The organism is Chryseobacterium sp. IHB B 17019 (assembly GCF_001456155.1).
Lineage (GTDB): Bacteria > Bacteroidota > Bacteroidia > Flavobacteriales > Weeksellaceae > Chryseobacterium.
Genome location: NZ_CP013293.1, coordinates 749,731 through 807,401, shown reverse-complemented (window position 1 = coordinate 807,401; position 57,671 = coordinate 749,731). Strand labels below are relative to the sequence as shown.

Sequence of the window (57,671 nt, the reverse complement as noted above, 5' to 3'; positions counted from 1 at the left end):
TTGAATAAAACCTTTCATAAATCGTGGCAAAAAGTCAAAGAAAGCTCAAGAATTGATTTGTTGATTGAGCAGATCAACCATTATATTTCTACGTATGGGAGTAACTTTCAGAATGAAATTTATATTCCGAATGAAATAGTAAATGTACCCAATCTGAAGTTGAATTTTAAAGTAATTAAAGCGTATACAAAAGAAGAAATGCAGGAAAAATGCCTTTCTCTTTTGAAATCCGGAATTGCTTTAAAAGAAGAAACAATTGATGATTTGCTTACTATTTTACACGACGAACTGAAATATGCCTTCACAGGGCAAGAAAATATCCGAAACAAAGAAGCAGTTATAAAAATTGCCGACCGATATGATGTGTTTCCTAACAATCCTGTTGAGTTTTTCCGTTATGTGATTTATAAAACTACAAAAACAACGCTTTTAATTAAAAACGATGATTTAATTAATGAAATTAAGCAAAGCAAATTTGATCCTACTTTTTTGTTTGAAATTTTTGGATTAGAAAGACTGGCAGAAATTTTCAACCGTTTCAAGCCGTTATTTTTAGCCTATAAAAACAGAGCGCCAAAAACGATTAATAAAATTTCAAAGCTTTCAAAAACTTATCATCAGCCGTTAATTTCAAACCCATTGAATGACGCTACCAATACTCTGCTGGAAAACAGCGATTTGCATTGGCTGGAAAATGCCACTCCGTTTGCTTTGTTTAAAGCTTTATCGGCTTGTTATTCAAGAATGTATGGTCAGGATACTTTTGTTTACAGAATCAGAAACGGTAAATCGTGGACGAAAAAAGCAAAGGCAACTTCTGTGAATGAATTAAATTATGGTTTTATCCTAAATTATTTAAAATCAAAATATAATTTTTCCGGAAAGAAGATGTATTTCCCTGAAAATGTAGAATTTGGATTGCCGACTTCAGAAAAAATGTTTGTCGGAAATATTCCGACGGGAACAAGGTTTTATGATGAAAGACTAGCTGTCGGAATTTACTGGGAAAATACCTGGGGAGCGTATGACCTCGATCTTTCAGGACTAAATATTGCCGGAAAAATAGGCTGGAATTCTGCGTATAATCAAAACGGAGGTCAATTGATGTATTCCGGAGATATGACCTCTGCGCCAAACGGTGCTGTAGAATATCTTTATGCCAACAAAGGTTTGAGTGCGCCGACATTGGTGATGAACAACGTTTACAGCGGAAACAGCGACTGCGGCTATAAAATCGTTGTCGGAAAAGGAGATCATATTTCCTACGATTATATGATGAATCCGAACAATCTCTTTGCAGAAGCTAAGTGTAACTCGGTTCAGACGCAAACGATTTTAGGAATGTTACTGCCAAAAGATGGAAAACAGTGTTTTGTATTATTGAATTTCGGAGCGGGACATTCGCATGTTTCAGGAAATTCCGAAGTTTCGATGATGGCGACAAATGCGCTGTACCAACAATGGTACGAAGTTATTTCTTTCAATCATTTAATAGAAGAATTGGGAGCAACCATCACTTCAGAAAAAGAAGAGGCAGACTTTGATTTCTCTTTGGAAACCTTGGAAAAAGATAGCTTTACCAAGATTTTTAAATTATAATAATATTCTCTTTAACTGTCATTTTGAACATAATTCAGAATGGCAGTTTTTTATTTCTATAAATTTTAATTTTTTTAAATAAAATTTTCTACGCATAAACATTGCGCAGACTCTCTGTTATTTTGTATCATAAATTAAAACAATGACAACAAAAATACTAGAAAAATTAAAAGAAATAGAGGCAGAAAGAAACATAGAAATACTTCTTGCCGTAGAATCCGGAAGCCGCGCCTGGGGTTTTGCGTCGCCTGACAGCGATTATGACATACGTTTCATATACCGACACGAAAAAGACTGGTATCTTTCGCCGTGGGACAAGGATGAAACGATAGAATTTATGACCGAAGACGATCTGGATGGTTCCGGATGGGATTTGAGCAAGACTTTTCATTTGCTGGTGAAGTCGAATGCAGCTTTGTTGAGTTGGTTTTACTCACCTATCATTTATTTGAAAGATGAGAAGTTCTATGATTTGTTTAAGCCATTAGCAGACTCCTGTTTTTCACCAATAGCGGTTTCTTACCATTATCTGAGCATGAGCAAGAAATATCTGGAAGCCTGCAGAAGCGATGAAGTGAAATTAAAAAGTTATTTTTATTGCCTCAGAACGGCTCTGACAGGAAAATGGATATTGGAAAAAGGAAGTGTTCCGCCAGTTTTGTTTAGTGAATTATTGGTTTTGGTGGATGATTTTACGAGAACTAAAATAGAAAATCTGGTTGCCTTAAAAGCCACAAAAGGAGAATCTTATTATCATGCAAATGACTGGCAACTTTTTGGATTTTTGGAGGGAATGGTGAAAGATAATGAGGAAAGGGTGAAGAGTTTGAGTGGAGGAAATGGAGATAAGGTTGAGATGGAGAGGGTTTTTAGGGAGATATTAACAGTTTAAAATTATAAATATGATAAAACAGCTTTCTGACAGAGCTTTAAAATTTATAGAAAAACAAGAAAGAAATAAAGAGTATGAAGTTGATTTAAAAATTTTAGAAAATCATTTAAATTTTTACCATCTTCAAAATTCAAATGAAATTCTTAGATTTCAAGAAAAATTTTCCGGGCTGAGTATACAAAATACTGTTTTTCATATTTTTACGCCCAAGCAAATAAATGAAAATAAGGGTTTAAATACTTATCATTGGAATGGACAAGTTTTATTCTCTATCGCTGATGGCTTTTATATTTCAGAAAACGGAGAAGTCGCATTTAGAGACTGCGGATGTGATTCTTATGACTTCTTCTTTTATTATGAAAGTTTTGAAACATTTATAGAGCAAGAGGTTTTTTTTGCAGAACATCAATATTATAAATATATTCCCGCACTTTTAGGTTATGACGTAGTTTGTGATATAAGCTTGATTTCGAAATATTTTTCAGATTATGATTTTATAAAAGAATGCTCTGATAAATATCATCGAATGTGGAAAAACAATTTAAATCTTGTCCACGCCAGACTATATCCGGAAGGGTGGATCATCTTTTTTGATGGCCAGTCTGAAAATGAACGTCATAACTTAATTGAAAAATTAAAAAAAGAAAATATAATTGCATGAAAAATATAGTCGCACTTTCTCCCATGTACACGGAGGATAGCAACAATCTTAAAAAGGCATCCCTAAATTCCCCTTATGAATTAAACCGTTTCAATGCAAAATGGAATGTTCCGGAGGAATTTCGGACAGCTGTAATTGCGGTATATGGTGAAGATATTTATGCGGAAATTGTAGCTGAACAGTGTAATCTGACATTAACGAAACCTGATGACAATTGGCTTTCACAAATTTCTGAAGAATTTATAAAACGTAAAATTTCTTACGGACAATTAAAAGACTTTGTGAATGAAGAAAATATTTTCCTAAAATGTTCTGATTTTAAGAGTTTTAAAGCCGGAGTTTTTGACAAAGTAACCAATATCAAAGGCTTTGATTCTTTGGATTTAAATATTTCAGTTTTTACATCAGAAGTTGTTGAATGGGAGCTTGAAGTAAGATGTTTTGTTTTAAATAAAGAAATAAAAACTTATTCTTCCTATTGGAGAAATAGTACTTTAGACACAGATCTACTTTCAATAACAGAACAAAAAGAATTGTTTGAATTTTTTAAAAATTTCATTCAACAATACGCTGAAACACTGCCTAAAGCTGTTGTCCTGGACTTTGTGATTATCAAAGGGAAAGGCTGGGCATTAATTGAAGCCAATCCAGCGTGGTGTTCAGGCTTATATGCTTGTGATGCAGAGAAAGCTTTGGAGGTGATCATAGAAAGTTGTATTAAAAATTAACTACAAAAATGACTATTAAAAATATACAAACCCAAAACCTCGCTCTCTTCCAATCTATCTCCGGAAGCCGATCTTTCGGGCTCGCCACGGAAAACTCGGATACCGATATTCGGGGAGTGTATTATATACCGAAAGAAGAGTTTTTTGGTTTACATTATACTCCGCAAATTTCTAATGAAACCAACGACATCACCTATTACGAAATCGGGAGATTTGTAGAATTATTGCAGAAAAACAATCCGAATATTCTGGAAATTCTGGCAAGCCCGGAAGACTGTATCCAACATAAAAATCCGTTGATGGATTTACTGAAACCGGAAGATTTCCTTTCCAAACTGTGTAAAGATACGTTTGCAGGTTATGCAATTTCGCAGATCAAAAAAGCAAAAGGACTCAACAAAAAAATCCTGAACCCAATTGACAAAGAAAGAAAATCTATTCTTGATTTCTGTTATATTTTGCAAAATCAAGGTTCGATTCCTTTGAAAAAATGGCTGCGAGAATTCCCCTCCTCTGGAGGGGTGTCCGAAGGACGGGGTGGTCTTGTTCAGGAAAAATGCGGGTTGGTAAATATTGATAATACAAAAGGGATGTTCGCGCTGTTCTACGATCAGTCCGGCGATCTGAATTATAAAGGGATTATTCAAAATGAAGAAGCAAATCAGGTTTCCGTTTCGTCGGTTCCGAAAGAGGAGAAATCTATTGCTTTTCTGTTTTGTAACCTCGATGCCTACTCCACTTACTGCAAAGATTACCGTGAATACTGGAAGTGGGTTTCCGAGCGAAATGAAGACCGCTACAATGTGAATCAGAACCACGGACAAAACTACGACAGCAAAAACATGATGCACACCATCCGTCTGCTGCAGTCCTGTGAACAGATTTTTAAAACAAGTTCTCTGAATATCAGGGTAGAAAATCGGGATGAACTTTTAGATATCAAAGCCGGGAACTGGTCGTATGAACAGGTTATGAAAAAGGCGGAAGATTTAATAAAGTCCATCGAATATTATCATTCTGTTTCAGCACTACCCGACGAACCGGATGTAGAAAAAACGACAAAAATTTTAATTGAAATCAGAGAAAACCTGTATTCATAAGATAATTTACTTTTAATAATTAATGCTTTAAACCATCGTCCACACGGTGGTTTTCTATTTTTCTAAAAAATATTTCCACTTTTCTGTAACAATATTATTTCAGGCTCTACCAATTATTTAATTGATATATCAATAATTGATAAAACATTTTTTACAACACTAAAAATTTTACCATGGAAAAACTGGATTCAATAATATTTTACAATATAGACAAAGCCATCAGGACTTATAGAAATTACGCCCAACGACAATTAAAAGCGAATGGTTTTAATATTACAATTGATCAATGGCTGATTATTAAAGCAATTCTGGAAAATCCCGGAATTACACAAAACGAAATCGGGGATCTTGCTTTTAAGGATAATGCTTCCGTAACGAGAATTATTGAACTACTCGTGAAATCCGAATATATCATTAGAAATATTAATTCGGATGACCGCAGAAAAACCAATCTGGATGTCACGGAATCCGGAAAGGAAATCATCAAAAAAGTGCAGGAACTCATTGAAAACAATAGAAAAACTGCATTGAAAGATGTTACAAAAGAAGAGCTGGAAATAATGAATTCAGCATTACTCAAAATATCAAAAAACTGTCTTAACGCTAAAAAATAACACAATGGCCAGAATATTTTTACTCATTTTTGTTTGGATACTTTCCGCATTAAGTTTGTTGAAAGCACAGACAACGCAGAACTTTTCTCTTTCGGGAAAAGTGGATTCCGATAAAGTGAACCAGATGGAAATCAATTTGTTTGATTCCGAAAATAAATTGATCAAAACAGAAATTGCAGACAACAAAGGAAACTTTGTTTTTACCGATCTTATTTCGGGAAATTATTCTATAAAAATCAACAAAAACGGAACAGAAGCCTATAAAGCAGACAATATCTCCGTTTCGGGAAACACTGCCCTGCCTTCTATTCAACTGAACGAAAAAATGATTGAAGGCGTGACAATTACAAAGACAAAACCTTACATCGAAAGGCAGGAAGGAAAAATGATCCTCAATGTCGAAAACAGCATTGCAAGCACCGGAAATTCAGCATTTGAAGTATTAGAAAAAGCACCGGGAGTAAAGATTGATAACAATGACAACATCAGTCTCCGTGGGAAGGGAAATCTTCTTGTACAGATCGATGGAAAAAATACACCGATGACGGGAACCGATCTTGCCAATTATCTTCGCGGAATCCCTTCTGCAAGCGTAGAAAAAGTGGAATTCATTACTAATCCATCATCAAAATATGATGCGTCCGGAACTTCAATTATCAATATTAAATTAAAAAAAGATCAGAGAAAAGGAACAAACGGAAGCATTTCTACATCGTTGGGAACGGGAAGATTTATTAAAAACAATAATAATTTCAGCATTAATCACCGGAATAAAAAAGTGAATGTTTTTGCGAATTACAGCTTTGCTTACAGAGAATTTTTTAATCATTTGATGTTAGACAGAAATTTTTACACCAATACTATTTTTGAAAAAGCCTATGTACAGGATAATTTCCTTAAAATGAACTTTCGTAACCACATTGCAAAAGCTGGGATGGATTATTATATGAACGATAAAAATATCCTTGGATTTTCCGTAGGTTTTATCAGCAACAAGTTTGATCCTACAGGTGATAATTCCAGTGTGATTCTTGGCAGCGATCACCTTCCGACGGGTACTTTTACCACACAAAACCGAACCAGGAATCATTGGAAAAACACGTCAATTAACTTAAATCATAAATATACAATTGATTCTTTAGGTTCTGAATTAACAACGGATTTTGATTATATCAATTATTCCAACACTTCCTTGCAGAATTTTGATACAAGAAATTATGACGTTAACGGAAATCTTTCTCCATCCGCACCAGACAATCCGAATCCATATTTATTGAAAGGAGATATTGGCGGAAACTTGAATATTTTCTCCTTAAAATCTGATTTCACAAAAGCTTTAAAGAACGATTGGAAATTGGAAGGAGGAGTTAAAACCAGTCTTGTAAAGGCAGATAATGATTTGAAATTTTTCAATGTAAGTCTCGGAGATCCTGTTTTAGATGAAACAAAAACCAATCATTATATTTATGAAGAAAATATTAATGCGATCTACGGAAATGTTTCTAAAAAATGGAAAAAATTCAGTACAAATTTTGGTTTGAGACTTGAAAATACCAACGTAAAAGGAACTCAGATTACCACGAATCAGGTGAATAAAAAGAATTATACCCAATTATTTCCAAGTGCGGTGTTTTCTTATGATATTACGGAAAAAAGTAATTTGGAAGTTAATTTCAGCAGGAGAATTACCAGACCAAGCTATAATCAGTTGAATCCTTTCAAATTTTATCTTGATCCTACAACATACAGAGCCGGAAACCCGGATTTGAATCCGCAGACAACGATGAATTATGAGCTGACTTATAGCTTAAGCAATAAATATTTTGCCACTTTAAGCTATTCAAAAACATCAGATAACATTACAGAAGTTATAAAACCGGTGGTAGAAGATGGTAAAAATATTACTGTGCAAACCAATGAAAACTTGAATTCAGCATCCTATTTCGGACTGAATCTGATTGCTCCTTTTAAGATTGCAACATGGTGGGATATGAATAACAGCGCGAATTTTTACTATGGATCTTACACAGGAAATGTCTCCGGAACGCAGATCAACAATAAAGGAAATTTCACATTTTCTTTAAACAGCATTAATTCTTTTAAGCTTGGAAATGGTTTTACAGCCGAACTTACAGGGAATTATCAGGCAAGAGAAGTTTATGCTTATATGGATGTACAACCCATCTGGTTCCTGAATATCGGTGCTCAAAAGAAATTTAAAAATAACAGTACTTTGAAATTAGCGTTCAATGACGTCTTTTTTACAAGCAATCCAAAAGCACGGACAACGTTCAACAATTATGTAGAAAACTTCGTTGTAGAAAGAGATTCAAGGGTAATTACGCTTTCTTATACTTACAATTTCGGCTCCAGTAAATCCGGGCAACCTAGAAAAACCGGAGGTGCGGAAGATTTAAAGCAAAGAATCGGAAACGGTTAATTATCATTGCGAGGAACGAAGTGACTTAAAAAATCCCGCCAAAATTCAGCGGGATTTTTTATTTGTTTTTCTTCAAAATATAATAAATTGCTTTATCTTTTTCGTTATTCATAGTATAGGCAAACTGGAAAGAATATCCGTTAGCCGACATAAAATTAAGGGCATCCATCATAGAATTAAACTTCATGTTTTTCCCTTTTTCATCCTTAATCGTTGTACCGTTTTTGAAAGAAATGGATTTTGTTTCCTGCCCGAAATCAATTTCAACATCTACTTTTGTGCTTAACGATCTTCCTGTACCAATAACCTGTACATAATCTACATCAATATCTTTAATAGGAACGTCATTTACCGTTTGTGCCATTGAATAAGAAGCCCAGCAAATCAGGGAAAGTATGAATATTTTTTTCATAAGTTTTTGTTTAAAGATAAATAAATTTTGAATCACAATAATAAAAAAAGTCCTTCAATGAAGGACTTTATATGTATAAGTAATACGCTTATTATTTTACCAATTTGATATTAACTGCAGAAAATCCTTTAGGTGATCTTTCTTTTTCAAATGATACCTTATTCCCTTTCTTCACAAGCTCCGTACAGTTGTTGCTGTGGAAGAAAACATTTTCTTTTGATTTGTCTTCGGTAATGAATCCGTAGCCTTTTTCACTGAAGAAAGTTACAATTCCTGTTTTTACAAGCTCTTCAGCTTCAATAGGAGCTGCACCCAACTGGATATTATCAAGGTTTACCTCAGCCTTGTTATCATTATCGGGTGGCGTAGATGTCAACTGTCCGTTTGCATCTACATACATAAACATTTCGTCAAGACTTTTGCCTTTGTCATTATTCTCTTTACGATCTTCACGACGTAGAGCCTTTTCTTTTTTCTTTTGAAGTTTTTTCTTGAAATTTTCTTTTTTAGAGAAAGAATCCGCCATATATTTTTTAAAATTTAATTGTTAATGAGTAATTATTTAGTTTAAACTTAATTTAAACTTGCATTGTACATCTTTCCAAAAGAGATGTAATATGTTTTCTGGTTGCTTTTATTTATTTTGAACGGCTTGTTCAGAAGAACAATTGAAAAAAATGAATGATAGAATGTATTCTAAAAATAATCACAACACTGCGAAAGCAGAGAACTTGTCTTTAAGATAATGTACAAATATACGAAAAATAAAGACACAAAACTAGTAAATCTCCATTTAAATAATTGAATCCCAATTCACTTTAAAGGATTATTTTTTACAATTTAACTTAAATGAACAAAATAAAAAAACCACCGAAATCTCGGTGGCTTCTATTTTTAAGCTTGATCTGCCGGCTTTTCACCTTCAGGTCTCTCTTGTTGTTGATCTCTTCTTGGCTGCTCAGATCTCGGTTGTTGCTCTGATCTTTGCTGTCCTTCTGGTCTTGGTTTAGACTCAGGTCTTGGAGGTCTTGGCAATAAAACTTTTCTTGAAAGCTTCATTTTCTTACGATCATCATACCCCATGAACTTCACTTCTACTTCATCACCTTCATTATAAGGTACTTTGTCTAGACGAGACCATTCAATTTCTGAGATATGAAGAAGACCTTCCGTTCCTTTTGCAATAGCCACAAAAGCTCCGAAGTCCATTACTTTTACCACCTTACCTTTGTAAACTTCGCCTACTACCGGTACGAAAGTAATTTCGTTGATTTTTGCAACAGCATTATTGATTTTCTCTCTGTCTGTTCCTGCAATCTCAATACGTCCGATTTCCCCTACTTCTTCAATGGCGATCACCGTATCCGTATCTTTCTGTAGCTGCTGAATGATTTTTCCGCCAGGCCCGATTACAGCACCGATGAAATCTTTTGAAATCTCCATTACAACCATTTTCGGAGCGTGAGGTTTCACATCCGGCCTTGGTGCAGCGATAGTTTCTGTAATTTTATTTAAGATATGTAATCTTCCGTCTCTGGCCTGCATTAAAGCTTTTTCCATGATATCCATAGAAAGTCCCTGGATTTTGATATCCATCTGGCAAGCAGTGATGCCATCTTCAGTTCCGGTTACTTTAAAGTCCATATCTCCAAGGTGATCTTCATCCCCTAAAATATCGGAAAGTACTGTGAATTTACCTGATTTTGTATCCGTAATCAATCCCATTGCAATCCCGGAAACAGGTTTTGTAATCTGTACACCTGCATCCATTAACGCCAATGTTCCTGCACAAACCGTTGCCATTGAAGACGAACCGTTTGATTCCAAAATATCGGAAACAATTCTGATCGTATATGGATTTTCTACAGGAATTACTGCCTGTAAAGCTCTTTGAGCAAGGTTTCCATGTCCTACTTCTCTTCTTGAAGTTCCTCTTAAAGGTCTTGCTTCACCTGTTGAGAACGGAGGGAAATTATAATGTAAGAAGAATTTTTCGTCGTGTTGAGAAATAACGCTGTCTACCATATTGGCATCCTTCACAGAGCCTAAAGTTACCGCCGTTAGAGATTGAGTCTCTCCTCTTGTAAATACCGCAGAACCGTGAGCTCCAGGAAGATAGTCTATTTCTGACCAGATAGGACGGATCGTTTGAGGATCACGGCCATCAAGACGGATATTGTCTTCCAAAATCATCTGGCGCATTGCTTCTTTTTCTACATCATGATAATACACTTTTGCGAAAGGAGTTACTCTTTCCAACTCTTCTGCATTATCTACATATTGTGCTAAAAACTCATCAAGAACCGCCTTGAATCTTTCGTGTCTTTCTTCCTTACCAGAAGGAGTTTTAGCCACTTCATATACTTTATCGTAGCATTCTTTCCATACTTTTTCACGGATTGCTTCATCGTGATTTTCGTGAGAATATTCTCTCTTAGGGAAAGCCTTACCTACTCTTTCTGCTAATCTTTCCTGAGCTTCGATTTGTTTTTTAATCTCAGCATGCCCGAAAATGATTGCTTCCAACATTTCCTGCTCAGAAATTTCCTTCATTTCCCCTTCTACCATTACGATGGAGTCTTTAGTAGCTCCCACCATAATATCAAGTTCAGAGTTTTTAAGATCTGCATAGCTTGGGTTCACTGAAAGCTGCCCGTCGAATCTTACTACTCTTACTTCAGACATTGGTCCGTTGAAAGGAATATCAGTAATGGCGATCGCAGCAGAAGCCGCTAAACCAGCCAAATCATCAGGAATTGTTTTTCCGTCATAAGAAATTAATGAAATCATTACCTGAACTTCCGCATGGAAATCTTCAGGAAAAAGCGGACGTAGAACTCTGTCTACCAAACGCATCGTTAAAATTTCCTGATCTGAAGGTCTTGCTTCTCTACGGAAAAAGTTTCCTGGAATTCTCCCTCCTGCATAGAATTTTTCTCTGTAATCTACCGTTAATGGTAAAAAATCCACACCTGGATTTGCTTCTTTATTGGCTACAACTGTTGCTAAAAGCATTGTCCCGCCCATTTTTACTACCACAGATCCATCAGCCTGCTTTGCCAATTTCCCTGTTTCAATTGTGATTTCCCTGCCGTCTGCGAGGGTGATCGTTTCTGTAAACGCTTGAGGTATACTCATAAATTTTCGTCTCTTGTACTCCGTATTGAGTACGAATTAATATTTAAACTCTTTAAATTTTCGTTGCAAAGGTAATATATTATAATGATTTTTTAAATCTTTAGCAACAAAATATCCAAAACAGACACTAACTTTTGCCAATTTTTTACTTTTAACAGACAGATCAGTAATATTATTATCTTAATTTGATTAAATAACAATAAAAAAAGCAACCTCTTCCGAGATTGCTTTTATTTTGAAAATCTTTATAGACTATTTTCTTAAACCTAGTTCAGCGATGATCGCTCTATATCTGTTGATATCTTTGTTTTTAAGATAATCTAGTAATCTTTTTCTTTTACCTACCAGCTTTACCAATGATCTCTCTGTGTTGAAATCGTGACGGTTTGCTTTTAAGTGTTGAGATAAGTGATTGATTCTGAAAGTGAAAAGAGCAACTTGTCCTTCAGCACTTCCTGTGTCTTGTGCAGATTTCCCGTGTTTAGAGAAAATTTCCTGCTTTTTTTCTGTTGTTAAGTACATTCCAATATTGTTTAATGATTATTATGTAACGGCTGCAAAATTACGATTTTATTTTAAATCTGCAAACATTATTGATTTCATATATTAAAATTGATAGAAAAAAGTGTTAAAAATTTCTTAAAAAAATTATGTTATCCCATTAAAAGGCAGTAATTTTGCATTCGATTTAATGATGAAAAAATTTATAACTTTCACCACGCTTATCTTGCTTTTATCTGGTATTTCCTTAAAGGCACAGAAAAATACAGATGATAAAATAAAAAAAATCCTCTATTTCAATCCTGAAGTAGATCCTGATATTGAAGAAATCAAGGAACCGACTAACTATGCTTTTTTCAGTGCAGTTTCTGATAACCTGAGTGAAAGGAAGAATAAAATGATCAGAACGGAAACTCAAATCCCATTCGACAGTATTGATAAACAAACTATTACAGATTACTGCGTCAATAATGATGCGGATTTTGCCGTTGTTCCAAAAGTGAAATACTTCAAAGTGGGAATCGGGAAATATGTTTTTTCCAATCAGGTTGTGGTGAGTATGAAATTGTTTGATGCCGGTGGAAATCTCATTACCGAAACCGACTATGACACTTACAGAAAAAATATGCGCCTCCTGGGTTCTACCGTAAATTCTGTAAAAATAGGTACAAATGGAGCCATAAAAGACATTCTGAAACAGCTTAGAAAGATAAAAACCTCGGAAGCAGAGCTTTAACACTAAGATTTCTACTTACAATTACAACTTACTTTTTACGACTAATTTTCTAAATTATTATGCTTTCCATTGAATTTCATTAATTTAAATTCATAAAATGGTGAATAATTTAAATTATTTTATTACATTAGTATAAACAATTCAAACTACAATCTCAATTGAAATTTCTTCAGGGCACCCGTAAGTTTTTACGGGTGTTTTTTTATTGCAATTAATTAATCCTTAATTTTTCTACTTCATTGGTAAGTCTTAAAAATTTAAATTATTTTTGCATATCAAAAAATTGACGCTTTGAATTCTAAGGACGAACTTATCTTTAACCCTGCCGACATCGCCGAAACTCTCAGTGAACTTCACGCTGATGAGAGGCTTTTGGCGTTTCTGAAGGTTCCGAAAGAATATAAAGCCGATGTTTTTTCTCATCTTGATCCTGATTTCCAGGAAGAAACCATCAGAAGCATCGGAAGCGACGAGGTTTCCGAAATCCTGAATGCCATGACACCGGATGACAGGACTGCCCTTTTTGAAGATTTTCCGGATGAGCTGATCAAGTATTCCATCAACCATCTTAATCCGCAGGAAAGAAGAATTGCCTTGAAACTTCTTGGCTACGATTCTGATTCTATTGCCCGTCTGATGACGCCTTATTATATCCAGATCCGTAAAGAATGGACGATAAAAAGATGCCTTCAGCAGATAAAAAAGGTCGGAAGCAGGGTGGAAACCATGAATTACCTTTATGTAGTCGACGAAAGAAACAGGTTGATAGACGATATTGCATTGGGAAGTTTACTTTTGGCCGAAGAAGATACTTTAATTTCAGAAATCACTGATAATCATTTCGTTGCCATAACAACAACGACCTCAAAAGAAGACGCGGTGCAGTACTTTGAAAAATATGACCGAGCAGCTCTGCCAATCATAACTGAAGCCGGAGTTTTGGTGGGAATTGTAACCATAGATGACATTCTCGATCAAATCGAACAGCAAAACACGGAAGATATCCAGAAATTCGGGGGTTTGGAAGCGTTGGATGTACCGTATACCCAAACTTCTCTTATGGAAATGGTAAAAAAGAGAGGCATGTGGCTGATCATCCTTTTCTTTTCCGAAATGCTGACTGCTTCTGCAATGGGCTATTTTGAAGATGAAATTCAGAAAGCGGTAGTTTTGGCTTTATTTGTCCCGCTGATTATTTCCAGTGGAGGAAATTCCGGTTCACAGGCTGCAACTCTGATTATCAGGGCGATGGCTCTTCAGGAAATCGGCCTAAAAGATTGGTGGTATGTCATGAAAAAAGAGATCTTCACCGGATTGTTTTTAGGTGGAGTTTTAGGGATAATCGGTTTTCTAAGAATCATGATCTGGCATGAAGCCGGCTTCTTCAATTATGGAATGTACTGGCCTTTTGTAGGATTGAGTGTTGGTGTTTCTTTAGTAATGATCGTACTTTGGGGAACGCTTTCCGGATCGATGGTTCCATTTATTCTAAAAAAATTAAAACTCGATCCCGCAACTTCTTCTGCTCCTTTTGTGGCAACTTTGGTAGACGTTACCGGGCTTATCATTTATTTTTCCGTGGCAGGACTTTTCTTAACGGGCAAACTTTTGTAATTTTAGCAAGATCTAAAATAATAAAATGAAAGTTGTTTCTCTCGTTCCCTCTATTACTGAGGCTTTATTTGATTTGGGCTTAACGGAAAATGAAGTTGTCGGAAGGACAAAATTCTGTATTCATCCGGAAGAGATGGTAAAAAATGTTCCTGTCATCGGAGGTACCAAAAATATTAATATTGATAAAATCAAAGCTTTACAACCTGATATAATTTTAGCTAATAAAGAAGAAAATGTAAAAGAACAGGTCGAAGCTTTAATGGATGATTTTAAAGTAATTGTAACCAATGTTGAAAATATTGAAGACAATTATTATTTGCTTAAAAATTTAGGTAAAATCTTTAATCTAGAAGAGAAAGCACAACATTTTAATCTTAAAATTTACGAAATTTTAAACCAAACCAAAATTAATTCTGCTATAAAAGTTGCTTACCTTATCTGGAAAAATCCTTATATGACAGTAGGTTCCGATACTTTTATTCATAAAATTTTATTTGAAATCGGTTTTGAAAATATTTTTAAAGATAAGACACGTTACCCACAAATTATCGTTGAAGACCTAGCTGAAGCCGAAATTATCATGCTTTCTTCCGAACCGTTTCCTTTTAAAGAAAAACACATCGAGGAACTGAAAGAATTTTATCCTGAAAAGAAGATTATGATTGTTGACGGAGAGGCATTTTCCTGGTATGGGACGCATATTGCAAAGTGTGGGGATTATTTTAAGGAAATGATTGCTGAGATAGATCTTTTAAACACAAACCTGCACTAATATTTTCACGATAACATTATTTTTAAAACCAAAAGCTCAAAAGTTTCTGAATACTTTTAATTATTTTATTTAATCTAAAATTAATTCTGTTTTAGAGTTCACATAAGCGTTAATACTAAAATCAGAATAGAATAAAAGACTCCGGCCCTTCGGGCCGAAGTCGATATTTAAACTTTTAAATTAAATTAAAATTATAAAATCTTTGAAACCTCGTTACAAAGCCATTCCAACAGCTCTCTGTCTTCTTTTGTAAAAGGATCAATTGTATGAGAATCAATATCAATCTGACCGATATTTTTCCCGTCTTTGAAGATAGGAACTACAATTTCAGCCTTTGTATCAATCGAACAACTTAAATAGTTATCCTGCTGATGAACATCCGGAACAACAAAAGTTTCATTAGAAACCGCAACCTGCCCGCAAATTCCTTTTCCGTAAGGAATAATGGTATGATCTGTGGGTGCTCCTACATAAGGGCCTAATTTCAACTCGTCCTTATCTCCATTTTTGAAATAGAAACCCGTCCAGTTGAAATAAGAAATTTCCTGATCCAAAAGGTGACAAACTTTTTCAAGTTTCTCGTCTGTATTATGTTTAGGACTTTCAAGAATTGATAAAAGTCTTTTTTTTAATTCTGACATTATATATTGTTTTTAAGAGAATTGTTTTAAGGAAAATTCTTCTTTATAGCCGAACATTCCGCGCTCTTTGATCATTTCCGCAACACCGTCCGGAACCTGTGTTTCCCAGCCTTTGATATTGCATGCAATTTTTTTCAAAATATCCCTTGAATAAATTTCCAAAAACTCCGGATTGTAATTGGTAATGTCTACAATACGGTCATTATGTTTAAAATATTTGTACAATTCTTTTAAACTCTCCTCTACTTTAAGGGTTGAAGAATTCAAAAGCTCATGCGTTTCAGGATCTTTGTAAGGGTAAAGATAAACCCTCATTCCGTTTCTGAAGAACTTACCGAAAGCTTCTAAAATTCCGCCCGATAAATTTTTATAATATTTCTCATCAAAAACCATCAACAGGTTATTTACTCCCATTGCGACGCCAATATTTCCGTTTGTATACGAAGCAAAGTAATCAATCAGTCGATAATATTCCGAATAATTGGAAACAATAACGGTGTAGCCTAACGTACCCAGAATATCGACCCTGTCAAGGAAATCCCTTTCATCAATATCCCCGTCTGCACGGAGGTTTGAGATGGTAATTTCGATCAGAACTTCTGTTTCGTCCGGTGTACAAAGGGCATCTTTCAGGAACATATCCAAACCATTCTGCAGCATGTCAATATTCACTTTCGTTACCGGTCTGAAGCTCCCTCTTACCGCGAAAATATTTTTTTTGTATAAAATATCTGCCGGAAGCATATTATTTCCTTCGGAATTGAAAATCACCGCATCTGTCATCCCGTGTTTTACCAGCTGTAATGACATCAGCCTGTTGTCTACATACGCAAAAGCCGGCCCGCTGAAATCAATCATATCAATTTCAAGGTTGTCTTTTGCCACATCATCATAAAGAGATTCGATTAAATTTCTAGGATTATCGAAATAATGAAACGCTCCAAAAATAAGATTTACCCCAAGATTCCCTAAGGTTTCCTGTTGTAAGGTAGCATCATTTTCTTTAAATTTTACGTGAATGACAATTTCATTATAATCTTCATTTTCTTTTACCTGAAAACGTATTCCTACCCATCCATGCCCTTTTACCGTTTTATCAAAATTAATTGTCGTAACCGTATTGGCGTATGAAAAAAACTTTCTGTTGGGATTATTTTCCCTGGAGATTCTCTCCTCGATCAATGCTACTTCATAGCGAAGCATTTTTCGAAGTCTGTTTTGGGTAACGTATCTGTTTTTGACCTCTTTTCCATAGATAGCATCACTAAAATCTTTGTCGTAAGCAGACATCGCCTTAGCAATTGTACCTGAAGCTCCCCCTGCTCTAAAAAAATGCCGAACAGTCTCCTGCCCTGCACCAATTTCTGCGAAAGTACCATAAATAGTAGGATCTAGATTAATTGTTAATGCTTTTTGTTTAGGAGTTAGTTTCTGATACATTAGAACATTAAATTTTTCGTAAATTTACCAAAATTAAACCAACCTCAAAAGAAAATGAAGTTGAAATTTTTAGGAACGGGAACTTCCCAGGGTGTGCCCGTGATTGGCTGCACTTGTGAAGTATGTATTTCGAATAACCCCAAAGACAGTCGCCTTCGATCTTCTGTGATGGTAACTACGGACGAAAACAAAAAAATCCTTATTGATTGTGGTCCTGATTTCAGACAACAAATGCTTGTAAACCACGAGCACAACGTAGATATTGCACTTCTGACCCATGAGCACAATGATCACGTGATCGGCCTTGATGATATGCGTCCCCTGATTTTTAAAAGTGGAAAAGATATGCCGCTTTACTGTTACCAGAGAGTTGGAAATGAGGTAAAAAAGCGTTTCCCGTATGCTTTTACAGATGTAAGATATCCTGGAGCGCCTGCTTTTGATTTACATGAAATTGAAAATAAACCTTTTACCATTTTGGATACGGAAATCACTCCAATTGAGGTGATACATTATAAAATTACGGTATTCGGATATAAATTCAAGAACCTTGCCTACATTACGGATGCCGGTTTTATTTCAGATACCGAAAAGGAAAAATTAAAGAATCTGGATGTTTTGATTTTAAACTGTATCAGGAAATTTGATCCTCATCCTGCTCATTTTATCCTGCCGGATGTTATTAAATTGTTTGAAGAGCTTAGACCTAAAAAATTATTTTTAACTCATATCAGTCATCATCTGGGATTGCATGATATTGAGGATAAACAACTTCCTTCCGGAATGCATCTTGCCTACGATGGTTTGGAGGTATTTTTTTAAAAATTTTTCTTTAAAAGCTTTTGAGAATTAATAAAAGTTTTTATATTTGCACACCGATTTAAAGCAGCCCAGGTGGCGGAATTGGTAGACGCGCTGGTCTCAAACACCAGTTCTTAGGAGTACCGGTTCGATCCCGGTCCTGGGTACAATACCGGAAAGAGGTGATAATTCACTTTCTTTCCGGTTTTTTTAGTTCCTAACTCATTGTTTATCTGGTATATATAAGAGAGTAAAACATTAGGTCGGGTGGTTCGATAATGATTTTTTGAAAATTGCAATTTTTGGTGGAATATCGAACCAATTATTTTGCGTTTCACGTCAATATCCCCGTCAGTATAGACTTTCGCAAGATCTACCAGGTTCGATAATGCTTGGTCTAGTAGTCTTAAAAAATCTATTTTTTTGTTATCTTTTCCTTTAGTTAATTTAGCTTCGAGTTTTTCAATTTGCCCTTTACATTCGGTTTTAATTTCAAAATAATCTTCATCATCAATTACCCCTTCCATCAGTTTATTTCTTGCCTGTTTGAACCTGCTGTTTAAACGATCTATCTCTAATAGAATTGTTTTCCTTTCCTGTTGGGGATTATTAATTAATTTTTCAAAATTTTGTTTCAATACCTTTTTTAAATAATTTTTTATGGATGCACGCATTTCCAATGACTGCAATATCTCTAAAAATTTTGAATTAATAATCTCAGATTTGTACCGGTATGAACACGGAGACTGGCAATGGTAGTAATAATATTTATTTCCAGAACGTCCCGTAGATGCACTATCGCCTGTCTTACTATCTTGATCTATATCCAGTATGAAAGGCTAAGAATATATTATTGCTTTCTATTATCGCGTCCCCGAATGAGGTATACTGTATGTTATAACTTAAGAGAAGAAATTAAGTATCTATGGTATTATATTGCATACACCTCGAAATACCTCTGTCTGTAGTAATTGTAGAATAATAAAAGCTATTTGCATAGTTTTTGCAATAAATCAAAAACTAATGATGAAACTATCATGCCTTATTTATCAAGAATCTATCTAAAAAACGACCATCCTGAAGGCTTTCCTTTCAATCTTCCTTTTTTAAAAAGTGGTTTAGACATTACACTCAAAAGCAATGTTACGTTCTTTGTTGGTGAAAACGGTATAGGTAAATCTACTTTATTAGAAGCTATTGCTGATAAATGTAATTTCAACCTGTCTGGGGGTAATCGAAATCATAATTATAGTTTTTACAAAACCGAATCAGAATTATCAGAATATCTCATATTATCTTGGAAAATAAAAACAGGGCAAGGTTTTTTTATGAGAGCAGAGAGTTTTTTTAATTTTGCTACTTATATTGATGAGATTGCTAAAGAAGATGGTGAAATTTTAGATGCCTACGGAGGAAGATCACTACATCACAGGTCTCATGGCGAAGCTTTTTTAGCCTTGTTTAATAATCAATTCCAAAACGGAATTTATATTCTTGATGAGCCAGAAGCTGCTTTATCTCCGCTAAGACAACTTTCGTTATTATCAATTATCCATAAACTTGAAAAAGCAGGAAAAGCTCAGTTTATTATTTCTACACATTCCCCTATTTTAATGAGTTATCCTAATTCAAATATCTTTTTGTTAAACGAAGAAATTAAACTCACAAATTATAAGGATACGGAGCATTATCAGCTGACAAGAAGTTTTTTAGAATCACCAGAAATGTATTTCCGTCATTTATTTAATGATATTTAGACACTTTGATAGCATTCAAATGCCATCATTGAGAGGAATAAAGATAATATAACGGAATTGGTGAAATAGTTGATGAATTCGACGGGTTAGGCTATCAGTATGTTTTATTTTTTGCAAATGGTAGTTACCGGTAATGTAGAAAGTGCCCTGCCATTAAGCAGATACCAACCTTCATGGTCTGTAGGAAGATAGGAATATTGATATCCCCATAATGATTAATCAACCCGGTATCAAAAGACAGTACACCATCTCCCGTGGTGATTACATTTCCTTAGACAGGCTACGGATAGCGTGGTATCCTGAATGGGTGTGTAGATCATAAACCCGAATTGCGGTAATAGTCCTTTTTCTTACTCCTGAGGAGTAAGCGGATGGTATTGCTGTGCAAAGCAAAATAGGTAACGTGAAGTATTATAAATAAAACATATTTTTTCATAGATATTAATTTAGGATCTAACTTTTCAAAATTAATTACTCTTTGTGCACTAAGTGATACGAAAAAGATATTTTATGATACGAAATGGAAATTTTGAATATTAGTATTAACCTCCACTCACATATTCCTTTAATAAATATACCGTATTCAATTTAAAACAATCAAATTCGTAATAGGAAGGCTATTAAGTCCATAATGACGGTCAACAACAACGCCTGAAAAATCTTTAAATTGTCCTGGATGAACTTACACAAGGTTAACTGCTAATTCTCATACTAAGAAGGAGAATTTTTAAGGACTGTAAACGCAAGAGAAAGCCGAAAGAATGGCGTGCTTATATTGAAGCGTATCGTTTTCTTCCCAAGCCGTTTTGTATGCGACTCGATTATGTACTAGAGATCATCAAATAAATTTACTACTTTGTATTGCACAGTATTAAATTATTAATATATCTTTGCATTAAATACATGTCATTATGCGAAAAATATTTTTATTCTGTTCTACCATGGTACTGGCATTTTCACTCAATGCACAGAAATTAGATCAAAAGATTGACAGCTTGATTTTGTCGGAATTCAAAGAATCTGACGGGCCTGGCGGTGTTTTTATGGTAGCTCAAAAAGGCAAACCCGTGTACCAAAAAGCATTCGGAATGGCGAATCTCGAACTGGATGCAAAACTGAATATCAACAGTGTTTTCCAGATCGGATCTATGACAAAGCAGTTTACCGCTATTGCTATTCTGATGCTCGAAGAGCAGGGAAAACTGAAGGTCAGTGATCCTATTTCAAAATATATTCCGAGCTATCCGAATGGGAACAATATTACTATTCATCATCTACTAACTCACACTTCGGGCATTAAAGATTTTACAAAAATGAAAACGATTGCCGATATTGCTCAGAAGGAAATGACGCCCGAAGAAATGGTCAACTTTTTCAAAAATGAACCGGTCGATTTCGCTCCCGGACAAAAGTTTGACTACAATAATTCGGGATATGTGGTTTTGGGCTATATTATCGAACTTACTTCAGGTGAAACTTATGAAGATTTTATCAGGAAAAATATATTTGACAAAATCGGAATGACCAATTCTTACTACGCAACCGACCGAAAAATTATTAAAAACAGAGCGTACGGTTATCATAAAAAAAGCTACGGTTACGTGAATAAAACGGTTATTAATTTCAGTGTTCCGTTTGCTTCGGGATCGTTGATGTCGACTTTAGATGATATGCTGAAATGGCAAAATGCGCTCAATAAAAATCTATTGCTGAATTCTAAGAATGAAATGAAAGCGTTCACCAAATACAAGCTGAATGACGGAAAAGAAATTGAATACGGCTACGGATGGCATCTAAAAAGCATCAACGGGACTGCTACAAGAGAGCACGGCGGAAGCGTCTTTGGATTTAAATCGATGGCGGTGTATATCCCCAGTGAAGACATTTATGTGTTAGGATTCAGCAACTGCGACTGCAACTCTCCTACCCAGTTGGTGAAGGATATTGCGAAGCTAAGCCTGGAAAATCTGAAAGTGAAATAATAATATCCAGATCCTTCAGAATTTTAGCAATTCAAATTTCAAACCAATAAACACCAATACCCATGAAAAGACCAAGTACCAAATTTTCATTAATATGTTTGATGATCACAATATTTTACTGCCAAAATTTCTATACTCAAACCATTAGCAATAAAGCTAAATCTATAGACAGCCTTGTCGAGAAAAAGATGGGTGATGCTGGAATTGTTGGAATAGGAGCCGCCATTATCATAGACAAAAAAGTAGTCTGGACACACGGATATGGCTATGCTGACAAGGAAAACAAAATTCCATTCACGCCTTCAACTATTATGAATATTGCCTCCATAAGCAAAACCTTTACAGGGTTTTGTGTCATGAAAGCAGTTGAGGAAGGAAAGGTGGCATTAGATGAAGATATCAATAATTATCTGCCCTTCACAGTCATCAACCCTAATTTTCCAGATGAAAAAATCACATTGAGACATCTGGCAACGCATACTTCCGCACTGGCAGACCGATATCCCTTCTATACCGACAGCACTTATTTTTACAACGGGCAAAAACCTGAGCCACTAGGTGACTTCTTTAAAAACTACTTTGTAAAAGGTGGTAAACATTATTCAAAAGATAATTTCCTAAATGCAAAACCGGGAACCAATCGTGACTATTCTAATATAGGAGCAGGTTTGGCCGGATATATTGTTGAGCTAAGGACCGGCAAAAAACTTAGTGAATATAGCAAACAAAATATTTTTAACCCTTTAAAAATGGCTAAGTCCGGCTGGAGTTTAAATGACATCGATGTTAAAAACCATTCCAAACTTTATCAAAAGGAACACAACATTATAAAATCTGTTCCATTATATCAAGGCACAACTTACCCAGATGGTGGCGTTAGGACCTCGGTAAATGAACTATCTAAATTTTTTATCGCTCTCTTGAATAACGGGAGATACAACAACAAAAGGTTATTGAAAAAAGAACTAGCAGCAGAAATGATCCGGTTTCAGTTTACAGCATCTAAAAAACCTGACAATGTAAAACTGGATAAGTTAAATTCAGGGATCTTCTGGGCTACAAAAATGGGAGGCACAAGAATTGGACACAATGGCTCAGACCCAGGTGTAAGGACTTTTATGCTTTCTAATCTTGATAAGAAAACAGCCGTAATTGTATTTTTCAACACTTCATTAAATGAAGCTGATGAAGATAAATTCTTTGATATTTATGAAAAACTGCATAAATACGCATCTGAGATGAAAATCAAAAAATAAGGCGCATAAGTTATCGCCGTAAAGCCTTTATTATAATGATCAACATTCAAATGTTGATTATTATTTAAAAAGAAATAAAGCCAATTCATTATTTCCTTTTCTGGAATGTTCTAAGGTTATCAATCAATCTTCAAAGCTGTCAATTCGCCAGATCGTTATTCTGAATTTTTCTTCTGGTACTTTTAATTTCGTATTTAAGCTTTCCGAATTTGTAAGTAACATTAAACCCAAATGATTTGTAATAATCTTTCATATAATTATTCTGATAGAAATCAATTCCATTGGTTTCTGTTTTACCTGTACGCTTTCTAATATGGGAAGCACTGCCGCAGTAGTAAGAGAGGCAATGATAGCAGAAGAATTCTAATTTTAAGCTATTTATCATATATCTTTTCTCCTTCATTTTGTTCCCACAATTCATATCATTTTTACAAAAATGATGAGAAAGAACGGAGAAAAGATTTTTATCATTTATGTTTTTGCAACCTCTCCTTATTGGGAGGTTTTTGGTTTATAGTAAGCGTAGCGTTTGTTGAATATAGTTAAAAAAGGAGGTTAGATTAAAAGCTGCTAAGTATGTAGCCAACAATCCGTTGAGTTTATCTGAAAACTTCGAAATGTCAGATGAACAACAAGTTTACCTTAAGGAACTTGAATTAGTTGACTTAAGAGTAACAGGATTTAATTTAGCTATCGGATTTTTAGGACAAGTTCCTGTTGAATGCAGGATACAGCGCCTCCTTCAGCTTTTGCTGCAAGAGGTAAGAAAAAGAAAGAACTTTCTACCAATGTAAGCTTATTATTTTTTTAAGTTTATATATTGTTCCAGTCCCAAATATTATATTGAAGTTTGTCATTGATCTTAAAACCACAGATTTTCAGGGTTAACAAAATGTTCCCACGGTGGTGCGCTTCGTGTGAAATAAAGTAACCGAGAAGTGGAACTACTCCTCTTTTAAATCCTTTAATAGCCGCATCATCTTTTAGTCCGGCTTCCAAAGCCACCGCTACCCGCTCTGCCGAAATGATGTGACAATCTTTAAGCATTGAAGTTGTTTTGGGTTCTTTGGCTGTGATAGCTTTTAAATCCAAAACCAGCTTTTTATCGTATTTCTCCAGTTTCCATAAACGCACATTGTACATGTGCGCAAGCTGATGTCCGATTGTTCCGCCCCCACGCTTTGATGTGGTATAATCCAATGCTTCCTGGGTTAGTTCTTCAATAAGCATAAGATTGGTTCGATGGTTGATAAGCCATGTGTCAATGATTTGTTTTTCAAGCCTTGTCATATTTTTATTCGTAGTAAAATTAAAGAATACTTAAGTAAAACGGCAAACCAAGCAAAAAAAATAATCGAAAGTAAAGGAAAATTTGTGCTGAATTTATACCCTACTAATGTTCAACTTTCGATCAATGAAAAGAATTTCGAAACTCTAACGGGCTTTGTTCAGTTTTTGTTTTAAATAACTTACTGAAAGATTGAGGGTGTTCAAAACCCAGTTCATAAGCAATTTCACTTACTAATAAATTTGTAGTTGATAATCTGTCTTTTGCTCTTGCGATTATTTTTTCGTGAATGTATTGCTGTGTGTTTTGACCTGCTATCACGTGGAGCATATCACTTAAATACCGTTGGGAAACATTCAATTGTCCGGATATATATTGGACACTTGGTAGTCCATTGATAAGTGGGGTTTCTTTGTTAAAATAGTCTTCCAACAAATCATCCAACTGCGCTATTATTTCATTATTTATTATTTTGCGGGTGATAAATTGTCGGTTATAAAACCGATTGCTGTAATTCAGCAGCAAATCTATCTGGCTAACGAGCACATCCTGACTATATTGGTCAATATTATTACTGAGTTCTGACTCAATACTTCTAAATAAATCACCAATAACCCGCTGCTCTTTATCAGAGAGAAATAGCGCTTCTGAAGCCGAATAAGAGAAAAATCCATATTGATGAATACTATTTGCCAATGGATAATTTCTGATAAAATCGGTATGGAAATAAAGTGAATATCCTTCATACCCTCTTTCATCATCGGAAGAGGTAACTATTTGTTGTGGCTTCAGAAAAGCCAGACCTCCTCCTTGAAAATCATAATATCCCTGACCATATTTTATTTGGCCTTTAAAACTTGGCTTGAATGAGATCTTATAAAAATCAATAGCGATTTTTTGTTGCTTTCTCAAAGTATTCACTGCCATATTATCATAATTAACAATAGCTATAAGCGGATGCGATGGTACAGGCTGATGTAGATAAGACATCAACTCGGATATATTTTTGAAACGCTGCACTGTCGGATTTACTGGTTTCATTTGACCTGATAAATTTACGATTTATATTGTTGAATTCCTCTGATCACGTTAATTTTGTATGGCAGGACGAATAACAATGTCACCAATTTCTACATCGATAGGTTGTTCCATTGCATATATCACAGCGTTGGCTATTGCAACCGGATCTATCGCCAGTTTTTCCATATTTTCTTTAATGATCAATTTCATCTGGTCGTTCTTAATGCCATTTGCAAAATCTGTTTTTACGACACCAGGAGAAATGCCCGTGATACGGATCTCACCGTTCGACTCCTGACGAAAAGCTTCTCCAATGGTTCGGATGGCATTTTTTGTCCCCGCATACACTCCTTGCATGGGTACTATTTTTATTCCCGAAGTTGATATGATATTGATAATGTGCCCTCTTTTTTGCTGTTTAAATATAGGAATTGCAGCTGCCATACCATATAATACCCCTTTAAGGTTGATATCGATCATCTGATCCCAGCCGTCAATATCTAAATCATCAATTCTGCTCAATTGACTGACACCAGCATTGTTGATGATGACATCCACCCTACCAAAAGTATCGACTGCCTTTTGGACTAATATGATCAAATCCTTTGATTTTGTAACGTCCGTTGTGGAATATTCCACATCATTACCTGATTTTTTGATCTGTGCAGCCAACTCCTCTAGTTTGTCTTTTCTTCGCGCGCCCAATACCACTTTAGCTCCGTACTGAGAGAGTTTCAATGCAATACTAGCTCCTATTCCACTGCTTGCTCCTGTAATAACTACAACCTTTCCCTCAATTTTTTCTTTCGTTGTCTCCATATTTTATTTTTTTATATTGAAACACAAAATTCTCTTATTGTTTTTTGCCAGATGTAGTCGAAATGGAAAATATTGTAGTCTAATTGACAGCCAAACTTCTTTAACCATAACTTATTATTGTTTTATTTGGCTTGACCTCGTCTACTTGAAGCAACTGTTAGCTTAATGCAAAATACTAAACAAATAATGGGATTCTCTGTCTTCATAACCTTTCTAAACGATTTGAACGAGAGGTGAAGAGGGCTAATCGAGTCTGTTTTAGAATTACTTTATTTTATCATTGTTATCGACTTGTTTCTATTCGACGAAGCCCAATTGTCCAATGAAGAATCTACATGAGGACTATTATTTGATGGTATGGTAAGACGTTGTTATAAAAATTTTCCAAATTCTACTTTTGTATTTGCACATCCTTTTGTTAGAAACCCCGAAGCTCAATTTCTAAAAAACAATATCGAATTTAATAGTGGAAATTTCAGGCAATTTGTTCAAAAGAATGTTGGTCAATTCTTTTTTCATCATGAAAAATCATCTTCAAGTTTCCACCATTTTGGTATTGACAAATTCGTTATGGGAAATTTCAAAGTCTTGTCGCCTTTTGAATCGAAGGTTTCAATAAAAAATAATAAAGTATTTACAGAATTTCAAGATTATATAAAGTTATGTAATGAATACAGTGACGAAATTGTAAATGACTACATACAAGATCTTACTGAATATACGGGAGGTACCACGGATAGAAATAAGGATTACTATTCGAAACTTATTAGCTATTTAAAACGAGGTATCGTAATTCACCACGGTTCTCTTCCTTGAAAAATTAGAAGTATCCTTGAAAAATACATAAATGCAGGGTTGTGTAAAATTTGCTTTGCAACTTCAACCTTGGAACAAGGCGTAAACATGCCATCTGATCTTGTTTATCTAAATAAATTAGGTTCAAAACCTCTTTCGGTGAAAAACTTGATTGATAGAGGTGGCCGGTCAACGATGGAATATAAATTCGATTATGGTTTTGTGGTAGTTAAAAATGGAAAATAAGGTATCCGTATTGATATTTTCGGTTAAATATCTGCAGTATCTATGCTTTCGGGATTACTGTTTTGTGTGTATTGAGTGCGATTTTTCTTTTACAACAAAACCTCCCCAAGTAACCAAGTATTGCAATAAAGGAATAAGTGTTTTACCAAAATCAGTTAATGAATATTCTACTTTTAAAGGAGGTTTTACATTAAAAACTTCCTTTTTTATAATCCCGTCTTCTTCTAAACTTTTCAATTGAATTGAAAGCATTTTTTCGGTGATGTTTGGGATGAGTTTTTTTATTTCGTTAAATCTTTTTTTATCCTCTATTAAGTACCAAAGCACTACCGTTTTCCATTTTCCACCCACATAATGCATGGCAACGTCCATCTCACAATGGAATTTCAATTTATTAATTTCATTGGCTGAAGATGTTTTCCTATTCATTTCAAATTATTTTAACCTATCAAGTTTGACAGTTATTGATTGGGTTCAAATATAGAAATAGTTTTGCAACTATAATTTATATAGTTTAAAAAAATGAAAACAAAAAATTCAACGACTCGCACCAACTCTTTAAACCGTAATGACAGGAAAATCTTAATCATACTATCGCATCCGGACTTAGAGAATTCAATAGCCAATAAAACAATTATTGAACATATAAAAAAAACAATCCCAGAATCTCAGTTAGAGGTGCGTCATCTGGACTCGTTATATCCTGATTATAAAATTGATATAGAGGCAGAGCAAGCTGCTTTGCTTAAGGCTGATTTTTTAATTTTTCAACATCCTCTTTATTGGTATTATACACCCTCTATTTTAAAAAAGTATTTTGATGATGTGATGACTTGGGGATTCGCTTATGGTACAGGAGGAGATAAGCTTAAAGGCAAACATTTTTTACAAAGTATTACTTTGGGTGGTTCAAAAGAGTCTTTTACACCTCTTGGGTATAATCGTTTCAGTATAGAAGATATTTTAAAACCAATGCAGCAGTCGATTTATCATATACAAATGATTTATAATCAGCCTTTGTACTCTTATCGAAATGCTTATGTACCTGAAATATACAATTCCATGTCGGAAGTAAAAGAAAATGCTATGGCTCATGCAGAAAAACTAATTGAAAAAATTCAGGAGTTTTCTAAAGGGAATAAAGAAAAGGTGGGAACTTTTATTCACAAATGGTTTAGCCATTTTGACAGATTAGATGAAAACGGTTACTTTATTCAATACCTTCATAAAGATATAGAATTCACATTTCCCGGATACGGCAATATGAAAGGACACACCGAGTTTAATGCATGGTACTACGCAATAAAAGAAAAACTAGAAGTTCCAATTAAACACGAAGTTAAAAATGTAATAATCGAGGAAATTGAAAGGAATAGATTTGATATACGTTTTCAAGTGCATCTACAAGCCAAAGAAAAAGAAAGCCAAAAAGAAATTAATGTTATTGAAACAGAAAACTGGAAATTAATTTGGGATGAATCTAGCGATAGACCTATCATAGAAAAATATGTTGTAAGTGCTTAAAAATAAAAATTAAACATGTAATTTTTTACTTCTGCTCATCGAATTAATTTTCAAATAAACTGCAATAAAATAATTTAATGGTACATAATAATGGATAACTAATACACATGCTGGTAACAGCTCAATTTATAAAATAAAAATAAATTATGAATATAAAATATAAAGAATTAATTTTCTTTTTAATCGTTTTCGGTGCAGTCAATAGTTACGCACAACAGATAAAACTATCTTTCGAATTATCCAAAGACAAAAAAGCTATTTTTATAAAACTTCCTATGGAAAATCAAAAAGACAGTCTCCTTTTTTTTTTCGATACGGGAGCAGGCACTACTCTGTTAGATAAAAAAATAGCAGAAAAATATAATCTTAAAGCTAATTACCAAACAGAAGTGACCGGAGCTGGAGGGAAAAAACTTTACGATATAATGACCAATCAAAAAATATTTTTTGATAGAAATCAATTTATAGATAGTACAAATATTGTTTTAGATGACTTATCAAGGCTTAATACATCCTATGAGAAAAAGTTTGACGGAATCATTGGTGCTGCGATTTTAACAAATTATCTCACTAAAATTGATTTTGAAACACAGACCATGAATTTGTACAAGCCTGATGATCTTATAGATTATGATAGCTACGAAAAGATTCCTTTTGAGCTTTTCTCCGGCATTCCTAAAGTTCGAATTACCTTTGAACTGAAAAATAATGAAAAATTTTCAGGTGACGTACTATTTGATAGCGGTGCAAGGCTTACTCTTCTGGTAAATACACCTTATAAGGAGAAAAATGATTTGCTCAATAAGATTGGTAAAAAAGTATCGTACAGCAGTCGCAATCTGAGCAATAATACGAATTACAGTAAAGGACTTATTAAAAGTATTCAATTAGGTAATACTACAATTAAAAATAAAAATTTAGGGATTTCTTTATCTTCGGATAAACAGGGTGTCAGTTCTTTAGATAATCTTTTAGGGATCCTTGGAAGTGAGATCATTAATAGGTTTAATTTTATACTGGATTATAAGAATAAAAATCTTTATTTAAAGCCTAACGACCTTTTTAATAAAGACTTTGAACCATTAGCTAAAGCTCTCTCTTTCGAGTATACAGAAGATAGAAGCAATATTATAATATCAAATGTTATGGAAAATTCCGACGCTCATACAAAAGGACTGGAAAAAGGGCTGAAGATTGTATCTATTAATAATATTGTAAGTAAAGACATTTATACATACGACCAGTTGCTCCAGCGAAAAAACAGCGTAATACTGAAATATGTAGATCATGATAATCAAATTAGATCAGTAAAAATTAAACTGAAAAATTAATATAAATATTATACTTTAAAATATTAGTAAATGCAGATAAGGTTGGGTTTGACTGTTAACAATTAAACCCAATTTTTATAAATACTAAAAATAGTTCTAATTTCATAATTAGCTATACGCTTGCCGTATGATCAAAATTGGAAATGGTCCTTACATCGGTTATGTAGTAGATGCGTCAAAGGATCTGGCGGATCGTGAAATTAAAATCAATTGTCCTTAAACTTTTTGATATTAAAATCTTCTTGATTTAAGAATATAGCTCTATAATTGATGAACTCTTGTGTTAATAAAATTTTGATATCAATTTTAAAATATTTATATGCTATATAGGCTTTAGGCGATTATTATTAATTTTTAAAATTATACTACATATGACAAGAACTAGAAGAAATTATTTGTTAAAAATGAGTTTTTGTAATTCTTGTTTAATTTGACTCAATCGAACCAAATCATCGATAAAAGTGTTTGAAGATACGCTCGTTAAGGTCACACACAGCCAAATGGCTCCATTTTAATCTAAATGGAGCTGTTTTTTTGTTTTTTTATGTCAGAGTAAACCAGAATAATGTTTTATAAAGCTCTCATAAAATCTATTCAAACATTCATTCTTTACGCAAAAGTTAATTTTTTTTACATCATTCCTAAAATGCCTCTTTTAGGTACATTATTTTTATTGATGATTTCAACCTCGCTATAAAAAGTTCTTTCCATTGATGTTAACGCTGCCCAAGCTGTGAAAAATTTTTCCTTTTATCTCTTTAAAATCTTGCGCAATTCTAAAAAATGAGATATTTAACATGATAAAACCTGAGTATAAAAATCTAAATTTCTTTTTGATTGTCTACAATTGCTGTGATGTGGCGCAAGTCCTAATACTCTGTTTTCCTTTTTTGTTGATTGTTTAATTTTGATATCACAATTTATAACGATAAAAGTGCTTGACATGTAACCAGTTTAATAAATCACATTTTATAATTTTTCTATTAATTATGAAACTTAATTAAAAATTGAATTCACCGACTCATTTTGCCCATTCACCGAAAAAGTCATCATTTTTTTAAGATTCATTCTGAACTTTACATCAGAAAAAGAGCAATACCGCTCTTACTTAAATCTTAAAATTATGAAAACAAACATCGGACTTACAGAACAAAACACAGAAGCTGTTGCAGAACAATTGTCAAAATTATTAGCTGACGAAACTGTACTTTACATCAAAACAAGAAACGCTCACTGGAACGTGACTGGCGACAATTTCCACGCAAACCATATTTTCTTCGAAGAACAGTACAAACAGTTGGACGAGTTGATTGACAGCGTTGCAGAACGTCTAAGAAAAATCGGACATTATGCACCTGCCACAATGAAGATCTATCTTGAATTGACGCACCTTACCGAATACAGCGACAGAGCCAATGACGGATTAGGCTTTATGAAAGATTTACTAAAAGACCACGAAAGCATCATCGATTTTCTTAGAGGAAATGTTACACCTTTCGCTGAAAAATACAAAGATTACGGTTCCAGCGACTTCATCACAAGCCTGATAGAAACGCACGAAGAAATGGCTTGGATGATTCGTTCTTACTTCAGAAATTAAAGAAAATAAGGAAAGGAATAATTATATTTGTGTCAACCATAATAAACTATCCCTATGAAAGCCTTAATTGTTGATGATAATGATATCGCAAGAACCACGCTCGCACACTTGGCAAAACAAGTCCCGAATTTGACGATTGTCAATGAATATTCCAACGCGATTGAAGCTTACAATCATTTGCAGAACAATCAGGTAGATTTGATATTTCTCGATATCGAAATGCCGGAAATGACCGGAATCGAACTCACCAAAAACCTTGCAGGGAAAGATGTCATCATCATTTTTACGTCTTCAAATAAGGATTACGCACTCGAAGCTTTCGAACTGAATATCGCAGATTACATCCTGAAACCCGTAATGCCTGCAAGATTTTTACAGGCGGTAAGCAAAGCGCAATCGATTTTGGAAAGCAGAAAAGAAGATGTTGAAGTGACCAAAGATGAGTTCCTTTTCGTAAGAGATTCCAATATCACAAGGCGTTTGAAGCTCGACGATATTTTTTATGCGGAGGCAATGGGCGATTACGTGAAGTTTTACACAAGGGAAAAAATGTTTGCCATCCATGGCAAGATGAAAACAGCGGAAGAACGTCTCCCAAAAGACCATTTCATCAGAGTTCATCGCTCATACATCGTTTCGGTTGGCAAGATAGACACACTTCAGGACGGCGGAATTATGATAAACGGAAAATTTATTCCCGTCGCTGACGCTTACAGAAAGGCTCTCAACACGAGAATGAATGTCTTTTAGAATTTTTATTTGACTACGTCGAACCACTTTGTTAGGTTTGGGCAGCTTTATCCGCCTTCCGCTCCCAATCTTTTTTGCACAAGATTTCAGTTTAAATAGAACTTAAGAACAAGCAAAAAAGGATTTCCGCTCAAGTCGGGCTGCGACAATTCAACGTTCCAATTCGACTGTAAAAATTCCCCTCCTCTGGAAATCGAGGAACGAGATTCGCCGAATCAATTAAATAAATAAAAAATATTGAGACACTGATGGCGAAAATTCAAAGGATTTTTTACGGGGTGGCTTTACAATTCTAAAGTGGTTTTCAACAATTCCAAATAAGTACAAGCGCTTATGAAAAAAATATCCTCAGTAATGGGAAACAGACGGTTCAGCTATTTCATCATCCTCACATTTATTGCGGGTTCTCTCCTATTGATAGCAGTTCAAATCAACTCAGCTAAAAATACCAAAGAACTCATTAAAAATAACAACCGACTTCTCAACGAATTACGTTCCAGCAATCATTTGCGTGAAATCGACCGTGATATTCTCGGCGTGGAAAGCAGAATCAGAGCTTCTATTGCGACCAATGACACCACTCATCTTGAAGGAATCGACCAGAAAATTAATCAGATAGAAAACTTTCTGGATTCACTTTCCAAAGACAATTCAGATGACATAGAAGAAAAGCTGATTCACAGATTGAGCGTTCTTGCGATGGAAAAGAAAACAACGAAGGATAAATTACTGTTCCGTTATCACACCCTTGGAAATATGGACGACAACACTTCCATTGCCAACCCGAGAGCTAGAAAAATTTCGAACGAAATCACTTCTATCACTGCAAAAATTTACGAAAGCCGAAAACTTCATATGGTTGACCTCAGCAAAGAGACTGAAGCGATGGGACAAAAAGCAAGGTTATATGATATTTCCTTATTGATTCTTTTGATTTTAAGCGGTTCAATCGTTGGTTATCACATTCTTCGTCAGTTCAAACGTCAGCGATTGTTGATTCAGGAATTGGATGTTGCGGAGAGAAAAGCTTCTGTTGCCGCGCAAACCAAAGAAAATTTCCTAGCCAATATGAGCCACGAAATCAGAACTCCTTTGAGCGGAATTCTCGGCTTTACAAACCTTTTACAAAAAAGACCTTTGGATGAAACCTCTAAAGAATTTGTCTCGTCAATTCAGCGTTCAGGAGAGAATCTGATGGCAATTGTTAATGATATTCTCGATTTATCGAAAATCGAAGCCGGTATGATGCGTATTACCAAAAGTATGTTCAGCATCAGTGGATTAGCGAATTCTATTGAAACATTTTTTATGGAACGCGCCAAAGAAAAAGGATTGACGATTTCCAGCAAAATCGACACTTCAATTCCTGATACTTTGAATGGCGACGCCACGAGACTGACTCAGATTCTGGTCAACCTCATCGGAAATGCCATCAAATTTACGCATCAGGGAACTATCAATATCGAAATTTACAATAAACAACAGACCGAAAACGAAGTCATTGTTGGCTTTAAAGTTTCTGATACGGGAATCGGAATTGATAAAGAAAAACTCATTGAAATCTTTGAAAGATTCAATCAGGGCGAAGATTCAACGACACGAAATTACGGAGGAACCGGACTTGGTTTATCGATTGTGAAAAGCCTGATTCAGTTGCAGAATGGTGATATCGAAGTGATAAGCGAGCAGGGAAAAGGTACCACTTTCCATTTTTATATTCCTTACACAATTGAGAAAGAACAGCTTAATGTAATTCCTAAAATTGATATAGATTATTTTAAAGATAAAACAAATACGCCTTTGAGAGTGCTAATCGTGGATGATAACGCTATCAATCAAAATCTGATGAAGCATCTTCTCTCACAATGGAACGTCGATTTTGAAACTGCAAACAATGGTCTGGAAGCAGTAGAATTTCTCAGAAACAACGACTGTGATTTGGTTTTAATGGACATCCAAATGCCACAAATGGACGGTTACGTGGCCACACAAACAATCCGTGAGGAACTTAAACTGAACACGCCAATCATCGCAATGACCGCACACGCTTTGGCGGGCGAACGCGAAAGATGTATGAGCCGTGGAATGAACGAATACATTTCAAAACCTATCATAGAGGAAGAATTATTCAAACTAATTTCCAATTTCGGATTGAAAGAAAACGAAAAAACCGAAACAGAAGCTGAAGAAACAGCTTCTAATTACGAGTTCATCGACCTTACTTATTTGAAGTCTATCAGCAATGGCGACAAAAATTTTGAAAGAACCGTGACGCAGCAGTTTTTAGATAATGTCCCGACTCATTTGCAGGAACTGAAACTGGCTTATGAAAACAAAGATTTCGAATTACTAAAATTGAAAGCACACGATTTGAAATCGAGTGTGGCAATAATGGGTTTGCTTCATTTATTAGAGGAAAAATTAGATATTTTAGAACTAACAACCGAAGAAAATCCGGCATCAGAAAAAGCTTTGGAAGAAGTAGAAGATGTTTTGCTGAAATCTTTCTTTGAAACTAAATTATTTATGCAAGCCATCGATAATTAAATTAATTAAAAACCAATCTCATTATGGAAACTCAAGGCGCATCTGTGGTTATCACGCATCACGTTTTGAACGGAAAACAAATCGAATTACGAAAAATGGCTCGATGAAATCCTGCCCGTTTCCAAAAGTGCCAAAGGTTTTATCGACTGGCAAATCGTTCGTCCGATTCCGAATCTGACTTTTGTTTACACCGTGATTATCCGATTTGATACCATTGAAAATCTCCGAAATTGGATGGAATCTGATACCAGAAAAACATTGATTGATAAAGCACATCCATTATTCACAAAAGAAGATAATTACGAAATCAAATCCGGGTTGGATTTTTTGTTCTATGGCGAAGAAACAGACACCAAAGTTCCGGTTCAATGGAAACAATATCTGGCAACTTGGTCTGCCATTTTTCCTTTGTCATTAATGATGCAATTGTTGTTATTGCCCTCTTTAAGATTAATGAATATTCCTGCCAATCGTTATTTTGATACGTTAGTGAGTACCGGCTGTCTGGTTTTTCTGGTGATTTACGTGGTGATGCCAAATTATACGAAGCTAATTAGGAAATGGCTTTATAAGTAATTGAATATTCATCTAAATCTATTTAAAATCATTGGAATTTTCCAGTGATTTTTTTGTGCCATTTTTTGTCATTCTGAAAGAATCTAAAATGCCTAGATTCCTACCGGAATGACAAACTGTGTGTTTTGTTTTCGGCAAGTCAAGATTGTTTTGCAGTTTGTTTCCCACAACTTATTTGAATAAAACAACTTTTTCTTTTGTAAAATAATCTTCTGAATATGACAATCTTATTTTCTCATTCAACGACAGTTTCCGCCTATTCATCGAACGCCAATTGATTTTGAAATTTGTTGAATGTAGCTTTACACCATCAAATAAATCAAATACTTAATTTAAACACTTAAAATTAAAACATTATGGAAATTATTCAAACACCAGAAAATGCATTGTCTCACTCTACCGTTACAGCGATTATCAATGCCCCAATCGAAAAAGTTAACATCGCAGATTGGTTATTAAATCTTCCCGATGCAGAATATCAAAGATGCTCTACGCAACACATCGGAGCAGCCATTTCTACCACGTATGATGGCGAACCGGTTTCTTTAAACGTCGAAACAATCGGAGATGCTTTGATGGTTCAGCATTATGTAGCGGTAGAGCACCGTCCTGATTACTGCAGAATGTTATCCATCTCAGATTCAATTACCAAAGGTGGCCGTACAAAAGTTCAGGTTTTATGGGAACTGAAAGCCACTAAAATTGATGATAACACGACCTTGTACACCAACGAAATTCACGCAACAGCCACTCCCGAAATGTTTGAATATTTAAAAGAACACAACTTGAATCTTGCTGATGCCGCAGCTTCCAGACAAGCCGCTTCCGACGCCCACAACCACGAAGAAACGCCCAACTTTGCAAAAAGCATCGAAAACAAAGCGTTGACCGGAAAATACAATCAACCTTTCTAATTCAAAAACATAATGGGCGTATTTCGGTACGCTCATTTCATTTTAAAATTATGGAAACACTTTTTGAAAAACTATTAGGAACCTGGACTTTGGTAGAACTCATCGAAGTTCCTGTCAACGGCGGAGAAATCACGCATCCGATGGGCGAAAATCCTAAAGGACTTATTATTTACAATCCTGAAGGTTTTATGTCGGCACAAATTATGGATACGCATCGGGAAAACTTTCATCAGGAACATTGGACCAATGCCACGCCGGAAGAATATATACAAGAAGGATCGATCTATCTTGCGTATTCAGGACCGTTCAAAACGGACGATGAAAAACAGTTGGTGAGCCACACGATGTACATCTCACTTTTTCCTAACTGGACAGGGCAAACGCAGAATAGAAATGTTATCTTTAAAGATGGTTTTCTGCATCTTGAAAGCGAGAAAGCGTTCACCAACAATTCCCGGTTGGTTACTCATCAACTGACCTGGAAGAGAGTTTGAAATGAATGTGATACTAAAATTTAAAAAAATGAAAGCAATCGTTATTACAAAACCTGGAGGTCCTGATGTATTGGAATTACAGGATTACTCTACTCCCGAAATTTCCGGAGACGAAGTCTTAATCGAAGTGAAGGCAGCCGGACTCAACCGTTCCGATGTTTTTCAGCGTGAAAGAAATTATCCTGCACCGGAAGGAGCTTCCGCCGAAATTCCAGGAGGCAACGATATACTTGAATGTACCAAGTTTCGTCTTTTTATAAAATCTATTAACTAGATACAAATTAAATATTCTTCTTAAAATCTTTATGAAAACAGAGAAACCAATTGAAGTCAAACGATTCCAACTTCGATTGTTTCAAATATTTAAATCATTTTGCAAAGAAATCATAACTATAAAAAGTTAAATTCTAAATTTGGAATTGCTTAAATCTTTTTTAATTTGGCTCAAACGAATTAAATCATCGACAAAAGAGTTTGAATAGACGCTCGTCAAGATCACATGACAGGATTATTAATTTCTAAAATTCTTTCCAAATCTTCCACCAAATGTTTCGATATTTCTTCGGTTATGGGTACAAGACAGAAACAGCCAAATAAACACTTACTATTCCAATAGTAATTTCTACAAGTTTTGAAAACTAAATTGCATTCAACAAAAGTCTAATAGAATTTGTTTGATAAATTGGAGGGATATAATTCATTTTTAATTTGACTTAATCGAAACAAATCATCGATAAAAGTGTTTGAAGATACGCTCGTCTTGGTCACTAATTTAATAAAAAGAGAACTTTTATATTATTGAAAATAAGATAATTACATTTTCTCTTTTTTATTTTTGCGCCCAAAATTGTGCCCGAATTTTAGAAATGTTCTTTTTTTAATCCGCTTAAACTTTGGATTTTTAGCATGATTATCCCCGTTCTGATCAAAGCCTTCGTAATATACGAGCATCAGAGCACCATTTTCATCATAAGCTCTTGCTGTTGTTACAGCTCTTAAAACTTCTAACGGAAGGCAAAAACCATTAATCACAATTTCAGTTGTGTCTTTTGGCAACAGATTTGTTTAGCTGATATCCATTTTCATTAAAAAATACAGAATCCAACTTCAAACCTTCAACATCCGGAAATTTAATATTAAAATATCTTTTATCGTTCCTGCTCCGGATCATCAACTTCAAATTCTCGAAAGTCTTCCGGTTCCTTAAGCTTATCAACTACAATCCGGTTCATTGTTGCAACATTGCCATCAAATGAAAGATCATAATTCCTCCAGTTTTTAATAGTATTCACCAGGTCTCGAATGTCATATCCGGAACTGATATATATTTAAATAACTTTCGGCCAGAATCATCCTTTCAGTAGCTACATCTACCTGTTCCATACTGCCAAACAGCTCCATAGCCAAAGAATAGTCATGATATGCAGTAGCCTGGGAAACTTTATAGTCCCTTTCAATAATTTTGATTGCCTGGCCTCTTGAATACTTATTCTCGTACCTAAGTGCCCAGATGTATTTTAACCTGTTTTTTTCTTTCCTCTTCTGCTGGAGAAAGATCCACAGATGTTTCATCTATATACCATGCTTTTATCTTCTGAAAGGTATTGTCCTTAGAGTATTTAACGATATCCATGAAACGAAAATATCTTCATTAAAAAGCTGGTGAAAGGACATTTTTTATATCTTTGGAGTGGAAAGTTTTTTGAATGTCCTACCTTTCCCAAATTCAAAAATTAGGATAAAAAAAGGGTCAGCAGATGTTGACCCTTTATTAGTAATAGCAGTTAAAGTGTAATTTTGTAAACCAGCTATAATATAGATTATTACAATACTTAATGGAAATGTAATATTTAAATAAAAATTAAAATATAAAATGTAATATTAAGATATTTCAAAATTTTGAGTATTTATGATTATTGTTTATATGCTTTTACAATGCCACTTAATTTCATACTATTTTCATCAATTCCAACCTCAATACCATTATTATACCTTATTTTAATCATTGTTCCCATATTACTTTCATTTATTGAAACAATTCTTCCTACACCGTGAGTTTGGTCAAATATCAAATCACCAGGGTTCCATTCATTATTATCTATAAGAACTGGCCCAGTAGCACCAGTACCAAATCTTGGCGGAGGTAATAATGTGTGGCCAGAAATAGCTGGTTGAGATTGATTTTGTTTACGAACTAAATCCAAAATTTCTTCTAATATATTTCTTTCTGACCGTTCAGGAATAGTTGCAGTGGTTGTCGTTGAATCTTGGCTTTCCAATATTTCCCTTATTTTTTCTTCTAAATCTGGAAAAAATGCATCAAAAGATTTTTTAAGAATTTTATCTTCTATTATTTTATCTTCAGAGAATTTATTTATTGCTTGAATTAATTGAAAAAAACTTGATTTTGTAAATTCAGTTAATTGTATACCAGATAAAGGGCCTGTAATTTGAGATTTTTTTACACCAAACAATATAGGGCAGACGCGTGATTTATCCAGACTGCTTGAAAGAGCGCCCGCTTCAAAAAGTATCCATGGTTTCTCTGTATTATTTTGAGTTAAACAAATCAAACCTAAAGAACACTCAGATAATTTTTGATTTATTACACCATCTCATCTTTGCCCAGGTTCAATATCTGAAGGTGTATAAAATGGATTTGCTGATTGAATTACTAATGGCAGCCAATTTTTCAATTCTTCTGCAATTTGTTTGCTGGTGTCTCCTGACCAGCTAATAAAAATGTTCATTGTTATTAATTTTTTGCGACTAATTTACAATTTGTTTAATAGAAAACTATCGGAATTTCAAACATTTAAACTGAATTTTGCAGATTCACCGCTTAGAAGCACCCTTGTTTCTGAAATGTTATTTTCATAAATATGGACATTTCCCAAGAATAAAGTAATACTTTTAACAGGTAAATCAATTTGTTTGCTAATAAGATATAAATGATAAATATCGCTTGGAAGCCCTAAACTTGCATCAGAACTTCTTTGATATGCTGAGATTACTAATTTTCCCTTTTCTACTTGAAATTGTATAAGAGATAAACATGGCAGCTGGTTGCTTTCTGTATTGTTTGATCCTAAAAACAAAACATAATTTTTTGAATTTCGTTTTTCCTTATTAATTTTTTTAATTAACGGAGGTAACTGCTCAAAATAGGTTGGGTAACTATTAACTAAGGTAGGACCACAATAATCCCACCACTAAATTCCTTTACTACGGTATTCATCTGTTAATCTTTCTCCGGACATAAACAGCTGCAGTTCATCTTTGAGCTCTTTTTAGCCAACCCATGTCCCTCAAACAGTTCTAGCAGATCTATTGGCTTTAATTCTATTTTTTTCATTAATCAGGTAAGTTATTCGTCCTTTTTTATTTTCCTGAACTTTGCCTTTTACAAGAATTTTATTTAAAATTTTATGATATTTATTAATCCTCATTTTATTTCTTCTATATTTAACTTTTCCCCATTTCTTCTGATTTCAAACTCAAGATTATTATCTTCCATGTATTTATCCAGCGTTTTACAATGACGTCAGCAAAGCGCCGATCCAATTCCAGACCGCGGCATTATCTCCAAGTCATCTCACACGCTATCAATGTAGATCCAGAACCGAGGAAACCGTCTCCTACGATATCCTTTTGTTTTGATGAATTTTTTATCAGATAAGAAACGATATCCAGAGGCTTCATAGTTGGATGTTCTGCGTTTCTCAAGGGCTTATTAAATTCTAAAACTGTAGATTGTTTCCTGTCAGAATTCCAAGAATGAGAAGCTCCTTCTTTCCATCCATAAAGTATTGGCTCATGCTTCCAGTGGTAGTCCTGTCTTCCCATCACAATGGAATTTTTAATCCATACCAAGCATTGAGATAATTTAAAGCCGGAAGCCTTAAAAGCGGATCTAAAGTTTGCTCCTTCAGAATCTGCATGAAAGACATAAATAGGAGCTCCAAGCTCTTATGAGTCTGCGATGGGTTTTTGTTTATCTGACACACGAAAGGATTCGTGCGGGAGCGAGGAGAAGCTAATCAATTAGTCTAATGAGCTCTCCTAAATACATTTTTTATTAGATAAATTGCTATTTAATGGAAAATTTATTAAATATTCATCCTTATTTTTTAAACTAGCTTTTCTCAGTATTATAGCTGTGTTCTCAACTCCATTATAATTTTTTATAAAATCAGAAACTGGAAGAGTATCTTTATCAACTACAAATAAAATATCATTATTATGGATGTTTTTTACAACATATAAGTTCGATTGATTTTTATCTACTGCCGGATAATAAGATAGTAACTCTCTCTATATATATTTTCATTAGGTTCAGATAAATCTGAATAAGCTATTTTTTTTCACCTAAATTTATTTTTTCTTTACAAGAAAAAATAATTAAAAAATAGGACTAAAATTAATTTTTTCATCTTTCATTAACAGGATTAATTTTTTTATTATTCAGTTTACCAGCTTTATACAATCTATACATTCTATTTACTTGACGTACATTAGGACCAGATGGATTTGCTATACTCCCTTGTATCATAAAATTGTTTTCCTTTGTAACAAACCTCTCCGCAGGTCCAAACCAAGAAGCATCTGTTGACATAGCAGGATGTTGCAATCCTCCTGTATGACCTATCTCATGTGGCATAGTTTTGCTGTTTTTACCACTAATCATATCTGCTACATATTCTCATTTACAGAAATTTCTTTTCCACTCATAGCTATTCCGGGAACTTCGGTTTTTCATTTTTATAAACATCAAAATCTTTAGAATTAGAATCTTTTATTTCAATCAATGTATCTGTGCTTTTTAAATCATCTTTATCCTCTATAGTTCTGATGTTAATACTTGACGAAATTGTAACATTTGGATTATTACCAATTTTATCAAAAATTGCTTCAGTTTGTGATTGTATACTACTAGCAAACTTTTTCATATCAATTTTCTTATTTGAAGAACTATTCAATAGAGCTCCTGTAAAAGTTAAATGATAGTTGGTTGTATTCGTTTTTTTATTATAAGTTTCTGTTATAGTCCAATCTCTACCATCTGGATCAAAAAATGGAATCAGTGTAAATTCATCTGGGTTGGAACTACAGATAGCAATAAACCCACCGTAATCACAGTGGGTTATTTTTATACTGGGCACGAGCGGGACGCTCGCGCCAGCGGTGGGGTTCCTATATAGTATATTTATAATAACACTTTTTTAATTATTAAAAATATTATTGTAATTGAATAAAGAATTAATAAAACAGAGCTTATTTTAAGGCTTTGGTAAAACCAACTTTTATTTATTATTTCGATAACTTTTGGGTGGTTTTTTGTATACCTTAAATAATAATTAACAATTTTATTTGGAGAATATATACCTACTATTCCCAAAATTAAAATTAATATCATGAAAATAATTGTTAAAATATAAGAAATATCCATATTATTATTTATTAAAAATAAACTTATTAGGAGTGTAATTATATGAAGCGCCAAGTTGAGGAGTATAAAAACCTAAACTTGTAGCCGTTCCATTTCCTGGAGAATATGAAACTCCGCCTCCTACTATATTACCGCCTCCTATACTATATCCATGACCACTTAAAAAACTATTTAATTGTGATCCTGTGGGCGTCTTTAATTGATTTACCCAATTTGCTGTTAAACTCCCTGAGAATAAGCTAGCTGATTTTCCTACACTTGCTCCAAGAGGAGAGGCATAAACAGTAAAGTTTCTATCAACCGTAAGAGTTCCATTCCAACCAACAAATGAAGCAGTAAGAGGATTAGGTATTGCAATACTGACATTTGCTGTATAATAATCTGGAAATCTAAATCCTGGATTCCCTCCTTTGCCTGGTTCTCCACCATCCGCATTTACGATTGCTTCCCAGGGTTGCCGAGAAGTTATTGTTCTATCAGCAACCGTTGTTACAGAATAACCATTAGTGATTGTTTCACCATTTCGAATGATACTTCCATCATTATTAAGCATATTGGTATTCGTGACATTTCCAGAGCCATCTTTTTCTATTACAGCGATTGGTTTTCCTTCTGCTTTCTGAGTGAGGTTAGTCTCACCTTCTCTTTCAGCACTACCATCATGCCATTCAATATTTTTTGTTAAATTATTTTCGTACCAGTCTTTTCCCTCTCTACCATCCGGATCAATAAACCTAATTGGATTATTAAAAGCGTAAGTATAAGGTGACCACCTACTCGAAGTTTCTGCCAGTGGATCCACTACACCCCACCTTCCCAAGTCAGGCATATACATCCTTGCTCCATAATCATACATCCCTGTCTCCTGCAATTCTTTGCCATTGTACTTGTAATTGTACAATCCCGCTCACATTTTCCAAAACTTCCTACTCCGGTTTTTTTCGCGCGAGGCTTTACGCTTTGAACTTCTTCGCTTGCTCGCTTTCTCAAAAGTAAAGATTTTCAGTTGAAAAATAAAAAGGTTTTCCGCTATTTTTTTATTTCAATTGAAAAAAAACAATTAATGTCAAATAAGATAGATGAAGTTTAGCAGACAATGTTTTTATTTGCAAAATAAGAAGATTGTTAAAGATACTTTTATCTTTTTTTATCTTTAGATATAGAAGGATATTAAATATTGATATGGCGGTTTCTAATAAAAGATTGAAAAATACGCTTACTAACGCTTTACAAGGAATATAAAAAAACCGCCACTCGAAAGAATGGCGGTTTCTATTTGTTTATCTCTGGGTTTTACCCGTTCCATCAGAAGCGTAACCTTCTAATATATTTATGCTTAAACGAGCTACTCCTTTTTTATAATGAGAATAATGCCCCTTTTTTTCCGTAAATAAGCTATCATTTTTTTGCTTATCGTTCAAATAATTGATTATTCTAAAATCTGCATTATCCGTGTTATAAATTTTATCCGTAACATTTCCGCTATATAGTAAATAATTAGATTTATTATTAAACCATAAAAAATCTACATATTCATTTTTATTCTCTGTTTCAACATAATCATTATTAGGCTTTGTTATCCCATAATATTTGCCTGGAATAAGGTAACAGGTTCCTCCGTATCTTTTCCACATAGTAATATATTCTCCATTGGTTGCTTTAAAAAAGGAACGGCTTTGGTCAAACCAAAGAAACAACCCTGCAATAACACAAACCAATACAATAAGGATTTTAAATATTTTTCTCATATAATCAATGTTATTTAGGTCCGCGTAATGGATTTGAAGATTGAGTCTTGTAAACTGCAGCACGTCTATTATTATAGTTTTTATGTCCGAGAGTATGTCCTACTTTTTGTGCTTGCTGGGTTGTTTGTCCTTCAGTAGCTAAACCACCTTGTTGCCAACTTTGAAGAGCATCAAATCCTAATCTTCCTGTTCCCCAAGTTAAACCATTATTTCCTGCAATATATCCCGCTGCAAAATTTCCAACGTCCCTAGCTGAAGCTACAACAGCAACATTATCTGCTTTATCTCCTGTGTCTACAGAAAATAAAACACCTCGATAAGTGTAGGCTGCTCTTTCTTCTTTAGGAATTTCTTGAATACCATTTACTTCTCCATTAGGACCATTAGTTTTGAAATCATATTTTGCACCACCTACACCATTTTTCATATAATTAATAATATTAGGCTCATTAGGACCCATCAAGTCATTAAGAAAGTCATTACCACTCAAATCTCCAAAGCTTATTACAGCGCCTTCAACCGCTTTGTTATCGTCTCCCATAAAAGAACGGGGAGTTAAAGAATTAGCAATATGATCTGAGGTTTCTACATCATAATTACCTTTATCATCTGCTCGATAAATTCCAGTATTTCCATCATCTTTTGCGCTTACAACAGTATAGGTGCCATCTTTATTCTCTCTCACACCGGTACTTGCAACACCACGACCGTCCGGATCAATAAAACGTATAGGATTGTTTACTGCATAATTATAAGTCGAGTGTCTGCGATATTGTTCCGCCAGCGGATCTACGACACCCCACCTTCCAATATCCGGCATATAAAATCTTGCGCCATAGTCATACATTCCGGTCTCCTGTAACTCCTTTCCGTTGTACTTATAATTCTTATAGCTTCCGGTTCCAAACATTGCACTGCCGGTTCCAAAATGGTTCATCCCGAATGGATAATAATCATTATTGTCCACCACTTGTAAAAGCCCTGTCCCGGTTTTTGTAAAACTTACCCTTACATTACCTAGGTGATCTTTATACTGGTAAATATACAGATCTTTTTTATAATCGTAAAATCCTTCTGCTGTCGGGAAAAACTGAAGATCAGGTGTTTGAGCTAATGTGGTTACCGTATTGGTGGTATTTAACTGATCCACAGTATATGCCTGCATTTCCATTGCCCTTGATGTCTGTTCTGAAAAAGAACGCATATCGCTGGAGCCACCCCCTCCGCCACCGGTTCCTGAACCTAAAGCAGATAAATAATGAAAACCGTCAAGGTAATCCGTAACATCAATCCAGCTGTTACAGTTCACTATGCCACATTCTGTCCTTGGTGATTTTTTCTGAAGCTTGATACCTGCGGCATTGTACAGGTAATCGATCCCAACTGTTGCTCCTGTGTATTCTACCTTTTTAGGAAGATTCAAAAAGTTGTAAGTGATCTTATTAATATTCTTATCCGGCATGATATCCATATTCCCGTTCAAATCATAATGAATACTGCCTCCGCCGCCTTCATAGCCTGAAGGGTTTTGTGAGTGATCATTGATCATTGAAACTTTGTTCCCCTCATTATAAACATATTCCAGATTATCAATTACCGTAGATGTAGTATTGCCAAATTCAGGAATTGAGGTTCTGTAAAGACTCGAGATATTACCATTCAGGTCATAGGACAGAGATTCCGTGCTTTCTTTGTTGTAGGGATTATCCGGGTTTTGATAATATCCTGCAGTTAGCCTGTTCAATTTGTCATAAACATAACCATATCTTTTTGGTGTCAGCGATGAATTGAACTCTGAGGTTCTCCAGTCTACTTCTGCAATATTTCCGTTATATCTCGCTACAACATCTTTTCCTGTAAATTGAGCAGGATCCGGATTGGTAATTCCCACTTTTTCATTGTACCTGATCTTATAGGAAAATAATTTACCTCCCAAATCAGGCAGGCTCATCTGGGCCTTATTAATATCGGTCATCCAGCCACGGATATTGTAGGCATAATCAATACTTTGAAGATTGTTCCCCACTTTTTTATTGATAAGCTGGGAAAGTTCATTATAAGAATTTTCTGTTAAAAGAACTTCGGGTTTACTGTCAACCTGATGGTAATGCTGTGTCAATCTGTTTCCATTGTCATATACAAAACGTTCTTTTACTGTTACTCCGATTTCACCTTGTTTTCTCAGGTGATAAGTATTTGTATTTAAAACAACTCCTGCAAAATCAAGTTTTGATTCCATTTTTGTGTAACCTCCCAGGTGGTTAATGGAATAAGACCCAATAGCTCTTCCTTTTTTATCGTAATAGGTGTAATTCTTCGTCCAGTTATCATCTTCGATATTCTTTACCAGACTCATCACTGGAAGGCTTTTGGTGCTTAATCCTTCCGTTGTAGGAGTACCTGTTAAAGTAGGTTCTCCTAAAATATCCGTTGGGAAAGAAGGATTAAAAGTATATGCTGGATAAGAATCGTAATAATTGATGCTTAAAACCTGTGACAAACTTCCTGGAAGAGCATGGTTCGTATAATAAATTGGCATTCCGCTTATGGTAAAAGAACCGGCACTACGAATTTCAAATGTATAAATAGCAGCTGTAACAACGGTTTGCAGAGTTTGCCTTGAGCTTGTATTATTGGTAATTCCCGTATAAATAATTCTCCCGAACTGGTCATATTTTGTAAACAGCCACTTGCCTTGAGATTTAAGGTTTGTGTCCTGATTCATCACTAATTGATCAGCCTTGTTATACACCATATATTCCCAGCCTTTGCCCGGAAGCTTCTTTTCAACCAATCTGTTCCTGCCGTCATATATATACTGATAGCACAAATCATTAAGCACCGTATTAGGATCTGCTGCTAAAGTAGCCAACGGCGGAATTACAAACGCCAATTGATTGTAATCGTTATAAACGTAATAAGTGTCAACATTTTCTGTTCCGTTCACTTTCCTTACCAGCAAAACCTGTCCCCGTCCGTTTTTGAATTCTATAGTCTGGTTGCCATCTTCGTCTGTAACCGTGTTTTTATACAACTGGCCTGCTGCATATCCTGTTGAAGAAAGGCTAAGGCTTGATGTAAATGTAGTATAATTAAATGTTGCTATATATTTCTTTACTTCACCATCAATATTAGCATCGTAGCCAAATTGTACAGGTTTGGTTTGCCATGCCGATCCAACTTGTTTCTGTTGCAAAACCCTATCCAGAGGTGAGTTTTCCAATACTTTCTCGGAAAATGCTTTTTCATTGATATAGGTATTGGTGGGATCTCCAATAGGAAAATCTACTAAACCCTGTGTTTGAGAATATATTGCTCCATTATTTGTTCCCTGCTGTGGTACGGGAAGATAATCTCTGGTCTGACGCCCAAATCCATCATAAATAATTGGACTGACAACGTCTTTCCCCAGTGGTGATGCTTTGATATTAACCACTTGTTTGGGTCTTCCTAAACCATCGAAATACTGTACGGTTTCTGAAGTTTTGGTAGGCGTGGTTCCGTTATAATCTAAATAGGTTTTTGAATAAACGTAATTTTCCGTGGAACTTGACTGGTTTTGGGCATAAGCAAAACCTGATACCAATAAAGTTCCTATAGGAATTAAGATTTTTTTCATCAGTTTATTAGTTTTTATAATTGTATTTGAATTCTTTTAATAGCTTGCCTGTCTGGTTTCCTTCTCTGATTTCCATAAGCCTGTTGGCGGTATCATAGAGGTAAACTTCTCTTATTCCTGAAGGTGGGGTAATACTTCTTACTCCAATTAACGGATCGTAAGTATATGTTGTAATCTGGTAACCTGATAAAGCCGTATTGTTCCTGAATAAATCCAATGCTGATAATAAAGCGGACTCATCATTGTTTGTAGCTGATGAAGCATCTGTATTGGAAGCAGTAACTATTTCATCAATCATGGATTGTGGAATATCTCTAAATTTTGCACCTTCTATTTTAACAATTGGCTGTGTTTGGTTGTAACCCCAGATGATGGTTGTGGAAACGCCGTCTTTGTCTGTATACTGCTGTAAGTTTCCTTTGGGATCATACCTGTCATAGCTTAAATCGGTAGATGAAACAGTCGGATTCTGAAGATCATAGGATTTTAAGGATAATGGTAGTACCAGACCCCAATTCATATCTGCCTCAGTTGGATTTATGGGATAAACTGTTTCTGTTTTTGAGATGATCTTTCCACTATCATTTACATCCTGTTTTTTTACTATAACCGTCTCTAAAGGAATTCCAATCATATTTTTATTGATCATTAACTGATTGCCTTTTTCATGAGCATACTTATAGCCAGTTTCCACTAAACTATTTTCTGGAGAGATAACGGTTTGTTTGGTGACCTGACTATGGGTAGGCATTCCGGAATATTCATAATTCGTCCTTGTAATGAGCTTCCTGTAAGAAGATTCAATAGTACTTATGCTGTCCTGCGCTGCAAAATAGCTGTCATAATCTGTATAATTTCCCAATGGCACCTCATCTATATAATCGGTGACAATCTCTTTTTCTAATTTAGTATCAACAGTATAATTTTTGTAAGTTGATATGTAGAAATTAGCGATACGAGGTACAAAAGAAGATCCACATAGAGCATTAGTTGGGTCATCAAAGGTCTGCGAAACAAAAAGATTAGCATTTGTTTTAAGAATATTATACCGGTTTTGATAAGCTACTTGCTTACTTTTATAGATATTTCCCCCTTTTTTTACATAGTATTTTACATTCTGTAGTGATCCACTAAAAGATAAACGGTTGCCTTTAGAAGGAAAATACAAATTATTAAGCATGTATCCGAAGAAATTAACCAGCCCTTTCATATAATCAGAATATCCATGACCTGCTGATGGCGATCCGGCTCCACCGCCACCGGCAGAAGCCGGCTGAATCCTTTTAAGAATGTCTTCAGAATCTTTTTTAAATGTTTTTTGATATCCTCCGTTTTCAAAGTTATCTCCTCCAATGCTGCAAGTTACAAACCTGTATCGCTGCTGTAGCCTGCTATTGTAAAGCTCAGATGTATTATTTGAACTGTGAAGTCCATAAAATACCGGCGCACTCAAACCCTCGTGAGTTTCTTGAAATGTAACATTTTGTACATTCGGAGTAATACTCATTTCCGGAATTCCAAACTCTTCTTCTTTATGCAAATATAACTCTGCAGGACGATAATAGAACCTTTTGTACTCGCTAATCAGGCCGTTTGCATAAGTTGAAACTGACCTTAATCGTATACCAAAATCCTCTATGGGATCTTTATGGCTGTATGTAAACTTTAGATCTGCAGACCCGTTAGGTGTGAATGAAATACTATATCTTTTATTCTTCTGTAGATTAAAAATTCCATTAATTGAATCAATAGGTTCATATCCATAAATTTTACCATTACTATATATTTGCTGATTTGTATCCATATCACGAACGGTAAAAATCGCTTGTTTCATATGATTTTGACTTCCCTGAGCTGAATAAGTGGTAAGAGTAAAATTAATGCTCTGATCAAAATGCAAGTTCTCAAGAATCTGAGTAGAAGTGCCACCAGGTGAGAAAATATCTTCTCCCATATGTATTTCAGTAGTAAAAACGGCTTTGGCATTCGGAGCTTCATAATCAAATTTAGTTTTGCCACCCGTAGGATAAATAATTTCATTCAGGGCGCCTTTTGTAGCATACATAAGATCAGGTCTGCGATCACCGAAAGTAGCTAAAATCGATGGTTGATAGAAAGGGCTTGGTGGCGTAGTCGTTCCAAAAAACTGTGCAATTAACGACTGGTTTTGCTTACCATTATAATAACCATACATATCCTGGCTGTAAGATAATCTTTTAGGTAAGTTTAAGGGATCATTATAATTAAATTGAAACTTTTTCTCAAAATTTGAATTACCTTTGTAATAATTAATACCTGTAAGATAAAACCTTTGAATTTTATTTGGAATAGAAGCATCCTCAAAAAGATAATCAAAAATTACTTTCTGAAAAATAACAGTATCTTTTCGGTATTCAATTCCCGAAAGATATTTTACAAAATCAGAGTTTGCTTTTTCGGAATATAAAAAATTAATCGTATTAGAATTATGATTGTTGCTTATCTGCTGTAGTCTTTTCTTATTTCTAGTATAATGGTTCTGAATAGCAATTCTCAAATCAGGATCCTGATCTGGCATTATACCTGTACCAAGGCAACAAGAATAGAGATAACGCGAATGTATCTCACTAATACTTTTTACTTCTAATGCTGTATCGTTATATAAGAAGGTTATTTTTTCTCCATTTATATGTACTATTTCCTTTAGGAAAAAAGAAGTTACGGCGTAATTTCCTGGGGGATTTGCTGGCATTGCCTTAGATGCTGTTGTTTCAACAAAATCAATGCTACCACCAAAAATATATCTTGTACCATCTGCTGTTGTAAGTTCAAACCCTACAAATTTTCTATTATTGGTTTCATTGGCTGGAAGAATATTTTTTATTTTAACATCCGCATCATTCTTCAAAAAGACCGGAAGAAAATTTTCGTCAAGATAAAACGAACCTGATGTTCCTCCAAAACGAAAATCAAAAATATCTCTTTCTGTATCAATCTGCTGTGGATTATAACATGCTGTTCTGATTTCCTCATCTGCATCACAATCAGAAGTGGTTTTTAAAATGATTTCACTTTCCGTTTTATTCATACGCTGCGTTCCCTCTTCATCAATTAGTCCATTTACAGTTCTTGTAATAACCCCGCCAGCGTCAATGATCCATGTCATTCCTGTATCTGTAGGTAAATCGTCAACCTTAATTCCTGTTCCATTATATCCTAAAGCGATATCTGTTGATAATTTATTTGATGTAAACTCAAATAATGGAAGATTAACATTTACTGACCCTGTATGCTCATTTTCAGAAACAATACTGCTTGCTTTAACAAATGAGAATGATTGCGGGCTAGGTGGAATAAATCCTGCTTCCTGACAATAACAATATTCAAATCGAAGAAATAGATGCAGGAAAAATACTATAAATATTATATTTTTCATCAGTTATTAGTTTTTATAATTGTATTTGAATTCTTTTAATAGTTTTCCTGTCTGGTTTCCTTCTCTGATTTCCATAAGCCTGTTGGCGGTATCATAGAGGTAAACTTCTCTGATTCCTGAAGGTGGCGTAATACTTCTTACTCCTATCAACGGATCATAAGTGTAGGTAGTTATTTGGTAACCTGATAAAGCCGTATTGTTCCTGAATGAATCTAATGCTGATAATAAAGCTGTTTCATCATTGTTTGGAGCTGCCGAAGCATCTGTATTGGAAGCATTCACAATAGTATCAATCATTGATTGTTGAAGATCCGACAGCTTTGCACCTACAATCTTAGCAATAGGCTGGGTTTGGTTGTAACCCCAGATAATTGTCGTGGAAATTCCGTCTTTTGTCGTGTATTGCTGAAGATTACCTTTCAAATCATATTTGTCGTACGTTACCTCTGTGGAAGAAACCGTTGGATTTTGAAGATCATAAGACTTAACCGATAATGGTAAAACAAGATTCCCAGCTTGCGCTGTTGGAATTGAAGTTGGATAAACAGTTTCTGCCCTTGATATAGTTTTGGTAACTCCATTTGTTGTCTGGGTTGTAATGGTCTCTAAAGGAATGCCAATAATGTTTTTTTCAATCATTAACTGGTTGCCTTTTTCGTGGGCGTAGTTATAGTTGATTCCCTGAATATCGCTATCTGGTGATGTTACCGTTTTTTTTGTAAGGTAATCCTGGTTATTGTACTCATTCTGAGTAGTTGTTACAATATTATTATTCCCGAAAGCTTCTGTCTCAATATTTTTCTTAACACCACTAAACCCATATTTAACAAAAGAGTTTAAACTCAAAAGTGAAGACATAGGATTTGTTCCGCAATTAGAAGAAGGATATGGCTGACTATTAAGATTTGACATATAAGCGTCGTATGAACTTATTCTGGAAGACCAAGGTCCATTTTGTAAATAGCAGCCCCCGTTGTTATCATATACCTTACTTCTTAAATCAGCTGTAAAATCACGAATTTCAAATTCATTATTTGTGTTTTTTAATAAATTATTATTCGAATTATATATTTTAGTAGTAATAGGTAAGCCAATTTTATAATCTTGATTGTGAAATCTATAAGTAGGATTAAAGATATCATCATAAGATATATCAGAATAATCTGAATATACCGTAAATACATTTTCTATTTTTCCTTTATCATCACTTACAGTAACATTTTTATAATTAACATAGCTTCCCCTTATCGCATTAACAGAAGAATATCCAGACTCATTAGCGCTTAAATATTGAGTTGAAACCGGTATTATACCATAACCAGCCAGGCTCTTTCCGATAACCTGAGACCAATTATAGTTATGAAGTTTTGTAAAAACCGGTGTATTAATGATTTCTCCACTGGATTGTTTTGAATTGTCAGGATTGCCATAATTATAATTTTTAGAATAACTACTGTTTCCGTCATTAACTTTAATCTGTTTTATTCTGACTCCACCACCATACAAATACTGAATATTATCCTTAAGGTTATAATAGAAAACATCCAGATCATAAGTAACCGGATTATATTGTAAATTACCGTTGTGATGATATGACACCCTGTAGTATCCGTTTCCATATAATTCAACGCTCTGGCTTGTTGTGTTATTTAAATTAATTGAAATTTTAGATTTAGAATTGTCTTCAGGGGCACTATCTATCTCACCTTGAAGTACCAGCATTGGATGAGAAGGATCTGGCGGTGTCAATACTATTGGTGTTAATTGAATAGATATTGCAGAAATATCCGCCAAATTTTGATACTGAGAGGCTGCAAAAAGAATGTTCATTTTTTGCAAATCTTTTACGTAGATGAAAGTATTTGTTATAGGACTACCGTTGCTCGGGTTTATTCCGTTAAAAATTTGTTTAGATACATGAAAACTTTTTGGATCTCTATTTTCAGCAACATCATAAACCAGGTTGGGATTAACTAACTCTTTTGAATAGGTATTGGATTCAAATGTAAATTCTTTGATGCCTCCTGTTGGTAAGATAATTCTTTTTAAAGTCCCTGTAAGAACATAATTTTTATCTGCCCATTTATTTTCTGATATAATATTCTTACCGGATATTACTAAGTCAGTATTGGTTTTGTTGTTAAAATATCCCCAAAAGTCATAATTTTCGGTTGTAACCGCCGGCAGAAGCTCCGGAGATTCATATTCATAAGAATATTTGTATTTCTGAACGTTGTCTTTATCTTTAATCAGCAAGCTTTTTAGAAAACTCCTTCCATTACTTGTAGATAAAAAATCAAATTCAATTTTCTTAACTGTAAAACCAGAATTATTTTTAATCAAAATAGACTGCATTTTATAGTTACTAATATTGAACTCAATACTTCCTTTATTTACAATATTTATTTTAGTTAATGCCAGCGCAGCACCATTTTGAATTATAGTACTTGAATGACGCGGAAGCAGACTTCTATGATTACAAAATAAAGGAGTGCAGCTTTGAGAAGCATCCGCATCTTCTGGCATAGGCTGTTCGTCTTGTCCTAGGTCAGCAATATATGAATTATCCACTCTTATATTAGTCTCTTCTGCTTTAGAAGGTGGGGAGACCTCAGTATATGCATCGTATAATAGCTGACATAGTACTTCACTATTTTGATTTTGAATTTCACTTAAGTGCCATGTCACATAAGGCAAAGGTAATAGTGCTCCTTCCAAAGGGGTATAAGAGATGCATTGATGCATATTTTCGTATATCAATGTTCTATTAATTACTCTGGAATCTAGAGTTTTCTTATCGAAAATATATTTATATCCTGCATCATCAATAATAGTAATTTTAGAAACTCTATTCTGATCGTTAGCATTTCTTTCATAGGTTATTTTGTAATTTCCACCTCTACCAATATACTCTCCGCTTCCGTTCTTATTTAATTTAAAGCTTCCAGAATGGTTTAAAAAATTGAAATAAAAAACATCATATTCGACATCTTCTAATCCATATTTAGAATTATATAAATATTTAATGGTCTGATTGTGTGAAGGTCCGTATTGAGCTAGTGCATTTTCATAACCGTTATCTAAGATTCCAAACATAGGTTTGTCATCAGGTAATCCGTTAATTTCTCTTGTAATAGCTCCGCCTGCAGTGATATTCCATCCTTGGCCTACAAGACCTGAAATTTCCTTTACTCTTATCCCTGAAGGATGATACTTTAAATTTATGTCTATATTTATTTTGGCATCAACATTCACAGAATAGAGATTTTCTGATATATCAGGAATTCCTGTATTCAAATCAACCGGATTGATATCAAATTTTAAAAGTGAGTAACCTTCAGGAGTTAATGGCAGTGAAACTGGCTTTATCTCACCTGCAATTGGATTACCTATATTTCCCTGTGCATTCACCAGCACATAGAATACTGTAAAAATTAGTAATATATATTTCTTCATCTTGGTTATTTCTTAATCAGTTTCGCGTTAGCAGTTTTATTCGTATCAGTTTTTATAGTAATCAGATAAACTCCCTGGATTAAAGGCTGGGTATTGATCTTCGTTACCTTGTTCTTGGTTTTCAAACTTTGCAACTGTCTTCCAGACATATCATACAACAAAATATCAGCTTCTTTAAAATCAAAACCAATTTCAACATACGTATAATCCGATACAGGATTCGGATAAATCTTAATATCTTGTTTTTCTATTAACTGATCAATCTGCTTATCTCCCAGCTTTACAATCTTCCAGTTTTCTTTCCCAAGCTCTTCTGCACTGGTTCCTGCCAGAATAATGGAACCATCTCTGTTTAATTTAATATCAGATAACCTTTCCTCCTTTTTTCTGGATTCTCCCTTCACATGCTTTCTCCACTGCTTATTTCCATTCTGGTCTACATAGAGCATCCAAAACGTTTCATCTTCATTCTCAATTCTTCCCTCTGCCTGGGTGTAACCGCCAAGCAATATTCCTGTGGTAATATCTTGATTCCTGGTTCTTGTATCCTGGCTCTTTGTAATAATACTCATTCCCATCAGAACATCCCTGTTCTTGAAATTATAAGATTTCTGCCAGATTTCTTCTCCTCTTCCATTAAGAGAAATCAGCCATAAATCTGTGCCTTCTTCTATTCCTACAGATTTATTGCCTGACCTTTCCGATCTTGATTCTCCTCCAATTAAAAAGCCAGTTGATGTTAAAGCGAGTGTTCTTAGATGATCATCACCTTTTCCTCCATAGTTCTTTTCCCATTCTACCTTTCCGTCTTTATTAAGCTTAATAATCCAGTAATCTCCTTCACCGAAGTTTTCAGTTTGTTTTGAGGTTGCAGATGAAAGGTTGTTGGTTGCAGCTTTTCCACTGCGTGAATACACTCCCAATAAAGCCCCGCCATCTTTGGTAGGGATCATTTTCTCTACTTCATCAAGTCCTTTTCCACCTAATATAATTTGAGAGGCTATGCCTCCGTTTTTATCCAGTTTTACAATCAAAACATCTTTGGAGCCGTAACCTTTAGCCGAATTCTGAACATTACCTGCCACAAAGAATCCGAAATCAGTCGTCTGAATTACAGCTCTTGCTTCTTCGTCCGAGGCTGAGCCAATGGTTTTCTGCCATAATTCATCACCGAATTCATTTAATCTTATAAGCCAGAAATCCGAACCTCCTTTGGACTCATCCTTTTTATCCAGTCCTTTTCCTGAATAAGAAGTTCCTGCTAAAAGAAATCCTCCTTCCTGAGTATTGACTGTTGCTGACAAAAAATCATGGTTTTGTCCCGAAAAGAATTTTTCCCAGACTTCTTCTCCCTGCTGGTTTAATTTAACCACATGGAAATCGTAGCCGTTGTTCTGCTTGTTTTCTGTAGAAAGTTTTTTTGATTGTATGGAACTTCCTGAGATCAGGTACTGCTGATCAATGGTTGTAGTAACCTGGCTTAGAAAATCCTGTGTCGAAGATTTGATATCTTTCTGCCAAAGAACTTCCTGAGCACTTAGACTCAGGAATGTGCATAAGAAAAATGCACTGGAGTAGAATTTTTTCATTCTGGTGTTTATATGGTTAATAGTTTACTATAAAAAATCACTGCAAAAGTATTTCTTTTACATCACGTTAGAAAGAATTATTACAAAAACTTAATGTGAATATTATCACCTTTATTTCTTAACCCTTTCCTATTATCTTATCACAAAGATATTTCAGCAAAACGCCAAAACTTGTCGTGTTTTTTGGTGCCTTAATTTCATTAATTTGTTAAGTGGATCAGAAATTTCACCACATTTATCAGGAATGATTTGATCTTAGCCTTGTCGTTCAGAAGTGATAACTATATTTGTCAGTTTGTTTACCTCCATCATTTGGCTGTGACAGGTGGCAGCACCAATCATTCTGGAGATTGGTATTCATCCCTTGAGGCATCAGTTCAATTACCTTGACACAGGTTTTGTCCAATTGCAGGTGGAGAGCCTGGGGATAAGCATGAACTCTTGCTTTTGGAGTGCTATAAACCGGAGAAGCGGAGTAAGGTATAAAAGCAAAGTTCGGCCGATATCCTACATGAATCATAGATAAAAATCTACCGCATAATCGATAAATATCTACAATATGATTAATTAATTTTATCCTACAAAGCCATCACTTTGCATTATAAAATTTACTATAAAAAAGAAAATAGTTAAAAATAATCATAGCAAAGATTCTAAGAACATAAAACTAAACATGAAAAAAAGATCGTTCCATTTTATTTAAAAAACGTTCATGATATGTTCACTGGCAGACTCAAAATACAGGAGTATGGCAGTATGCAGGCTTTTAATTAAACTTGTCGTCTGCCAGTGGAGCAATATCAATAAGATTTTAACTACAATAAGCTATTCAAAAAAAAACTTCATGAAAAAAATACGCCTTAACAATAGGAGTAGCTTAGTATTGCTGCTACTTCCTTTCAGCTTCAATACAGTTACCGCGCAGGTAAAAATATCCAATTCATCAGGGGCCATACATCCCGAAGCTGTTTTACATTTAGAAAGTGCAGCGAATGACAAAGGGTTTCTGTTAACAAGAATTGCCCTACAGGCAACCAATTTGCCCCGGTCCGCTGTCTTCTCATACCGCCGGCATCATTGTTTTTAATACTGCAACAGCAGGTACATCTCCCTTCAATGTAGTTCTCGGGCTCTAGTATAACGACGGAACTGCGTGGATAAGACTTACAGCAAAAGGCCCGAAAACAGGTGACATTAAAAACAGTTTTCAAGGGGCGGATCACAATGGATGGTACCTTCTCAACGGAAGGGCAGTAACCACTTTAGCTGAAAATCCCAGAACAAAAGCGGTCGCCCTGGGATTTACGGCCAATCTGCCTGATGCCGCGGATCGCTTTCTGAAAAACACCAGCGGAACAGATACTTTATCAACAGCAGCCGGGGCAGAGTCTTTTGTGTTAACACAAG

The 57,671-nt window shown here is 34.7% G+C and carries 52 protein-coding genes, 1 tRNA gene and 2 pseudogenes (1 of these 55 running past the window's edge); 27 read left to right on the top strand and 28 right to left on the bottom strand.

Annotated features, from left to right (window positions below):
- The 7 genes from ATE47_RS03640 to ATE47_RS03610 form a co-directional block, all read left to right on the top strand.
- Positions 1 to 1,599 carry the 3' portion of a hypothetical protein gene (locus ATE47_RS03640; RefSeq protein ID WP_062160680.1) on the top strand. The gene continues 156 nt to the left of window position 1, outside the view, so only the last 1,599 of its 1,755 coding nucleotides appear in the window; its start codon lies beyond the left edge, outside the window; the stop codon is at positions 1,597 to 1,599.
- Between the two features lie 142 nt (positions 1,600 to 1,741).
- Entirely contained in the window at positions 1,742 to 2,491 is a 750-nt protein-coding gene (locus ATE47_RS03635; RefSeq protein ID WP_062160679.1) for a nucleotidyltransferase domain-containing protein, read from the top strand.
- 10 nt (positions 2,492 to 2,501) lie between these two features.
- Entirely contained in the window at positions 2,502 to 3,152 is a 651-nt protein-coding gene (locus ATE47_RS03630; RefSeq protein WP_062160678.1) for a hypothetical protein, read from the top strand.
- Positions 3,149 to 3,880 (top strand): ATP-grasp domain-containing protein, encoded by a 732-nt coding sequence (locus ATE47_RS03625; RefSeq protein WP_062160677.1) that lies wholly within the window; start codon positions 3,149 to 3,151, stop codon positions 3,878 to 3,880. The genes ATE47_RS03630 and ATE47_RS03625 overlap by 4 nt, the downstream gene beginning before the upstream one ends.
- A gap of 8 nt (positions 3,881 to 3,888) precedes the next feature.
- A complete protein-coding gene (locus ATE47_RS03620) occupies positions 3,889 to 4,980 on the top strand; it encodes a nucleotidyltransferase domain-containing protein (protein ID WP_062160676.1) in 1,092 nt (363 codons plus the stop codon).
- Positions 4,981 to 5,153: 173 nt separating this feature from the next.
- A complete protein-coding gene (locus ATE47_RS03615; protein ID WP_062160675.1) occupies positions 5,154 to 5,594 on the top strand; it encodes a MarR family winged helix-turn-helix transcriptional regulator in 441 nt (146 codons plus the stop codon).
- Between the two features lie 4 nt (positions 5,595 to 5,598).
- Positions 5,599 to 8,034, top strand: coding sequence for a TonB-dependent receptor (locus ATE47_RS03610; RefSeq protein ID WP_062160674.1), 2,436 nt, complete (start codon positions 5,599 to 5,601; stop codon positions 8,032 to 8,034).
- Positions 8,035 to 8,092: 58 nt separating this feature from the next.
- Here the strand turns inward: ATE47_RS03610 and ATE47_RS03605 are convergent, their stop codons facing one another.
- From ATE47_RS03605 to rpsO, 4 genes are all read right to left on the bottom strand, one after another.
- Positions 8,093 to 8,446 (bottom strand): hypothetical protein, encoded by a 354-nt coding sequence (locus ATE47_RS03605; RefSeq protein WP_062160673.1) that lies wholly within the window; start codon positions 8,444 to 8,446, stop codon positions 8,093 to 8,095.
- Positions 8,447 to 8,537: 91 nt separating this feature from the next.
- Positions 8,538 to 8,972 (bottom strand): cold shock domain-containing protein, encoded by a 435-nt coding sequence (locus ATE47_RS03600; RefSeq protein ID WP_062160672.1) that lies wholly within the window; start codon positions 8,970 to 8,972, stop codon positions 8,538 to 8,540.
- Positions 8,973 to 9,340: 368 nt separating this feature from the next.
- Positions 9,341 to 11,584, bottom strand: a complete 2,244-nt coding sequence (locus ATE47_RS03595) for a polyribonucleotide nucleotidyltransferase (protein WP_062160671.1) — start codon at positions 11,582 to 11,584, stop codon at positions 9,341 to 9,343.
- A 252-nt stretch (positions 11,585 to 11,836) separates the two neighbouring features.
- Positions 11,837 to 12,106: a 30S ribosomal protein S15 gene (rpsO, locus tag ATE47_RS03590; protein ID WP_027378204.1), complete on the bottom strand. Its 270-nt coding sequence runs from the start codon at positions 12,104 to 12,106 to the stop codon at positions 11,837 to 11,839.
- A 172-nt stretch (positions 12,107 to 12,278) separates the two neighbouring features.
- On the opposite strand from rpsO, the gene ATE47_RS03585 reads away from it, so the two are divergent.
- From ATE47_RS03585 to ATE47_RS03575, 3 genes are all read left to right on the top strand, one after another.
- Positions 12,279 to 12,821 carry a hypothetical protein gene (locus ATE47_RS03585; protein WP_062160670.1) on the top strand — a complete coding sequence of 181 codons (543 nt, stop codon included), beginning with the start codon at positions 12,279 to 12,281 and terminating at the stop codon, positions 12,819 to 12,821.
- A 291-nt stretch (positions 12,822 to 13,112) separates the two neighbouring features.
- Positions 13,113 to 14,435 (top strand): magnesium transporter, encoded by a 1,323-nt coding sequence (gene mgtE / locus ATE47_RS03580; RefSeq protein WP_062160669.1) that lies wholly within the window; start codon positions 13,113 to 13,115, stop codon positions 14,433 to 14,435.
- A gap of 25 nt (positions 14,436 to 14,460) precedes the next feature.
- Positions 14,461 to 15,207, top strand: coding sequence for an ABC transporter substrate-binding protein (locus ATE47_RS03575; protein WP_062160668.1), 747 nt, complete (start codon positions 14,461 to 14,463; stop codon positions 15,205 to 15,207).
- A gap of 191 nt (positions 15,208 to 15,398) precedes the next feature.
- On the opposite strand, the gene ATE47_RS03570 is transcribed toward ATE47_RS03575, so the two are convergent.
- Complete coding sequence (locus tag ATE47_RS03570; protein WP_062160667.1) at positions 15,399 to 15,848, bottom strand: GAF domain-containing protein; 450 nt, start codon at positions 15,846 to 15,848, stop codon at positions 15,399 to 15,401.
- A 12-nt stretch (positions 15,849 to 15,860) separates the two neighbouring features.
- Positions 15,861 to 17,288 carry a TonB-dependent receptor gene (locus ATE47_RS03565; RefSeq protein ID WP_062160666.1) on the bottom strand — a complete coding sequence of 476 codons (1,428 nt, stop codon included), beginning with the start codon at positions 17,286 to 17,288 and terminating at the stop codon, positions 15,861 to 15,863.
- Positions 17,289 to 17,342: 54 nt separating this feature from the next.
- Between ATE47_RS03565 and ATE47_RS03560 the strand changes: the two genes are divergently transcribed.
- A complete protein-coding gene (locus ATE47_RS03560) occupies positions 17,343 to 18,110 on the top strand; it encodes an MBL fold metallo-hydrolase (protein ID WP_062160665.1) in 768 nt (255 codons plus the stop codon).
- Positions 18,111 to 18,176: 66 nt separating this feature from the next.
- A tRNA-Leu gene (locus ATE47_RS03555) sits at positions 18,177 to 18,256 on the top strand.
- Here ATE47_RS03555 and ATE47_RS18855 read toward each other — a convergent pair.
- Positions 18,224 to 18,727: a hypothetical protein gene (locus tag ATE47_RS18855; protein ID WP_150114773.1), complete on the bottom strand. Its 504-nt coding sequence runs from the start codon at positions 18,725 to 18,727 to the stop codon at positions 18,224 to 18,226. The genes ATE47_RS03555 and ATE47_RS18855 overlap by 33 nt on opposite strands.
- Before the next feature lie 399 nt (positions 18,728 to 19,126).
- Here ATE47_RS18855 and ATE47_RS03550 point away from each other — a divergent pair, with 399 nt between their 5' ends.
- From ATE47_RS03550 to ATE47_RS03540, 3 genes are all read left to right on the top strand, one after another.
- The gene (locus tag ATE47_RS03550; protein WP_062160664.1) at positions 19,127 to 19,846 is read left to right on the top strand and encodes an AAA family ATPase; all 720 of its coding nucleotides are present in this window, start codon (positions 19,127 to 19,129) and stop codon (positions 19,844 to 19,846) included.
- A gap of 911 nt (positions 19,847 to 20,757) precedes the next feature.
- The gene (locus ATE47_RS03545; RefSeq protein ID WP_062160663.1) at positions 20,758 to 21,828 is read left to right on the top strand and encodes a serine hydrolase domain-containing protein; all 1,071 of its coding nucleotides are present in this window, start codon (positions 20,758 to 20,760) and stop codon (positions 21,826 to 21,828) included.
- Positions 21,829 to 21,929: 101 nt separating this feature from the next.
- Complete coding sequence (locus ATE47_RS03540) at positions 21,930 to 23,084, top strand: serine hydrolase domain-containing protein (RefSeq protein WP_082632472.1); 1,155 nt, start codon at positions 21,930 to 21,932, stop codon at positions 23,082 to 23,084.
- A 139-nt stretch (positions 23,085 to 23,223) separates the two neighbouring features.
- On the opposite strand, the gene ATE47_RS03535 is transcribed toward ATE47_RS03540, so the two are convergent.
- The gene (locus tag ATE47_RS03535) at positions 23,224 to 23,469 is read right to left on the bottom strand and encodes a hypothetical protein (RefSeq protein ID WP_185097123.1); all 246 of its coding nucleotides are present in this window, start codon (positions 23,467 to 23,469) and stop codon (positions 23,224 to 23,226) included.
- Between the two features lie 232 nt (positions 23,470 to 23,701).
- On the opposite strand from ATE47_RS03535, the gene ATE47_RS19150 reads away from it, so the two are divergent.
- Positions 23,702 to 23,878, top strand: coding sequence for a hypothetical protein (locus ATE47_RS19150; protein WP_185097122.1), 177 nt, complete (start codon positions 23,702 to 23,704; stop codon positions 23,876 to 23,878).
- A gap of 19 nt (positions 23,879 to 23,897) precedes the next feature.
- On the opposite strand, the gene ATE47_RS03530 is transcribed toward ATE47_RS19150, so the two are convergent.
- The 3 genes from ATE47_RS03530 to ATE47_RS03520 form a co-directional block, all read right to left on the bottom strand.
- Positions 23,898 to 24,374: a DinB family protein gene (locus tag ATE47_RS03530; RefSeq protein WP_062160661.1), complete on the bottom strand. Its 477-nt coding sequence runs from the start codon at positions 24,372 to 24,374 to the stop codon at positions 23,898 to 23,900.
- A gap of 121 nt (positions 24,375 to 24,495) precedes the next feature.
- Positions 24,496 to 25,413 carry a helix-turn-helix domain-containing protein gene (locus ATE47_RS03525; RefSeq protein ID WP_062160660.1) on the bottom strand — a complete coding sequence of 306 codons (918 nt, stop codon included), beginning with the start codon at positions 25,411 to 25,413 and terminating at the stop codon, positions 24,496 to 24,498.
- Positions 25,414 to 25,461: 48 nt separating this feature from the next.
- Positions 25,462 to 26,211, bottom strand: coding sequence for an SDR family oxidoreductase (locus ATE47_RS03520; RefSeq protein WP_062160659.1), 750 nt, complete (start codon positions 26,209 to 26,211; stop codon positions 25,462 to 25,464).
- Positions 26,212 to 26,568: 357 nt separating this feature from the next.
- Here ATE47_RS03520 and ATE47_RS03515 point away from each other — a divergent pair, with 357 nt between their 5' ends.
- The gene (locus tag ATE47_RS03515; protein ID WP_062160658.1) at positions 26,569 to 27,027 is read left to right on the top strand and encodes a hypothetical protein; all 459 of its coding nucleotides are present in this window, start codon (positions 26,569 to 26,571) and stop codon (positions 27,025 to 27,027) included.
- A gap of 279 nt (positions 27,028 to 27,306) precedes the next feature.
- On the opposite strand, the gene ATE47_RS03510 is transcribed toward ATE47_RS03515, so the two are convergent.
- Entirely contained in the window at positions 27,307 to 27,681 is a 375-nt protein-coding gene (locus ATE47_RS03510; RefSeq protein ID WP_082632469.1) for a winged helix-turn-helix transcriptional regulator, read from the bottom strand.
- Between the two features lie 93 nt (positions 27,682 to 27,774).
- Here ATE47_RS03510 and ATE47_RS03505 point away from each other — a divergent pair, with 93 nt between their 5' ends.
- The 9 genes from ATE47_RS03505 (at position 27,775) to ATE47_RS03465 (ending at position 37,262) form a co-directional block, all read left to right on the top strand.
- Positions 27,775 to 28,776: an NAD(P)H-dependent oxidoreductase gene (locus tag ATE47_RS03505; RefSeq protein WP_062160657.1), complete on the top strand. Its 1,002-nt coding sequence runs from the start codon at positions 27,775 to 27,777 to the stop codon at positions 28,774 to 28,776.
- Positions 28,777 to 28,922: 146 nt separating this feature from the next.
- Positions 28,923 to 30,107 carry an aspartyl protease family protein gene (locus tag ATE47_RS03500; protein WP_062160656.1) on the top strand — a complete coding sequence of 395 codons (1,185 nt, stop codon included), beginning with the start codon at positions 28,923 to 28,925 and terminating at the stop codon, positions 30,105 to 30,107.
- Between the two features lie 1,123 nt (positions 30,108 to 31,230).
- Complete coding sequence (locus tag ATE47_RS03495) at positions 31,231 to 31,707, top strand: Dps family protein (RefSeq protein WP_062160655.1); 477 nt, start codon at positions 31,231 to 31,233, stop codon at positions 31,705 to 31,707.
- A 54-nt stretch (positions 31,708 to 31,761) separates the two neighbouring features.
- Positions 31,762 to 32,457, top strand: coding sequence for a LytR/AlgR family response regulator transcription factor (locus ATE47_RS03490; protein ID WP_062160654.1), 696 nt, complete (start codon positions 31,762 to 31,764; stop codon positions 32,455 to 32,457).
- 333 nt (positions 32,458 to 32,790) lie between these two features.
- Positions 32,791 to 35,004, top strand: coding sequence for a hybrid sensor histidine kinase/response regulator (locus ATE47_RS03485; RefSeq protein ID WP_062160653.1), 2,214 nt, complete (start codon positions 32,791 to 32,793; stop codon positions 35,002 to 35,004).
- Positions 35,005 to 35,238: 234 nt separating this feature from the next.
- Positions 35,239 to 35,580 carry a hypothetical protein gene (locus ATE47_RS19350; protein WP_228376316.1) on the top strand — a complete coding sequence of 114 codons (342 nt, stop codon included), beginning with the start codon at positions 35,239 to 35,241 and terminating at the stop codon, positions 35,578 to 35,580.
- 356 nt (positions 35,581 to 35,936) lie between these two features.
- The gene (locus ATE47_RS03475) at positions 35,937 to 36,494 is read left to right on the top strand and encodes a hypothetical protein (protein WP_062160652.1); all 558 of its coding nucleotides are present in this window, start codon (positions 35,937 to 35,939) and stop codon (positions 36,492 to 36,494) included.
- 50 nt (positions 36,495 to 36,544) lie between these two features.
- Positions 36,545 to 36,988 carry a lipocalin-like domain-containing protein gene (locus ATE47_RS03470; protein WP_062160651.1) on the top strand — a complete coding sequence of 148 codons (444 nt, stop codon included), beginning with the start codon at positions 36,545 to 36,547 and terminating at the stop codon, positions 36,986 to 36,988.
- A gap of 28 nt (positions 36,989 to 37,016) precedes the next feature.
- Positions 37,017 to 37,262 (top strand): hypothetical protein, encoded by a 246-nt coding sequence (locus ATE47_RS03465; RefSeq protein ID WP_150114771.1) that lies wholly within the window; start codon positions 37,017 to 37,019, stop codon positions 37,260 to 37,262.
- Between the two features lie 539 nt (positions 37,263 to 37,801).
- On the opposite strand, the gene ATE47_RS03460 is transcribed toward ATE47_RS03465, so the two are convergent.
- The 16 genes and pseudogenes from ATE47_RS03460 to ATE47_RS03385 form a co-directional block, all read right to left on the bottom strand.
- Positions 37,802 to 38,044: a hypothetical protein gene (locus ATE47_RS03460; RefSeq protein ID WP_062160649.1), complete on the bottom strand. Its 243-nt coding sequence runs from the start codon at positions 38,042 to 38,044 to the stop codon at positions 37,802 to 37,804.
- Positions 38,045 to 38,136: 92 nt separating this feature from the next.
- Positions 38,137 to 38,280 (bottom strand): hypothetical protein, encoded by a 144-nt coding sequence (locus ATE47_RS19145; protein ID WP_185097121.1) that lies wholly within the window; start codon positions 38,278 to 38,280, stop codon positions 38,137 to 38,139.
- A gap of 13 nt (positions 38,281 to 38,293) precedes the next feature.
- Positions 38,294 to 38,560, bottom strand: coding sequence for a hypothetical protein (locus tag ATE47_RS03455; RefSeq protein WP_062160648.1), 267 nt, complete (start codon positions 38,558 to 38,560; stop codon positions 38,294 to 38,296).
- 341 nt (positions 38,561 to 38,901) lie between these two features.
- Positions 38,902 to 39,561 (bottom strand): hypothetical protein, encoded by a 660-nt coding sequence (locus ATE47_RS03450; protein ID WP_062160647.1) that lies wholly within the window; start codon positions 39,559 to 39,561, stop codon positions 38,902 to 38,904.
- A gap of 42 nt (positions 39,562 to 39,603) precedes the next feature.
- Positions 39,604 to 39,738, bottom strand: a complete 135-nt coding sequence (locus ATE47_RS19435; protein ID WP_257721520.1) for a hypothetical protein — start codon at positions 39,736 to 39,738, stop codon at positions 39,604 to 39,606.
- A 57-nt stretch (positions 39,739 to 39,795) separates the two neighbouring features.
- Positions 39,796 to 40,143: pseudogene (locus ATE47_RS19345) on the bottom strand (thymidylate synthase); the annotation flags it as partial.
- A 424-nt stretch (positions 40,144 to 40,567) separates the two neighbouring features.
- Positions 40,568 to 40,834, bottom strand: coding sequence for a DNA methyltransferase (locus ATE47_RS03440; RefSeq protein WP_062160646.1), 267 nt, complete (start codon positions 40,832 to 40,834; stop codon positions 40,568 to 40,570).
- A 583-nt stretch (positions 40,835 to 41,417) separates the two neighbouring features.
- Positions 41,418 to 41,675: a hypothetical protein gene (locus ATE47_RS03435; protein ID WP_062160645.1), complete on the bottom strand. Its 258-nt coding sequence runs from the start codon at positions 41,673 to 41,675 to the stop codon at positions 41,418 to 41,420.
- Positions 41,676 to 41,721: 46 nt separating this feature from the next.
- A complete protein-coding gene (locus ATE47_RS19015) occupies positions 41,722 to 42,150 on the bottom strand; it encodes a hypothetical protein (RefSeq protein ID WP_150114770.1) in 429 nt (142 codons plus the stop codon).
- A 996-nt stretch (positions 42,151 to 43,146) separates the two neighbouring features.
- Positions 43,147 to 43,335: pseudogene (locus tag ATE47_RS19510) on the bottom strand (RHS repeat-associated core domain-containing protein); the annotation flags it as partial.
- Between the two features lie 382 nt (positions 43,336 to 43,717).
- Positions 43,718 to 44,185 carry a hypothetical protein gene (locus tag ATE47_RS03410; RefSeq protein ID WP_062160640.1) on the bottom strand — a complete coding sequence of 156 codons (468 nt, stop codon included), beginning with the start codon at positions 44,183 to 44,185 and terminating at the stop codon, positions 43,718 to 43,720.
- Between the two features lie 10 nt (positions 44,186 to 44,195).
- Positions 44,196 to 47,804: a DUF6443 domain-containing protein gene (locus ATE47_RS03405; RefSeq protein WP_062160639.1), complete on the bottom strand. Its 3,609-nt coding sequence runs from the start codon at positions 47,802 to 47,804 to the stop codon at positions 44,196 to 44,198.
- Between the two features lie 7 nt (positions 47,805 to 47,811).
- Complete coding sequence (locus ATE47_RS03400; RefSeq protein WP_062160638.1) at positions 47,812 to 51,219, bottom strand: hypothetical protein; 3,408 nt, start codon at positions 51,217 to 51,219, stop codon at positions 47,812 to 47,814.
- 6 nt (positions 51,220 to 51,225) lie between these two features.
- Complete coding sequence (locus ATE47_RS03395) at positions 51,226 to 54,675, bottom strand: hypothetical protein (protein ID WP_150114769.1); 3,450 nt, start codon at positions 54,673 to 54,675, stop codon at positions 51,226 to 51,228.
- A gap of 5 nt (positions 54,676 to 54,680) precedes the next feature.
- Positions 54,681 to 56,264, bottom strand: a complete 1,584-nt coding sequence (locus ATE47_RS03390; RefSeq protein WP_062160636.1) for a T9SS type A sorting domain-containing protein — start codon at positions 56,262 to 56,264, stop codon at positions 54,681 to 54,683.
- 268 nt (positions 56,265 to 56,532) lie between these two features.
- The gene (locus ATE47_RS03385) at positions 56,533 to 56,784 is read right to left on the bottom strand and encodes a hypothetical protein (RefSeq protein WP_062160635.1); all 252 of its coding nucleotides are present in this window, start codon (positions 56,782 to 56,784) and stop codon (positions 56,533 to 56,535) included.
- Between the two features lie 324 nt (positions 56,785 to 57,108).
- Here ATE47_RS03385 and ATE47_RS19010 point away from each other — a divergent pair, with 324 nt between their 5' ends.
- On the top strand, positions 57,109 to 57,351 hold the full coding sequence (locus ATE47_RS19010) for a hypothetical protein (protein ID WP_150114768.1): 243 nt from the start codon (positions 57,109 to 57,111) through the stop codon (positions 57,349 to 57,351).
- Positions 57,352 to 57,671 lie beyond the last annotated feature (320 nt).

Excerpts from the sequence above, each read along its gene's own strand:
- ATE47_RS03545 (WP_062160663.1), top strand. The coding sequence starts at position 20,758 with ATGCGAAAAATATTTTTATTCTGTTCTACCATGGTACTGGCATTTTCA.
- ATE47_RS03540 (WP_082632472.1), top strand. The coding sequence starts at position 21,930 with ATGATCACAATATTTTACTGCCAAAATTTCTATACTCAAACCATTAGC.
- ATE47_RS03455 (WP_062160648.1), bottom strand. The coding sequence starts at position 38,560 with ATGAAACATCTGTGGATCTTTCTCCAGCAGAAGAGGAAAGAAAAAAAC.
- ATE47_RS03405 (WP_062160639.1), bottom strand. The coding sequence starts at position 47,804 with ATGAAAAAAATCTTAATTCCTATAGGAACTTTATTGGTATCAGGTTTT.
- ATE47_RS03495 (WP_062160655.1), top strand. The coding sequence starts at position 31,231 with ATGAAAACAAACATCGGACTTACAGAACAAAACACAGAAGCTGTTGCA.
- ATE47_RS03570 (WP_062160667.1), bottom strand. The coding sequence starts at position 15,848 with ATGTCAGAATTAAAAAAAAGACTTTTATCAATTCTTGAAAGTCCTAAA.
- ATE47_RS03630 (WP_062160678.1), top strand. The coding sequence starts at position 2,502 with ATGATAAAACAGCTTTCTGACAGAGCTTTAAAATTTATAGAAAAACAA.
- ATE47_RS03525 (WP_062160660.1), bottom strand. The coding sequence starts at position 25,413 with ATGAAACCAGTAAATCCGACAGTGCAGCGTTTCAAAAATATATCCGAG.
- ATE47_RS03620 (WP_062160676.1), top strand. The coding sequence starts at position 3,889 with ATGACTATTAAAAATATACAAACCCAAAACCTCGCTCTCTTCCAATCT.
- ATE47_RS03530 (WP_062160661.1), bottom strand. The coding sequence starts at position 24,374 with ATGACAAGGCTTGAAAAACAAATCATTGACACATGGCTTATCAACCAT.
- ATE47_RS03615 (WP_062160675.1), top strand. The coding sequence starts at position 5,154 with ATGGAAAAACTGGATTCAATAATATTTTACAATATAGACAAAGCCATC.
- ATE47_RS03465 (WP_150114771.1), top strand. The coding sequence starts at position 37,017 with ATGAAAGCAATCGTTATTACAAAACCTGGAGGTCCTGATGTATTGGAA.
- ATE47_RS03410 (WP_062160640.1), bottom strand. The coding sequence starts at position 44,185 with ATGAGAAAAATATTTAAAATCCTTATTGTATTGGTTTGTGTTATTGCA.
- rpsO (WP_027378204.1), bottom strand. The coding sequence starts at position 12,106 with ATGTACTTAACAACAGAAAAAAAGCAGGAAATTTTCTCTAAACACGGG.
- ATE47_RS19435 (WP_257721520.1), bottom strand. The coding sequence starts at position 39,738 with ATGAACATTTTTATTAGCTGGTCAGGAGACACCAGCAAACAAATTGCA.
- ATE47_RS03395 (WP_150114769.1), bottom strand. The coding sequence starts at position 54,675 with ATGAAGAAATATATATTACTAATTTTTACAGTATTCTATGTGCTGGTG.
- ATE47_RS03625 (WP_062160677.1), top strand. The coding sequence starts at position 3,149 with ATGAAAAATATAGTCGCACTTTCTCCCATGTACACGGAGGATAGCAAC.
- ATE47_RS03510 (WP_082632469.1), bottom strand. The coding sequence starts at position 27,681 with ATGAATAGGAAAACATCTTCAGCCAATGAAATTAATAAATTGAAATTC.
- ATE47_RS03400 (WP_062160638.1), bottom strand. The coding sequence starts at position 51,219 with ATGAAAAATATAATATTTATAGTATTTTTCCTGCATCTATTTCTTCGA.
- ATE47_RS03535 (WP_185097123.1), bottom strand. The coding sequence starts at position 23,469 with ATGATAAATAGCTTAAAATTAGAATTCTTCTGCTATCATTGCCTCTCT.
- ATE47_RS03435 (WP_062160645.1), bottom strand. The coding sequence starts at position 41,675 with ATGATTAGTGGTAAAAACAGCAAAACTATGCCACATGAGATAGGTCAT.
- ATE47_RS03500 (WP_062160656.1), top strand. The coding sequence starts at position 28,923 with ATGAATATAAAATATAAAGAATTAATTTTCTTTTTAATCGTTTTCGGT.
- ATE47_RS03605 (WP_062160673.1), bottom strand. The coding sequence starts at position 8,446 with ATGAAAAAAATATTCATACTTTCCCTGATTTGCTGGGCTTCTTATTCA.
- ATE47_RS03490 (WP_062160654.1), top strand. The coding sequence starts at position 31,762 with ATGAAAGCCTTAATTGTTGATGATAATGATATCGCAAGAACCACGCTC.
- ATE47_RS19350 (WP_228376316.1), top strand. The coding sequence starts at position 35,239 with ATGGAATCTGATACCAGAAAAACATTGATTGATAAAGCACATCCATTA.
- ATE47_RS03440 (WP_062160646.1), bottom strand. The coding sequence starts at position 40,834 with ATGGGAAGACAGGACTACCACTGGAAGCATGAGCCAATACTTTATGGA.
- ATE47_RS03470 (WP_062160651.1), top strand. The coding sequence starts at position 36,545 with ATGGAAACACTTTTTGAAAAACTATTAGGAACCTGGACTTTGGTAGAA.
- ATE47_RS03600 (WP_062160672.1), bottom strand. The coding sequence starts at position 8,972 with ATGGCGGATTCTTTCTCTAAAAAAGAAAATTTCAAGAAAAAACTTCAA.
- ATE47_RS03550 (WP_062160664.1), top strand. The coding sequence starts at position 19,127 with ATGCCTTATTTATCAAGAATCTATCTAAAAAACGACCATCCTGAAGGC.
- ATE47_RS03485 (WP_062160653.1), top strand. The coding sequence starts at position 32,791 with ATGAAAAAAATATCCTCAGTAATGGGAAACAGACGGTTCAGCTATTTC.
- ATE47_RS03385 (WP_062160635.1), bottom strand. The coding sequence starts at position 56,784 with ATGATTCATGTAGGATATCGGCCGAACTTTGCTTTTATACCTTACTCC.
- ATE47_RS03520 (WP_062160659.1), bottom strand. The coding sequence starts at position 26,211 with ATGGAGACAACGAAAGAAAAAATTGAGGGAAAGGTTGTAGTTATTACA.
- ATE47_RS03565 (WP_062160666.1), bottom strand. The coding sequence starts at position 17,288 with ATGTATCAGAAACTAACTCCTAAACAAAAAGCATTAACAATTAATCTA.
- ATE47_RS03635 (WP_062160679.1), top strand. The coding sequence starts at position 1,742 with ATGACAACAAAAATACTAGAAAAATTAAAAGAAATAGAGGCAGAAAGA.
- ATE47_RS03390 (WP_062160636.1), bottom strand. The coding sequence starts at position 56,264 with ATGAAAAAATTCTACTCCAGTGCATTTTTCTTATGCACATTCCTGAGT.
- ATE47_RS03475 (WP_062160652.1), top strand. The coding sequence starts at position 35,937 with ATGGAAATTATTCAAACACCAGAAAATGCATTGTCTCACTCTACCGTT.
- ATE47_RS03585 (WP_062160670.1), top strand. The coding sequence starts at position 12,279 with ATGAAAAAATTTATAACTTTCACCACGCTTATCTTGCTTTTATCTGGT.
- ATE47_RS03610 (WP_062160674.1), top strand. The coding sequence starts at position 5,599 with ATGGCCAGAATATTTTTACTCATTTTTGTTTGGATACTTTCCGCATTA.
- ATE47_RS03560 (WP_062160665.1), top strand. The coding sequence starts at position 17,343 with ATGAAGTTGAAATTTTTAGGAACGGGAACTTCCCAGGGTGTGCCCGTG.
- ATE47_RS03515 (WP_062160658.1), top strand. The coding sequence starts at position 26,569 with ATGGTAAGACGTTGTTATAAAAATTTTCCAAATTCTACTTTTGTATTT.
- ATE47_RS19150 (WP_185097122.1), top strand. The coding sequence starts at position 23,702 with ATGTCAGATGAACAACAAGTTTACCTTAAGGAACTTGAATTAGTTGAC.
- ATE47_RS03575 (WP_062160668.1), top strand. The coding sequence starts at position 14,461 with ATGAAAGTTGTTTCTCTCGTTCCCTCTATTACTGAGGCTTTATTTGAT.
- ATE47_RS03505 (WP_062160657.1), top strand. The coding sequence starts at position 27,775 with ATGAAAACAAAAAATTCAACGACTCGCACCAACTCTTTAAACCGTAAT.
- ATE47_RS19010 (WP_150114768.1), top strand. The coding sequence starts at position 57,109 with ATGAAAAAAATACGCCTTAACAATAGGAGTAGCTTAGTATTGCTGCTA.
- ATE47_RS03595 (WP_062160671.1), bottom strand. The coding sequence starts at position 11,584 with ATGAGTATACCTCAAGCGTTTACAGAAACGATCACCCTCGCAGACGGC.